Below are 46,823 nucleotides of genomic sequence, written 5' to 3'. Positions count from 1 at the left end.
GACCCCCGGGAAGGTGTGTCATCCCGGTGGGCGCCTGACGACCTTGGGGTCGGGGCGTTCGGTGGAAGCCTTCGGGGGGAGTGCCCCCGTGCGCTTCTTCGCATTAATCCGAATGCCGGGGATACATAAAAGGCCGTCGAACCGATGGCGCTTCGTCATGCGGTTTCATGGCGGGATTATTCATAAAATAATGATAGACTCTCGGAGACACGGATAACTCTCGAGGACGTAGATATCGCGCGACTGGAGGCCGGTCGGTCATCCCCCGCGTCGTACGTTCGGTCTGACCGGGTGTCGGTCGCGCAAGCAGACGCTGGCGGCGCTGTTTGAAAGGCGTATCGACTGCACTACGACTCGGGGTGCTACACGTGCGTGCGCACGATAAGAATGTGAACGTCGGTCGCGCTACTCGTCGAGGTGCTCGATTCCCTTCTTGGAAACGTTTCCTTTGGTAATCTTCCCCTCCATCCAGCCGGGCTTGTCCTCCGGGGCGCTGCTGTTCCACGCCCACGCGTCGAAGATGTGGACCTTGTCAGTCCCCTTCTCCCGGAGTCGAATCTCGACCGCGTCCGACTTCGCGTCGTCTTCGGACCCGGCGGGGTCGAGTCGTCGGGCCGCCTTGAGCGCCGCTTGCCTCGGCATGCTGCCCGAAAACACGCTCGTCTCTGTACCGTCCTCCTCTCGGAGCACGAAGTTCCGCTTACCGTCCTCGCGTACCATGATTTTCCACCTCTATGCCAATGAACCACATGGCACATGATAAATATATCGACGAATTTCGACCGACGACGCCGTGTTACTTATATACTCGACCGGTTCGACGCGCCGACTCACCTCGCCGACGATGCGACGGACTTCGCTGCGAGACGGTCGGGTTCCGGCGAAAATCACCACTCTCCGGGAGGACGGAGACAACACTTATGTATCCCCTGCGGCGAACCAACGGATAGACCCCCAGATGGTCCGGAAAAAGAAGCTCAGTCCGAGTGGCGCCAAAGACGAGAACGGCGAGTACCACAACGTCCATGTCAACCTCCACGAAGACGAACTCGCGGTCGCCGGAATGGAGATCGGCGACGAGGTGTTCGTCCGCGTTCGGGACGGTAAAATCATCATCCAAAAAGCGGACCCAGACCAGGTCGAACACGACTTCTGAGCGCGTGATACGTATCGTCTCGAACCGACCCGTCACCAGCGGAAGGCACGACAGACAGCAATGAACCCCTATCACCTCGCCAAACCACTCCTCTTTTCGTTTCCACCGGAGACCGCCCACCGGACCATCCACGGACTGCTCGCGACCGCTCGCGGCACTCCGGTCGAACCGCTCTTAGAGCGGCGCTACCGAGTCGACGACTCCCGACTCGCGACGAACGCGTTCGGCCTCGACTTCCCGAACCCGGTCGGCGTCGCGGCCGGGTTCGACAAGAACGCCGAGATACCCACCGTTCTTTCGGCGCTCGGCTTCGGCCACGTGGAAGTCGGCGGCGTCACCGCGGAGCCCCAGCCCGGAAACCCGCGCCCCCGGATGTTCCGCCTCCCCGAAGACGAGGCGCTCATCAACCGCATGGGCCTCAACAACGAGGGCGCGGACGCGGTCGGAGAGCGCCTCGCCGCCGGACCCCTCCCGGACATCCCCGTCGGCGTCAACCTCGCGCTCTCGGAGGTAACGCCCACAGAGGAGGCCCCCGACGACTACCGCTACACCTACGAGCGCGTCGCCGACGGCGCGGACTACTTCGTCGTCAACGTCTCGTGTCCCAACAGCGAGGGCTTCCGCGACCTGCAGAACCGCGACTCGCTCGAAGCGATTCTCGGGACGCTCGTCGACGCCGGCGCCGACCCGCTTCTCGTGAAACTCTCGCCCGACCTCCCGGACCCCGCCGTGGAGGACGCGCTCGAAGTCGTCGACGAACTCGGTCTCGACGGCGTCATCGCCAGCAACACGACCACCTCTCGGCCCGACACCCTGCGGAACCCAAACCGGGCAGAACGCGGCGGTCTCTCCGGGAAGCCGATCGAGGCCGAGGCCACGAACATGATTCGCTTCATCGCCGAGCGGACCGACGTGCCCATCGTCGGCGTCGGCGGCGTCTCGGACGCCGAAAGCGCCTACAGAAAGATTCGCGCCGGGGCCGAGATGGTCCAACTCTACACGGGCATGGTCTACGAGGGACCGTCTATCGCCCGCGACATCAACCGCGGCCTCCTCGACCTGCTCAACCGCGACGGCTTCGACGACGTGGCCGACGCCGTCGGGTCGGGACTGTAGCGGCCCGAAATCTCGCCGACCGCGGCCGCAACGACCGAGGACCTGCGCGCTGATAGCGAACCGAAGACTGATTTTCTTCCCATCCGGTTGAAAAGTCGTGCGCCCTCCCTCACCTCGTGACTCCGGCGTGCTGGCGGTCCTCGCCTCGAACGCCGTCGCGCCCGTCGGCGTCCTGTTCCTCGACTGGTCTCCGACCGTGCTCTTCGGCGTGTTCGTCGCCGAAATCGCCGCCGTGCTGTGCTGGACGCTCGTGAAGATACCCTTCGCAGCGAAGCGCCCCAACAACGCCATCGGCGACGGGGACCGACTGTTCGGCCCGTTGCAAGCCAAGCGAGGGGGGGTCTCGCTGCCCCGGTCCCTCCCGCGGATCTACCCGCGGAACGTTCCGACGCTCCTCATCGCGGCGTTCCTGCTCGTCCCGCTCGAACTCGCCGTCGCCTTCGTCGCCTTCGGCCTGACCGACCCGGTCGTCACCGACGTGGTCGCCGGACAAATCCTTCTGGGCGGCGTGAGCGTGTTCGTCGGGCGGGGCGTCGAAACGGTCACCGGCTACTTCGCGGCGGGCGGCTACCGCGACCACTCCGCGCGGTCGGTGTTGCTCCCCCCGTTCAAACTCCTGTTCGCCGTCGGACTGCTGTTGTTCGTCTTCGGACCGTTCGCGATCGAACTCGAAAACGACGTGTTCCTCGTGATCCTCGTCGGCCTGAAGTTCCTCTACGACCTCCGCGCGCTCCAACTCGAACGGAGCGAAACGCGGGGCGTCTTCTACCGACTCTACGGGAGCGAGGAGACCGAAATCGAACCGATCCCGGTGGAGGTGCCTGCAGGAGCGCCGACCTATCGAACCACGCCCGCCCGTTCGGTCGCCCTCACCGACGCGGTCTCCCAAAGCCTCCGGTACACGGTCACCAGCGGCGTGCTGTGGTGCTACGGCGTCGCCGCCGCGCTCGTCTTCTTCGGCGCGTGGACGTTCGCGCTCGCGCCGCTCGCCCTCGCCGCCGCGTTCGGGACTATCCGAGGGACCTCACGCTACCTCGCCTACGGACCCGTCGAGTTCCGGTGCTACGGGGACGTGCTCGTCGCCCACGACGCGCTGTTGGACGAGCCGCAAGCACGCCTCGAACGCGACGCGGTCACCGACGTCAGCGTGTCCACCGACGCCGTCGACCGCCTGTTCGGCACGGAGACGATACGCTTCGAGACGGGTGTGGACACGAGTCCCGACGTGGGACTCACCGTCCCCGACCCCGAGGAGGCTCGCACCGACGACGCGAACGCGAATCATCCGATGACGATTCCCCACGTCGAAGACGCGGCGGCGGTGCTGGACGCCTTCGGCGACGTAGATGAGACTGAGACTGGGCCGGAGACAGAGGTCGAGACGACGGTGCCGAGCGGCGACGACTGACGGGCCGCCCGCTAAGCGACCGAATACCGGGAAAAGAACGCGGACGGAAACGACCGAGTGGCCGTCTCAGTCGGCGTGCTGGACGATGACGATGGCGTCGCCGGCTTCGAGCATGTCGCCTTCGCCGACGTACTCGCGGGACTCCTCGATGGTGAACATCTCGGGGTCGAGTTCGACACCCGCGACGTGCATGACGCCGTCTTCGACCTCGTAGTCGTCGCTTTCGAGGGCGGCCTCGATGTCCGGGACCTGCGCGCCGTACTCGGGGCCGACGAGCGAGTAGTCGAGGTCGACGCCGGTCACGACCGACTCGATTTCGGGCTCCTCGTCGAGCAGTTCGAGCGCCTCGATGTGCATGACGCCGCTCACGTCCTCCTCGAAGCCGTGGATGTCGCCGTACACCTGCACGAGGTCGACGGGGGCGTTCATCGAGAGCTGGTTGTCGCTTTTGTACTTGCGGAGCGCGCCGACGACGGCCATCGCGGTTTCGCCGGCCGCGACGTCGGCGTCGAGTCCGAGCGGTTCGGGCCACGACTGGTCGTGGACGCTCGTTTCGTCGTACATGTCGCGCCAGAGTTCCTCCGTGACGTGTGCGAGGATGGGCGCGAAGCAGGTCAGGAACCGCTTGTGAGCGGTCTGGAGCGTGTACGCCGCCGAGGGGTCGTCGCCCTCGCGGACGCGCTGTTTGGCGATTTCGAGGTAGTCGTCGCAGAACGTGTGCCAGAAGAAACTACGCAGGCGGTCGCGCGCCTTCGAGAACTCGCGGTTCTCCAGTTTCTCCGTGACGAACTCGAGTTCGCGGTCGAGCGAGGCCAGAAGCCAGCGGTCGATGGCCTTCAGGTCGTCGTGGTCGAACTCGGCGGGCGCGTCCTCGGTGAGGCTCTCGACGAGCTTCGAGGCGTTCCAGAGCTTCCGCATGAGTTTCTCGCCCGCGACGAGGCCCTTCTCCTGGTACGGCAGGTCGTCGCCGACGGCGCTCCCGGCGGCCCAGTAGCGGGCGGCGTCGACCGGGAACTTCTCTAAGACCTCGTCGGGCGAGACGACGTTACCGACGGACTTCGACATCTTCTCGCGGTTCTCGTCGAGGACCATCCCGTTTATCATGACGCTGTCGAACGGGACCTCGCCGGTGTGCTCGTAGCACTTGACGACCGTGTGGAACAGCCAAAAGGAGATGATGTCGTGGCCCTGCGGGCGCATGTCGAACGGGTAGAGTTCGGGCCGTTCGAGTTCCATCGCCTCCGTCTCTGGATTCCAGTCCCAGCCGCCGTTGATGAGGGGCGTGAGCGACGAGGTCGCCCACGTGTCGAACACGTCGTCCTCGGCGGCGAACTCGTCGTGGCCGCACTCGGGACAGGCATCGACCGGCGGGTCGTCCGAGAGCGGGTCGACCGGCAGGTCCTCGCGGTCGGCGACGACCACGTGCTCGCAGTCCTCGCAGTACCAGACGGGGAACGGAATCCCCGAGGAGCGCTGCCGCGAGATGGCCCAGTCCCACTGGAGACCCTCAATCCAGTTCTTGTACCGCGTGAACATCTTCTCGGGGTACCAGTCCATCTGCTCGCCGGCTTCGAGGTACTCCTCGCGCTTGTCGAGCAGTTTGATGTACCACTGGTCCTTGACGAGGAACTCGACGCTCGTGCCACACCGCTCGTGGACGTTGACCGTGTGCGTGATGGCGCGCTTGTCGAGGAGCGCCCCGGCGTCGTCGAGGTCGGCGACGATGGCCTCCCGCGCCTCGTCGGCGGAGAGACCGGCGTACTCGTCGGCCTCCTCGGTCATCGTGCCGGACTCGTCGATGGCGACGCGGAGCGGCAGGTCGTGGGCCTGATACCACTCGATGTCGGTCTGGTCGCCGAAGGTACAGCACATGACGAGACCCGTGCCGGTCTCCAGGTCGACGCGCTCGTCTTCGAGGATGGGAACCCGCTGTCCGAACAGCGGAACCTCCGCTTCCTGCCCGACGAGGTGCTCGTTGTCGTCGTCGTCGGGATGGACGAAGACGGCGACGCAGGCGGGGAGCAGTTCGGGTCGCGTCGTGGAGATGACGAACGACTCCTCGGAATCGGCCACGCCGAACTCGATGTCGTGGAAGTGCGAGCCCTGCTCGTCGTCTTCGGTCTCGACCTGCGAGATTGCGGTCTCGCACTCGGGACACCAGATGGCGGGGGCGCGCTGGCGGTACTGCCGACCCTTGTCGTAGAGGTCGACGAAAGAGAGCTGGGAGACGCGCTGGACCTCGGGCGAAATCGTCTGGTACGTCTGGTCCCAGTCGATGGAGATGCCGAGGTTCTGCATCTTCTCCGTGAACTCCCCTTCGTACTCCGCCGTGACCTCGCGGCAGAGCTTCTGGAACTCGCGTCGCTCGTAGTCCTGGTGTTTGATTCCGAGTTCATCCTCGGTCAGGAGCTCCGACGCGATGCCGTTGTCGTCGTAACCGAACGGGAAGTACACCTCGTCGCCACGCATCCGGTTGAACCGGGCGACGAAGTCCTGGAGGGTGAAGCCGTAGACGTGGCCCCAGTGGAGGCTCCCGGACACCGTCGGCGGCGGTGAGTCGATAGAGAAGACGGTGTCGGGGTCTACCGCACGCTCCGGGTACGCGTACAGGTCTTCGTCGACCCACCTCTCTTGCCACTTCGCCTCGACGGTTTCCGGATCGTATTCTCCGCTCGGCATTGCGTTGGCGTACCTACAGCCGGGCGGACTGTTAAACGCCTCGGTTAAGTGCCCGAGGGAACGGAATTCGGGCGCGAGAGCGGTGACTACCTACAGGACCGAAAGCGCCGATTCGAGGTCCGAACGAAGGTCGTCGACGTGCTCGACGCCCACGGACATCCGAAGCAACGAATCGGAGATGCCGAGCGCGTCGCGTTCGGTCTGCGAGAGCGGCGAGTGGGTCATCGTCGCCGGGTGCTCGATGAGACTCTCGACGCCGCCGAGACTCACCGCCAGCGGGAACTCCCGGAGTTCGCCGAGGAATTCGGCGGTCCCGTCGAGGTCGGTGTCGAGTTCGAACGACAGCACCCCGCCGAAGCCCGACTGCTGGCGCGCCGCGAGGTCGTGTTGCGGATGGGACTCCAGCCCCGGGTACAGCACTCGCGTCACGGCCTCGTGGGATTCGAGGAACTCGGCGATTTCCATCGCGTTGGCCTCGTGCTGGCGCATCCGCAGCGGGAGCGTCTTGATTCCCCGGAGCGTCAGGTAGGAGTCGAACGGCGAGAACATCGACCCCATCCCGACGCGCTGGAGGAAGGTAATCTCCTCCAGTACGTCCTCGCGGTCGGTGACGACCGCGCCGCCGATGGAGTCGGAGTGACCGTTGAGGTACTTCGTGGTGCTGTGGACGACCACGTCGGCCCCGAGCGAAAGCGGATTCTGGAACTGCGGGCTGAGGAAGGTGTTGTCCACCCCGAACACCGCGTCGCCCTCGTCGGCGATGGCCGCGATGGCCTCGATGTCGCAGAGGTGCATGAGCGGGTTCGTCGGCGTCTCCATCCAGACGAGCGCCGTCTCCTCGCGCATCGCGGCCGCGACGTTCTCCGGGTCGGTGGCGTCGACGAACGACACGTCCACGTTCAGCCGGTCGGCGAACAGCCGGTTGAGCATCGTCTTCGTCCCGCCGTAGAGGTCCTCGAACGCGACGATGTGGTCGCCCGGCCGGACCACCGCGGTCATCGTCGCGGCGATGGCCGCCGTGCCGGAGACGAACGCCAGCGCGTGGTCGGCACCTTCGAGCGCCGCGAGCCGGTGTTCCAGCGCGTTCCGCGTCGGGTTCGACAGCCGCGAGTAGAGGTACTCGCCCGCGTCGGGGTCGAGCGTCTCCAGGTCCGCGTCGGGGTCGATGGTCGGCACCGCGTAGGTCGACGAGAGATGGACCGGAACGACGACGTCCTCGACGCCAGGGGCCGGGGTCTGCCCGCGCTCGCCGTGGGTCACCGCCAGCGTCTCGCGGCGTACATCATTATCGTTCATACAGGAAAGGCGACGACTCGCGTCCTAAAGGTTTCTATCGCGTTCTGACCAAATGCACGAAAAGAATTACTGGCGTCGTTAAATTACCTCAAGTTATCCGATTTCGGTTCGTAGACCCTCAAAAATATTCCCGGCCACCTGTACCAACGCCAACAGGTCGAAGCTCCCACCGTTTTCCGCGACTCGCTCCGCTCGTCACGCAAAAATCTGGACCAAAAACGACCGCCGAAACTCCTACGCCAGCGCCGACAGGTCGAACTCGAACGCCGCGACCGGCAGTTCGAGGTCGTGGTCGACGATGACTTTCGGGTGGAGTTCGCCGACGACGCCGACTTCCTCGCCGTCGATGACGACCGCGGCGGTGCGGCCGTCGATGAACGACGGATGCTCGGTCGCGGGCGTCTCCAGTTCCGCGTCGTAATCGCGGCAGAGCGCCGCGAGGCGAGCCTTCGCGTCCTCGTAGGTCGCATCGTGGCGGGCGAGGACGGCCGCGACGTGCCGGGCCTCGGCGACGCGGGTGTTCTCGCCGTCGTCGCGGTGGGCCACGTGGCCGATTTCCGCGAGGTCCTGCGGGTACGCCCGGTGGGTGTTGTTCTCCAGCACCATCGTCAGCGAGGGCAGCACCCACGTCCGGAGCATGGTGTAGTCCTCGCTGTACGGCTCGGTGATGGAGGCCGGTTCGCCGCCGCCGAGATACTCGGAGCCGACCTCGACGTCCATGCGCTCGTAGTTCTCCTCCTCCGAAATCATGTGGAAGTTGAGCAGGTCCTCGAAGCCGAGGCCGACGAGCGAGGTGCGGACGGCGTCTTCGAGTCGGGAGCGCTCGTGGCGCTGGCCGACCGTCCCCACGTCGGGGTAGCGCGGTTCGAGTTCGTTGAAGCCGTAGGCGCGACCCACGTCGTCGACGAGGTCGAGCGGGTGGAGCACGTCCACGCGGTACGGCGGGATAGAGACCTCGTAGACGGTCTCCTCACCTAACTCGGCGTCCGCGTCCAGCCCGGAGCGCTCGAACAGGTCGATGACCTCGTCCATCTCCAACTCGACGCCGAGAACCGTCTCGATGCGGTCGTGGGAGACGTGTTTCGTCTCGACTTCGAAGTCGGGCTTGACGACGGTTCCACCCCCGTACTGCACCTCGACGTCCTCGATGGTCGCCCCGCGGGCGGCCAGCGCGTAGCAGATGATGTTGCACATCCGGTCGATGGTCCACTGGTCGGTGCCGGTGAGTTCGACGAGCAGGTCGCGGGAGTCCGTCGAGACCTCGGTCCGGCGGCCGTTGATGACCGGCGGGAACGAGAACAGACCGATTTCGTCGTAGATGGCCGGATAGCGGTCGTACTCGCTCACGAGGTCGGCGTACTTCCGCCCGGTGTCGTGCTGTTCGAGCACCTCGGCGGGCGTGAGTTCGTCGTTCGAGTCGAGCGCGACGAAGGTGTCGCCGTCGGGTTCGATACCCGTGTACGTGATGGAGTTGCCGGAGGCGTTCTCCGAGAGCACGTCGCCTTTCAGCATCGTCAGGTCGTGGATGCCGATGGCTCCCTTGGCGCGCTTGCGGCCCATCGTCGCGTGGAGTTTCTCCTGCAACTGGATGAGCGAGTCGAGCGCCGCGTCGTCCAGGTCGACCCCGCGGACGACCGCGCCCGTGACGTAGGGTCGCTCCTCGGGGACGTCGTCGTCGACGACGAAGGTCCAGTCGGGGTCGTTCGTGTTCGGCACCGAGACGCCGCGGGCGTCGCCGTACTGGTAGCGAAGCGAGCGGGCGACGCCTTCGACCGACAGGCGGTCGAGGCGGTCGGGACCGAACTCCAGTTGGAACGCCCCGTCGTCGGTGACGCCCTCGAACTCCAGTCCGAGCGCGAACAGGTCGTCTTTGAACTCCTCGTCGGACTTGTCTTCGTGGCCGGTCAGGCGGCGCAGTTCGTCGGGTTGAACGTCGACTACGGGCATTACTTGAGCACCTCCGTCTCGCGGAGCAGGTCGAGGTCGCACAGCGTTCCGTGCACGTCGCGGATGTCGTCGAAGCCGTACATGAGCATCAGGAGACGCTCCAGAGCGAGGCCCCACGCCATCACATCGCACTCGACGCCGAGCGGGCGAAGCACTTCCTCGCGGAACATGCCGGAGTTACCGATTTCGATGAGCTCGCCCGTCTCGGGGTGTCGGCCGAACAGCTCGAACGACGGTTCCGTGTAGGGGTTGTAGTGCGGCTTGAACTGGATGTCCGTGATGCCGAAGTGGGAGTAGAACTCCTCGAAGGTGCCCATCAGGTCGCGCACCGAGAGGTCCTCGGCCATCACCCAGCCCTCTATCTGGTAGAACTCCAGCAGGTGCGTCGGGTCGAGCGTGTCGTTGCGGTACACCTTCTCGACCGAGAAGTACCGCTGCGGCGGCTCTAACTCGCCGACCTCGTGGCCCGAGAGGTAGCGCATCGACAGCGACGTGGTGTGGCCGCGGAGCGCGATGGCCCGCGCGAAGTCCTCGGACCACGGCGAGTGGTAGCCGTCGCCGTCCTCGCCGACGCCGTTGAGGTGGGCGTCGCGGACGCGGTCGATGAGGTCCTCGGGGATGTCCTCCATCGGCGGCACGTCGAGGGCGAAGCGGTCCCAGTGGGTGCGCGCCGGGTGGTCCTGCGGCATGAACAGACAGTCGTTAATCCAGAAGTCCGCGTCGGCGTGCGGGCCTTCCATCTCGGCGAAGCCCATGCCGGTGAGCACGTCCTTCACGCGGTCGGCGGTCTGCCGGAGGATGTGCTTCTTACCGCCGCGGGCCTCGGGCGCGTCGGCCTCGACGTTGTACTCCGTGAACTCCACGTCTTCCCACTCGCCGGAGGTGAGCAGTTCGGGCGTGAGGCGGTCGACCGTCTCCGCGGCCTCGACGCCCTCCATCAGCGCCGTGACGCCCTCGTCTGTGAGGGTGACGGCGCGGATGGTGCGCTCGTGGCGGACCACGAGCTGTCGCGATTCGAGCTGGTCGAGCACGTCGGCGTCGACGGACTCGCCCGCGGCGAGGGCCGCGAGCGCGGCGGCCTCCTCGTCGGCGTCGGGGTCGGCGTCCGCGTCGGGCGCGAGTTCGCCCGAATCGATGGTCCCGTAGCCCTTGCGCGCGAAGTTCGACAGCGCGATGTCGACCTGCGGGCCGCCGAGGGAGGACGCGCCGATGACCTGCCCCATCGGGACCGCGTCGCCGTCGCCCACGTCGAGCGCGGCGCGGTAGAGCCGGACCTCGGGAAGGTCCTCCTCGGCGTACTGGACGCCCTCGTCGGTCAGTTCGACGGACTCCGCCGTGGTCTCGGTGACCGAGACGAGTCCCTCGTCGCGGAGGTCGAAGACCGCGCCCGTCACCGTCTCGGGCTTCTGGTCCGTCGCCTCCGCGAGCTGTGCAATCGTTCGTTCGTCGGTGGCGCTCGCGGCGTTCAACACCGCGACCTGTGATTCCGGAAGTCGCATCTGGTTCGTTGTGGCGTTAGCCGTCTGGTGGTCGGTTAGCAGTTTCGAAGCCTCGCCGCGCTGGCGGGGCTGACCGGCGGGGTCGGTTTCGTCCGGCGGGCGCGATGACGCCCGCACGGAGTCCGCCGACCTCAGGCGGTCAGGAAGAAAAATCCGAACCCGTCGGTGGTCGGTTCGCTCGCTCGCGTCCCGCGTTTGGGTTCGGATACCATATGCGACCGATTGTGAGTGCCGAGTAAAAGCGTTGCGCGTCCGTCCCGAGCCAGTCCGAACGCAGATACGTTCTTGGTACCGGCCGACGGAGAGACGGCGAAGACGAATGCGAGACCTGGACACGACCCTCTCGGCGATTCGCCTCGGCCACGAGGCGTCGCTCATCGTCAAACCCCCGAACCGACCGGACGACAGAGACGACGTCGAGGCCGTCCTCGTCCGGGCCTCGCCGCCCTACGAGTTCGACGACGGCGAACGGACCTACCGCGTCGTCGAAGACGAGGGCGACACCGGCTTTCGCGTCCTCGCGTCGCGCGACGTCGCCGACCCCGTTCGCGTCCTCGGCGAACTCCGCGCCGTCGTCGATATGAGCGCCTGAGCCGAGCGTTCGATTTCTCTCACGCCACGTTCCGCTCGCGGAGCGTCTCGCCCGACTCGAACCGGTCGAGCGACAGCGCCGACACGTCCACCCCGCAGGCGTCCTCGCCGAGACACAGGTCGGCGACGGCCTCGCCCGTGGCGGGCGCGTGCTGGAATCCGTGGCCCGAAAAGCCCGCGGCGACGACGAGACCGGGTTCGACCTCGTCCAGAACCGCGTGGTGGTCCGGCGTCACGGCGTACAGTCCGGCCCAGCCGTTTCGAATCCGCGTCTCCGGACCGAAGTAGGCCGCGGCGTCGTCGGCCCGCTCCGTCGCCTCCACGGCCCACTCGATATCCATCGACTCGTCGAACCGGTCCGGGTCCACGTCGGGGTCCGACGCCGAGAAGTGGCCGCCGACGATGGCGGTCCCCTCCCGCTCCGGCCGGAAGTACGCACCCGTGTCGAGGTCGATGGTGAGCGGGGCGTCCGCCGGAAGGTCGCCCTCGGGCTCCACGACGGCTATCTGTCGGCGGCGCGGTGCGAGTGGGAGGTCGACGCCCGCGAGCGCCGCGACCCGACCGGACCACGCGCCCGCGGCGACGACCACGGCGTCGGCGTCGATGGGTCCGTCCGGCGTCTCGGCCCGCCAGCCGCCGACGCGAGCGAGGTCGGTCACGGGCGTCTTCGTCCGAACGTCGACGCCGGCGGCGCGGACCGCGTCCGAGTAGCCCTGAACCGCGGAGTGCGGGTCGGCGACGCCGTCGGCGGCCGAGAAGGTCGCCGCGACGAACGACTCGGCCCGGAGCTCCGGGAGGTACTCGGCGGCCTCCTCGGGCGAGAGGACGCGACTCGGCGCGCCCGCGTCGGTCTGCATGGCGACGTTCTCCCGGAACGCCGCGGCGGTCTCCTCGGTCCGGGCCAGAAAGAGGTAGCCCGACCGACGGTAGTCGATGTCGACGCCGAAGTCGTCCGCGAAGGACTCCCAGACGGGGACGCTGGCGAGCGAGAGTTCGACGTTCACGCGCGTGGAGAACTGCGTTCGGATGCCGCCCGCCGCGCGACCCGTGCTGCCGCCGCCGAGCGTCCCCGCCTCGCAGACGGTGACCTCGGCTCCGCGGTCGGCCAGCGCGTGGGCGCAGGCGAGTCCGACGACCCCGCCGCCGACGATGAGGACGTGCATGGTCCTGTCTGATTCGCCACCGACATGAGTTTGTCTGTCACACACTAGCGAGGCGCAATGTTTTCACCCGACCGCGACGAGTCGTCCGGGTATGGTCCGTATACTCTCCGCCGACGCCGTCGGCGAGTTACTGTCGCTCGCGGAGCTGTTTCCCGTCGTCGAAGAGGCGTTCGTCAAGCAGGGTCGCGGCGAGGTCGAACGGCCCCCGAGACCGCACTTCCCGGTCGGCATCGACATCGACAGGGTTCGGGACGGGACCGGCGGCGAGGGTGTCGCGGGCGCGGGTGTGGAACCGGCAGGGCGGGACGGCCCGCTCGGCACCGCCCTCACCATGCCGGCGTACATCCACGGCCGCGAGGTGTACGCGACGAAGCTCGCGTCGGTCCATCCCGAGAACGTCTCGCACGGCCTTTCGACGGTGAACGCGCAGGTCGTCCTCACCGACGCGACGACCGGCCTCCCGCTCGCGCTCCTCGATGGGACGACGATTACCAGCGCCCGCACGGGCTGTATCGGCGGGCTCGCCGCGGAGTACCTCGCCTCCGAACCGGTCCGACTCGGCGTCCTCGGCGCGGGCACGCAGGCCCGCTGGCAGAGCCGCGCCGTCGCCGTCGGCTCCGCGGTCGAGTCAGTCCGGGTCTACTCCCCGAGCGACTCCCGCGAGGCGTGCGCCGCCGACCTCCGCGAGGACGGCCTCCCCGCCGAAGCGGTCGACTCCCCCGAGGCGGCCGTCTCCGGGGCGAACGTCGTCGTCACCGCGACGACGAGCGAGACGCCCGTCTTCGACGGCTCGCGGCTCGAACCCGGAAGCCTCGTCGTCGCCGTCGGGGCCTACACGCCCGAGATGCGGGAACTCGACGCCGAGACGTTCGAGCGGGCCGCGCGGGTGTTCGCCGACGTGCCCGAGGAAGTCGCCGACATCGGCGACGTGCGCGGGGCCGACATCGACGAGTCCGACCTGATTCCGCTCTCGGCGGTGTTCGAGGGCGACGCCGGTCGCGACGACGACGACGAGATTCTGGTGGTCGAGAGCGTCGGCTCGGCGGTGCTCGACGCCGCGACCGCCGAGTACCTCTACGAGAAGTCGAACGCGCGCGGCGTGGGAGAAGAAGTGGGGTTGTGAGCGGTCGTGTGGGCGATGGGTGGCGTTACCGACTCACTAGTGCTCGGCGGCAACCCCTCGCCGCTCCGTCTCTAAGTCGATGTCCAGCGAGTCGAGGACCTCCTCGGCCTCCTCGCGCTTTTCGTGGTGGTCTTCGAGGAACTCCCGCATCATCGTCGCCGCCTGCTCCTTGCAGCCGCCGCAGAGGCGCTCGCCGCCGACGCACTCGTCGTAGACCTCCTTGGCGAGGTCGTCGTCGTCGCCCGTCAGCAGGTAGGCGTACAGCTCGTACACCGGACACTTGTCGGCCTCGCCGCCGAGTTCGCGCTGTTCGTCGGCGGTGTCGCGGCCGCCGGTCGTCGCCGACTTCACCTTGTCGTAGCCCTCCTCGGGCGCGTCGAGAAGCGAGATGTGGCTCGCCGGAATCGACGACGACATCTTGCCGCCGGTGAGACCGGTCATGAAACGGTGGTAGATAGAGGACGGCGGGATGAATCCGTAGCCGCCGTGGTGGGCCTCGACCTCGCGGGCGAGGTCTTCGGCCTCGTCGACGCCCATGTCGAACGCGTCGATGTGCTGGTCGTACCGGCGCTTTTCGCCCTCGATATCCTCGATGAGCGCCTCGAACGCCTCGTCGGTCGCCTGTCGGGCGAAGAAGCGAATCCGCGGGCGGAGCGGTTCCATCCCGGCGTTTTCGAGCTTCTCGACCGCCGATTCGCGGACCGACTCGGAAACGAGCACGCCGGCCGCGTCGAGGTCGGCGTCGGCGAGCCACTCGGCCGCCTCGCCGCACCGCGGCATGTCGGCGTCCTCGGCGTACGCCTCTCGGGCGTCGTGGGCGGCCGCGACGAGCGGGCGCTCGGCGTCGTCGAGTTCGAAGCTCGCGAACGCCTCGGTCACCTTGAAGAATCGCATCCGGGTGGCGAGGTCGCGGGCGAAGCGGACGTGGGGGTCCTGGTCGGGGCCGACCGGGATGACCGTCGGCTTGGGGTCGTCCAACTGCGGGTAGAGGATGTCGGCCATCTGCGTGACGACCGACTGCATGTGCGAGACGTTGGTCTCGCCGTCGAAGCCGTAGATGGACTGGAACTCCGAGAAGTTGGCCTTCCCGCCGAGTTCGAACGCGAGCCGCTGGAGCCGGTCGTTGTCGGACTGTCGGTAGAGTTCGCCCGCCTCGGGGTCGAACCCGAGCGCGATGAGCGACAGCAGGTAGTCGCGGCTGTGCTCGTTGATTTCGTCCCACGGGATGCCGCGGGCGGAGTGCGCCTCCATGTCGGCGATGAGGCCGTAGGCGTCGCCGCCCTGCTCTTGATGCCAGATTATCTCGTCGAAGACTAGCTTGTGGCCGATGTGGGGGTCGCCCGTCGGCATGAAGCCCGAGAGGACGGCGAAGTCGTCGCCGTCGCGCATGGCGTCGAGGACCGGTCGGTAGTCGCGGTGGCCGAAGATGACCCCGCGGCGCATCAGGTAGTGCGGGTTCGGAACCTCGTCGAGCACCTCGTCGAACTCCTCGATGCCGAACTCCTCGAACAGCTTCCGGTAGTCGGAGACGGTCGACGAGCCCCACGGGTCGAGGGCGACGTCATCTGCTCCCTCTGCTGTGCCTCCATCGGTGCGGATGCGCTCCGCGGGTTCGTCGTCTGTCATGGCGTGAGCCGACTGACCGAAAGCCAGTCTATCTCTCCGTTGTCGTCGGTCAGCGCAAAAACCATTCGCTTGCGGACACCGCCGGCGAGGCGAACGTCGAGCGAGAGGTCCCGCGGGACGAACGTGTGGTCGGGCGCGACCACGCGCACGAGGAACTCGGAGTGCGAGAGGTCAGACACCGACTCGAACTCCGTGTAGACGCGGAAGTCCGAGCCGAACTTGAAGCCGCTCTTGGGGACCGTCTTGGCCCCCCGGAGCGCGGCGTAGACCGCGAGCCGGCGGTCGAATCGGTCGCCCTCGACGTCGCGGCCGCGGGAGACCACGTCGGCCTCGTCGGTGGCGAGCGCGTCGGCGCGGGCGAGGTAGGCGGCTTCGAGGAGCGACAGTTGGAGCGGGCCGCTGTCGGCGTTTCTCCCGTAGAGTCGCTGACCGAAGAAGCCGCGCTGGTAGAGGCGGTCGACGCCGTCCCAGACGAGCGCGCGGTCCGAGAGGAGCTCCGCGTCGAGGTCGGCCGGGAGGTCCTCCGCGGCCGTGCCCTCGGGGGAGTAGCCCTCGGTGTCGAAGTAGGTCAGGTCGCCGTCCTCGTCGACGATGGCGAGCACCACGTCCCCGAGCGACGAGACGGGGATGCTCTCGCGCTCGCCGACGACGCGGACCCGGTGTTCGACCTCGCCGTCCCACGGACCTTTCCCGCGGGGGTAGACGAGGAAGTCCGCGCCCGCGGCGTCGCCGACGCCGGGCCAGCCCTCCCGGGCGGGCGAGAGGTAGAACCCGCGGTCGCGGAGGTCCTTGTAGACGACGAAGTCGAGGGTGGTCCCCGTTCGCGCGAGGAGTTCGCGCAGGCCCATCCCGTCCACGCCGTCGATGTCGTCCCGCGAGAGCAGGTGGGCGGCCTCGACGGGCGCGACCTCGAGGTCGTCGCCGCCGGTGGGTCTCCCGTAGCCGCGCGAGTCGTGGAACCGCTGTCGAGCGTCGCCCGGGAGGTGGACGACGCCGTCTTCGAGGCGTCCTTGCATACCCGAATCGGGGCGCGGCGACGACAAAGGGCCTGCGATGCCGGCGGCGCGGCCCGCGGGAGCGTCGGGGTGACCGCCAGCGTCGACTCGTCGCGGCCGCGGTTCCGGACGCGCACCGCTCGGCCGGCCGTGTCGCCAGCGGCGGGGCCACGGTCGTCGCCCCCCGTCTTGCTGCCCTGCGCGTGGGCGTCGGCTCATGCGACCTCGCAGGTGGAGTCGAGACACCGCCGGCCGCGACTCGTCTCGAATATCGGGAGGCCGCACTCGCAGTCGTCGCCGACGACGCCCGCGGGGAGGGAAAACGCCGTTTCGCACTCGGGGTAGGCGTCACAGCCGGCGAGCAGCCGGCCGCCCCGTCGGATGATGCGGAGCGGCGACCCGCAGTCCGGACAGGACCACTCGCCGTCGAAGCGGTCTCTCACATGGTCGTCAAGCGGGTCGCACCGGCGGTCGATACACACCTCGAACGGCGCGCCGCGCTCGACGCGCATCAGCGGCAGGCCGCAGTCGTCACACGTCTCGTCGAGGACGGTCGCGCCCGCCGGCAGGCGATACTCGGTCCCCGAGTCGAGGGCGACGACGGACCCGTTAGTCCTGACGAGCGGGTCGCCGGTGTCGGGGTGTGAACCGACCGGGACGCCCGCGTCGCTCGCGGGGTACTCGGCGCGGCCGGTCACGTCGTTCGACTCGACCGTGAGGGTCTGGTCGCCGGCGCGGGCCACGAGGCCGAACGACCCCGGCCCCGACTCGACGGTCAGCGAGTCGGCGCGGGTCAGCCACGCGACGGGTTGGTAGCCCCCGGCGTCGTGGACGAGGACGGTGCGGTCGGGTTTGGCCACGACGACGACCCGGCCGCGCTGGGTGCGGTCGCGGGAGCCCTCGAAGCTGACGGTGCAGTCGCCGGCGAAGACGCGTATCGAATCCATGCGGCGGAATGGCCGCCAATTGCGATTTGAACCTTCGTACGGGGGTTCATCAGCCATGCCGCGGCACGAAGCTCTTTGGTCGGTCGCGGCCGAGGGCGAACCATGGACGCGAACGTCGTGCTGTTCGACATGGACGGAGTGTTGGTCGATTCCGAACAGTACTGGCACGCCTTCGAGGACGAGTGGGTGTTCGCCGACGCCATCGAGTCCGGCGACCCCGACCACGAGGAGATAACGGGGATGAACTTCCGCGAGATATACGACTACCTCGACGCGGAGTACGGGACGACCGTCACGAAAGACGAGTTCGTCGCGGCGTACCACGAGAACTCAGAGGGCGTCTACGGCGAGCACGTCGTCCTGATGGACGGCGCGGAGGAACTGTTTTCGGACCTCCGCGCGGCGGGCAAGAAGGTCGCCATCGTCTCGTCGGCCCCGCAGGCCTGGATTTCGACCGTCCGCGAGCGGTTCGACCTCGACCCGCTCGACCTCGTGCTCTCGGCCGACGACATCGACAGACCGGGGAAGCCCGAACCGCACATCTACGAGCACGCCGCCGCCGAGTTCGGCGTCGCCCCCGAGGAGTGCGTCGTCATCGAGGACTCGATAAACGGCATCGAGGCCGCCGTGCGGTCCGGCGCGTACACCATCGCCTACCGCGGCGAACAGAACGCCGACCTCGACCTCTCGCGGGCGGACGAAATCGTGAACGGACCGGCGGAGTTGCGGGCGGCGTTGCTCGGCGAGGAGTAGGCAAAATCGACCAAAACCGACCGAAGGGCGGCTGACCCCGCGTTTTCTTCTATTCGACTCGGACCGTCCGCGACTCCCGAATCGGGAGCAGCGGCAGGTCGGGGAACGTGACCTCCACGACGAACTCCAGTTCGTCGTCCGTCGCGCCGAAGACGCCGACGGGGACCGTCACCTCGTCCGAGAGGTAGCACGTCTTCGCCGACATCTCCACGTCGTTGACGGTGACGCGGATCCCGACCGAGCCGCCGCCGCCGTCGTTCCGCACGCGGATGTCGTGCATGTCGCTCTCGCCGCGAGCGACCGACTCGGGGAAGTCACCCCAGTCGATGTCGGGCGCGGGGAGGTCTCTCGCGCTCTTGATGACGCGCTCGGCGACGCCCTGCGAGAGGCCCGCGCGGGTGAGTTCCTTCACGCCGGCGTCGACCACGTCGGCCGGGGTGGAGAGCCCGCCGGTGGCGAGCTTTCGCGCGCGACCGGGACCGATGCCGTCGACGGCCGTGAGCGCCGCGGCGTCGCTGCTGACGCCGTTGTCGACGCGGGCCTCGACGCGCTTTGCGAGGTTGGCGGCGCGGGCGTCCGCGAAGGTGTCGAGGAACTCGCGGAGCGCGGAGAGGAGTCGGAGCGCGTTCTGCTTGATGACCCACGCGTCGCTCCGGAGCTCGCTCGGCGTCGAGTTCGCCATGCTGGCGTGGAGGATGGCGAGCACCTTCTTCGGGCCGTCTTCGAGCGTGGTCGAGACGCCCGTCAACACCGAGTCGACGGCGTCGACCTCGGACTGACGCGCCGACACCTGCCGGAAGTCGGCCGCGCCCGCGACGGTTTCGAGGATGTCGTCGGCGGTGATGCGGTCGCGCTCGGCGAGGTCGGCGAAACGGGAGGCGGTCCCGAGGCGGAGGTAGTACTTCGAGGTGAGTCGCCCGAGCGGTGTCGCGTCGATAGAGAGGTCGTCGTCCATCTCGACGAAGCCGCGGGAGACGAGGCGGTCGAGCACGTCGCGGACGCGCTCGCGGAGGTCCTCGAAGTCGTAGGCCGCCGGGTTCGACTGCGCCCGGCGGTAGTAGAACGTCGTCTCCAGCCACGACAGCACGTCGTCGAGGTCGCGGATGGTGCCCATGGCGATTTCGGCGTTGAGGTGCGAGTCGAGGTCCTCGGCGAGGCGCGACTCGATTTCCTTGCCCTCGCGGAGCAGGCGGCGGTACTTGTTCTGGTCCGAGCGGTCGCAGACGACCCACCCGTAGCCCACGTCGTCGTAGCCGGGGCGGCCCGCGCGGCCGAGCATCTGGAGGATGTCGAGCGGCGAGATGTCCACCTCGCCTTCGAGTGGGTCGTGGTGTTTCGTGTCGCGGATGACGACGCAGCGGGCGGGGAGGTTCACGCCCCACGCGAGCGTGGAGGTCGAAAACAGGAGCTGAATCTTCCCCTCCTTGAACCATTCTTCGACCGCCTCGCGGTCGTCGCGGGAGAGGCCGGCGTGGTGGAAGCCGACGCCGTCTAAGACGCCCTTGGCGAGCGAGTCGTTGCTCAGTTCCTTCGCCTCGTTGTGGAAGTCGTAGTCGCCGCGCGCGCCGATCGGCACGTCGCGCTTGGCGAGTTCGTCGCGGGCCTTGGCGGCCGCGCGGACGGCGTCCTGCCGCGAGGAGACGAAGACGAGCGACTGGCCGCCGTCGCGGATGTGGGGCTCCGCGAGGTCGAACGCCCGGTACAGGCGGCGGTACTTGTCGGCGAAGGAGTTCTCGCCGTGGGTGTAGGTTTTGACGCCCGCGTGGAGGTCGACGGGGCGGTAGTCGTCGCCGAACTCGAAGGTCGTCTCGTCCGGCGCGTCGAGCCACGCCGCCACGTCGTCGATGTTGGGCATGGTCGCGGACAGCGCGACGATGCGGGGGTCGCAGATGCGTCGCATCCGCGAGACGGTGACTTCGAGGACGCCGCCGCGAGTCTCGGAGTCCAGCAGGTGGACCTCGTCGATGACGACGCAGTCCACGTCCTCGATGAAGGAGTAGCGCGCCGAGTCGTGTTTCCGGGTCGCGGAGTCGGTCTTCTCGGGCGTCATCACGAGGATGTCGGCGCGGGCGGCCCGCCGCGGGTTCAGGTCGCGCTCGCCGGTGACGACGTACACCGAGTAGCCGAGGTCCTCGAAGCGCTCCCACTCGGTCTCCTTCTCGGTGGTGAGCGCGCGGAGCGGCGCGATGAAAAGCGCCGTCCCCTCGTCGCGGAGGGTCCGACAGATGGCGAGTTCGGCGAGCGCCGTCTTCCCGCTGGCGGTGGGCGCGGAGGCGACGACGTTGTGGTCGGTGTCGAGGATGGCGGGCAGCGCCTCGCGCTGCATCCGGTTGAACTCCTCGAACCCGAAGGCGTCTGCGAACTCGGGGACCGCCTCGGCGACTTTCACTGGGCGCACCTCCGGGTGCGCGCTGGCGTCGGGGACGAGACGAAGACGAGCGTCATACACGAAGCCGAGTCGTCCGTGGGGAAAGGCGTTTCTCCATCCGGCGCGGCGGCTCGCGGGCGTCGAACGAGCGGAAAACGGAGGGACTGAGGTTGGTGGCGCGTTCCGGCGGAACGCGGTGTGGTGTGGTAGAGTGGGGGGCGGAGTCGAGGACCGAAGTGCCGAGCGCTTACGCGGCGCCGGCGAGCGCGGCGATGAACGACCAGTTCGTCCCCGCGGTGGCCTCGTGCTTCTTCGATTCGGCCTTCGTCATGTTGCGGCGGTGTTTCCAGTTCATACTCGATAGAAGTCTTTACTCGAATATAAGTTTTTCATTTAGATGATACATCTAGCACGGTCGTACATGCTGTTTGATGGAAAGTTGTGATGTATTCGGCCTGAACGTTTCGTTTCTCGCGATAGTAGTGTTCGTTTGAACGATTCTGAACAAGGCGTGGTAGCACGGGACGTGTATGCGATGGCTAACGTCGCGGGGACGCGGTTTCGGTTGACTCGGCGGGAGATTCCATCGGCGACCCGACAGACGGCGGACCAATCCTCACGTTTTTGCCCGTCGCCTCGCAAGAACTGCCTATGCGCACGCGGCGGAAGCCAGACTGGTTGAAGATGCGACCGCCATCGGGCCGGCGTTTCACCGATATCAAATCGACGCTCCGGGACCGGAACCTCAACACCGTCTGCGAGGAGGCGAACTGCCCGAACCTCGGAGAGTGTTGGAGCGGCCGCGACGGCCCCGGGACGGCCACGTTCATGCTCATGGGCGACCGGTGCTCGCGCGGGTGTAACTTCTGCGACGTGACGACCGGCGGGATGGAGCCGCTCGACCCCGAGGAGCCGGCGAACGTCGCCGACGCGGTGGCCGAAATCGGCCTCGACTACGTCGTGTTGACCTCCGTGGACCGCGACGACCTGCCGGACCAGGGCGCGGCCCACTTCGCCGAGACCATCCGCGAAATCAAGCGCCGCGACCCCGAGGTGCTCGTCGAGGTGCTGATTCCCGACTTCCAGGGCGAACCCGAGCACGTCCGGAAGATAATCGACGCCGGGCCCGACGTCATCGCCCACAACATCGAGACCGTCGAGCGCCTCCAGTGGCCGATTCGGGACCGCCGCGCCGGCTACGAGCAGTCGCTTTCGGTGCTCCAGCAGGTGACGGACGAGTCCGACATCCACACGAAGACCTCGGTCATGCTCGGCCTCGGCGAGCACGCCCACGAGGTCTACCAGACGCTCTCCGACCTCCGCGAGGCCGACGTGGACATCGTCACCTTCGGTCAGTACCTCCAACCCTCTCGGAGCCACCTCGACGTGTTCGAGTACGTCCACCCCGACGCCTTCGAGACGTGGCGGCGCGTCGCGGAAGACGAACTGGGCTTCCTCTACTGCGCGTCCGGCCCGATGGTCCGGTCGTCGTACAAGGCCGGCGAACTGTTCGTGGACGCGCTCCTCCGCGAGGGGTCGAGCGTCGAGGAGGCGCGGCAGGCCGCGCGCGCGGCCGCCGGACAGTAAGTTCCGCCGCCATCCCACCCCGCTCCGCGCGACTCGACCGACCGGGTCCGACCCCGTTCCCGCCCCGAAACGGTCCTGCAATGCTGTCGATATTTCCGATTATTTCTCGGTGATGTGTGGGTTCACACTAATGAACGTCAGGAAGAATCGTTTAGAAGCGAAAATGTCCAATTTTACCTCGCGTGAGTTTACATAGCACGACGCGAGCCGCAATATTCCGAGCCAAAGTAAATTATATACGAAAACAATATAACGCCGGCGGGTGTCGATTTTGCCATGAACAGGAGGGTTCTCCCGTGAGCGTGCTTCAGCGCGACCCGCAGGACCAGGTACGAGTGCTCGACGAGGACGGGACCGTCGTCGGCGAGGTTCCCGACATCGACGACGAGACGCTCGTCGAGATGTACCGGTACATGCGTCTCGCCCGACACTTCGACACGCGGGCGGTGAGTCTCCAGCGGCAGGGGCGGATGGGGACGTATCCGCCGCTGTCGGGACAGGAAGGCGCACAGATCGGCAGCGCAATCGCGCTCGACGAACAGGATTGGATGGTCCCGAGCTATCGCGAACACGGCGCGTCGCTGCTCCGGGGCCTCCCGCTGAAACAGACGCTTCTGTACTGGATGGGCCACGAGAAGGGCAACGAGATGCCCGAGGGCGTGAACATCTTTCCGCCCGCGGTCCCCATCGCCTCGCAGATTCCCCACGCGACCGGCGCGGCGTGGGCGAAGAAGCTCCGCGGCGAGGACGACACGGCCGTCATCTGTTACTTCGGCGACGGCGCGACCTCCGAGGGCGACTTCCACGAGGGGCTGAACTTCGCGGGCGTCTTCGACACCCCGAACGTCTTCTTCTGTAACAACAACCAGTGGGCCATCTCGGTGCCGCGGGAGCGACAGACCGCCTCCGAGACGCTGGCGCAGAAGGCGACCGCCTACGGCATCGACGGCGTGCAGGTCGACGGGATGGACCCGCTCGCGGTCTACTCGGTGACGAAGGCGGCGCTCGACAAGGCGAAGAACCCCGCCGAGGGCGAGGGCCGGCCGACGCTCATCGAGGCGGTCCAGTACCGCTTCGGCGCGCACACGACCGCCGACGACCCGACCGTCTACCGCGACGACGAGGAAGTCGAGAAGTGGAAGGCGAAAGACCCCATCCCGCGGCTGGAGTCGTTCCTCCGCGAGACGGGCCGCATCGACGACGAGGGCGTCGAGGCCATCGAGGCGGACGTGAAACAGCGGGTCGCCGACGCCATCGAGGCGGCCGAGTCCGACCCGCGTCCGGACCCGAGCGAGATGTTCAACCACGCATACGCCGAGCGAACCCCGGAGATTCAAGCGCAGTACGAGGAGTTCGAGGCGCTCCGCGAGAAGTTCGGCGACGAAGGATTCCTCAGAGAATGAGCAGTCAGAACCTCACCATCGTGCAGGCGGTACGGGACGGTCTCTACACCGAGATGAACCTCGACGACGAGGTGCTCGTCATGGGCGAAGACGTCGGCAAGAACGGCGGCGTCTTCCGGGCCACGGAGGGCCTCTGGGACGAGTTCGGCGACGACCGCGTCATCGACACGCCGCTTGCCGAATCGGGCATCGTCGGCACGGCCGTCGGCATGGCCGCGATGGGGCTGAAACCGGTCCCCGAGATTCAGTTCTCCGGTTTCATGTACCCCGGCTTCGACCAAATCGTGAGCCACATGTCGCGGTTCCGCAACCGCACCCGCGGCCGATACACCCTCCCCATGGTGCTCCGCGCGCCCTACGGCGGCGGCATCCGCGCCCCCGAGTCGCACTCGGAGTCCAAGGAGATGTTCTACGCGCACGAGGCCGGCCTGAAGGTCGTCATCCCCTCGACGCCGTACGACACGAAGGGACTGCTCATCTCCGCCATCCGCGACCCCGACCCGGTCATCTTCATGGAACCGAAGCTCATCTACCGGGCGTTCCGCGGCGAGGTCCCCGAAGAGGAGTACACGGTCCCCATCGGCGAGGCCGCCGTCCGCCGCGAGGGCACGGACGTGTCCGTGTTCACTTTCGGCGCGATGACGCGCCCGACGCTCGAAGCCGTCGAGAACCTCGAAGCGGAGGGCATCGACGCCGAGGTCGTGGACATCCGCACCATCTCGCCGCTCGACCGCGAGACCATCGTGGAGTCGTTCAAGAAGACCGGCCGCGCGGTGGTCGTCCACGAGGCCCCGAAGAACGGCGGTCTCGGGGCCGAAATCACGGCGACGATTCAGGAGGAGGCGCTGCTCTACCAGGAAGCGCCGGTCAAGCGCGTCGCGGGCTACGACGTGCCGTACCCGCTGTACGCGTTGGAGGACTACTACCTCCCCTCGGTCGCCCGCGTCGAAGAAGGTATTCGTGAGGCGGTGAACTTCTGAACGATGGCGCTCAAGGAATTCAAACTCCCCGACGTCGGCGAAGGCGTCGCGGAAGGCGAACTCGTAACGTGGCACGTCGCGCCGGGCGACGAGGTGACAGAAGACCAGGTGCTCGCGGAGGTCGAGACGGACAAGGCGCTCGTCGACGTGCCCTCGCCGTTCAACGGGACGGTTGAGGAACTCCTCGCCGAGGAGGGCGAGGTCGTCCCCGTCGGCAACGTCATCATCACCATCCGGGTGGGTGGCGACGACGAGGAGGCCGCCGAGACAGCCGACGCGGACGCCGAGGAGACGGCCGAGAGCGACGACGCGCAGGCGTCGGACGACACCGGCGACGCCGCCGACGACGCCGGTTCCGGCGGACGCGTGTTCGCCCCGCCGAGCGTCCGACGACTCGCCCGCGAACTCGGCGTCAGTCTCGACTCCGTCGACGGCAGCGGCCCGAGCGGCCGCGTGACCGAAGGCGACGTTCGCGCCGCCGCGGAAGACGACGGCGACGACGACGAGCCCAGCGGCCCGCGGACCGTCCAGAGCAACGGGAAGTCCGCGACCGCGAAGCGCGACGAGGGGGCGTCGGGCGCGTCCGCGTCGGCCGAGAGCGCCGACCGAGAACAGACGCTCGCCGCGCCCGCGACCCGCGCGCTGGCCAAGGAGGAAGGCGTCGATATCAACACCGTCCCCGCGACCGAGATGCGTGACGGCGAGGCGTTCGTCTCGCCCGAGGCTGTCCAAGAGTACGCGCAGGCCCAGCGCGAGGCGCAGGCCGCGGACGCCGAAGCGGTGTCCGCCGAGGCCGACGCCGGAACCGCGACCGCCGAGGCGACGAGCGAGTCGGAAGCGGCCGAACGCGCCGAAGCCGAAACCGGCCCCGGTGCCGGCGAGCGCGTCCCCTACAAGGGCGTCCGCAAGGCCATCGGCGACCAGATGCAGCGCTCGAAGTACACCGCGCCGCACGTCACCCACCACGACGAGGTGGACGTGACGGAGCTCGTCGAACTGCGCGAACGGCTCAAGCCGGTCGCCGAGGAGCGCGGCTCGCGGCTGACCTACATGCCGTTCGTGATGAAGGCCGTCATCGCGGCGCTGAAGGACTTCCCGTACCTCAACTCGCAGCTCGACGAGGAGAACGAGGAAATCGTCCTGCGCGACGAGTACAACATCGGCGTCGCGGCCGCGACCGACGCCGGCCTGCTCGTCCCCGTCGTCCACGACGCGGACCGCAAGGGCATGCTCGAACTCGCCGACGAGATGAACGAGAAGGTCGAGAAGGCCCGCAACCGCAAGATTTCGCCCGGCGAGATGCGCGGCGGCACCTTCACCATCACCAACATCGGCGGCATCGGCGGCGAGTACGCAACGCCCATCATCAACTACCCCGAGGTGGCGATTCTCGCGCTCGGAGCCATCAAAGACAAGCCGCGGGTCGTCGACGGTGAGGTCGTGCCGCGAAAAGTCCTCACCCTCTCGCTGTCGTTCGACCACCGCATCGTCGACGGCGCGCAGGGCGCTCGCTTCACGAACCGCGTGAAAGAACTGCTCGAAGACCCCAAGCTGTTGGTGTTAGAATAATGGTCGTCGGAGACATCGCGACCGGAACCGACCTGCTCGTCATCGGCGCGGGACCGGGCGGCTACGTCGCCGCCATCCGCGCCGCACAGAAGGGAATCGACACGACGCTCGTCGAGAAGGACGCCTACGGAGGCACCTGCCTCAACTACGGCTGTATCCCCTCGAAGGCGCTCATCACGGGCGCGAACCTCGCTCACGAGGCGGGCCACGCGGAGGAGATGGGCATCCACGCCGACCCCGTCGTCGACATGTCGCAACTGCGCGACTGGAAGAGCGGCGTCGTGGACCAGCTCACCGGCGGCGTCGAGAAGCTCTGTAAGGCGAACGGCGTCAACCTCGTCGAGGGAACCGCCCGCTTCAAAGACGAGAACGCCGTCCGCATCGCCCACGGCGGCGAGGGACAGGGCTCGGAGACCATCGAGTTCGAGCACTGCATCATCGCCACCGGCTCGCGCGTCATCCAGATTCCCGGTTTCGACTTCGGCGACGAGCCGGTGTGGTCGTCGCGCGACGCCCTCGAGGCCGACACCGTCCCGGAGCGACTGGTCGTCGTCGGCGGCGGCTACATCGGGATGGAGCTGTCCACGACGTTCGCCAAGCTCGGCGCGGACGTGACCGTCGTCGAGATGCTCGACGACATCCTGCCGGGCTACGAGTCCGACGTGGCCCGCGTCGTCCGCAAGCGCGCCGAGGACCTCGGCATCGACATGCACTTCGGCGAGGGAGCAAGCGGCTGGCGCGAGGAGGACGACGGCATCATGGTGACCACCGAGACCGAAGACGGCGAGGAAAACGAGTACCGCGCCGACAAGGTGCTCGTCGCCGTCGGGCGCTCGCCCGTCACCGACACGATGGACATCGAGAGCGCCGGTCTCGAAGCCGACGACCGCGGCTTCCTCTCGGTCGACGACCGCCGCCGAACCGACGTGGAGCACATCTACGCCGTCGGCGACGTGGTCGAGGACACGCCGATGCTCGCGCACGTCGCCTCGAAGGAGGGCATCGTCGCCGCCGAGCACATCGCCGGCGAGCCGGTCGCCTTCGACAGTCAGGCCGTCCCCGCGGCGGTGTTCACCGACCCCGAAATCGGCACGGTCGGCATGACCGAAGCCGACGCCGAGGAGGCCGGCTTTTCACCCGTCGTCGGCCAGATGCCGTTCCGGGCGTCCGGCCGCGCGCTGACGACGAACCACGCCGACGGCTTCGTCCGCATCGTCGCCGACGAGGAGTCCGGCTTCGTCCTCGGGGCGCAAATCGTCGGCCCCGAGGCCTCGGAGCTAATCGCCGAACTGGCGTTCGCCATCGAGATGGGCGCGACGCTCGAAGACGTGGCGTCGACCATCCACACCCACCCGACGCTCGCGGAAGCGGTCATGGAGGCCGCCGAGAACGCGCTCGGGCAGGCGATTCACACGCTGAATCGGTAAGCGCCGCAGAACCGGACCGGTCTTTTTTCACCCGTCGTCGAACCACCACAGCGCCAGCATCGTCCCCACGACTGCCACGGCCGCGGGAATCGACTCGTCGACGCCGAGTGTGCGGACGTCGAAGAGGACGACGCCCTCGAAAAGGGCGGCGAGCGCGAGGGCCACGAAGACGAAGCCCGCCACCCAGATTTCGGGCGTGTTGACGTCGCTGATTGGCATGCGCGGTGCTACGGGCCGAGATATGATAAGTGTTAGCAGGCCACAAATAGACTACTCGTCGGCGTCGAGAATCCCGTGGCTCTCGAAGAGCTTTCCGAGTCGGTCCATGGAGGCGACGACGGCGTCGCAGGCCGGGCGGACCGCGTCCTTGGGGACGAAGCCGACCGAGAGGCCGGCGACTTCGAGCATCGGGAGGTCGTTCGCGCCGTCGCCGACCGCGACCGTTCGGTCCATCGGGACGTCGTGTTCGGCCGCGTGGTTCTCCAGCGCCGTGTCCTTCGTGCCCTCGATGAGCGACCCCTCGACGTCGCCGGTGAGTCGGCCGCCCTTCACGGGCAGGCGGTTCGAGACGATGTCGTCGACCTCGACGCCCTCCTTTTCCAGCGCGCGCTCGACGCCGCGTTCGAACCCGCCGGTGAAGATGGCGACGTGGTGGCCGTAGTCGCGGAGGCGCCGGATGAGGTCGGCCGCGCCGGGGCGGAGTTCGACCTCGCCGTAGGCCTCCTCGGCGAGTTCCTCTTCGAGGCCTTCGAGGAGGCGGGCGCGCGACCGGAGGCTCTCCGCGTAGCTCATCTCGTCGTTCATGGCTCGCTCGGTGATGTCGGCCATCTCGTCGGCCGTGCCGTTCTTCTTGCCGAGGAGAACCGTCATCTCGGAGTCCGAGAGCGTGCCGTCGAAGTCGAAGGCGATGATGCGCATATCTGCCCGTCGTCGCCGCGGGGTTTCAAAGCTTCCGCGTCGGCAGTTATCGGGCGAGGGAGACAGCGACCGAGTCGGCCGCCGGAGGAAAGCAGCGTCGCGCCGCGCACAGCTATTTACCGGTCGTCTCCATGACAAGCACGTATGGACGACCTCCACGACGCCGAACACGAGAGGCTCAGCGACGTCGAAGCCGACCTCGCCGACGACTTCGGCGAGGAAGGCGACACCCCGCTCCGACGGTTCGTCCGGGGCCTGCGCGACCTCGACGAGGCCGACGTGCGCGCGGTCGGGCAGTACGACGGCGAGTCGTTCGAGTTGCTCTACCTCCGGGACGACATCGAAGCGGCGCTCGAACCGGACGCGCGCACCGAGCGCGTGAAGACGCTCGTGCTGAAGGCGCTCGGCGAACCCGTCAACGAACCCGAACTCGACGGCTACGGCGATTTGAACGCCGTCATCAGGTGGTTCGACGAGGTCGTCGTCGCCATCTACCCGCACGACGAGTGGTCGGGGGCCATCGCGACGTTCGACCGGGCGAACTCGCCGCTGGTCGACCTCGCGTCGAAGCACCTGTCGTGAGAACGTTCGCGGGGCGACCGCGGCGACCGCTCAAACTCGGAGCGGCGTCCACGACCGCGGGCCGTCGTCGAGGCCGCGGACCCGGAACACCGGGTCGCCGTCGGTGTCGCGCGTCTCGACGAACCCGTCGAACGGCTGCTTGAGGAGCGCGAGTTCGCGCTCGTCGACGAAGCCGGTGTCGAGCGTGAAGACGCCCGAAAAGCCGGCCGCTGAGATGCGACCCGTGATGACGTGAAGGAACTGGAACAGCCGCTTGAGGTCGACGTACATCACGAGCGTCGAGAGGACGTGCAGGCCGACGCGGGCCGCCCGACTCGCCTCGTAGTGCTGTCGGAGCGACTCCGTCAGGTGGATGCCGATGCCGGTCAGGTCGCCAGGGCTGGAGACGTACCGGAGGTTCTCCGCGTCGGCGCGGTCGCCGAGGAGGTCGGCGACGCTCGTCGTGTCGATGACCTCGAACTGCTCCGGGGGCGAGCCGCTGATGTGCGACAGTTCCTGTGCGATGCTCGGGGCGGGCTTCTTGGTCGTCACGACGACCGTCCCCACGTCGTCGCGCTCGCCGGGCGCGAGCATCGAGAGCATGAGCCGTCGCTTCCGCGTCATCGTCGGGCCGGCGATGAGCACGGACCCGGTGTCCGGAAGCGACACCTCGGGCGGTTGCGTCGCCGGCGAAGCGTTCTCGGGACGGAAGACCATCTACAGAATCTATCGGACTCGCCAAGATAATACTAGTGGGCGAGAACGTCGGGCGACCCGAACCGTGCGAGACAGTCTCAATGTCACGATATCGGCCGTTGTGACAACCCTTAACCCGCACGGGTCTGACCCTACGCGCATGAAGGTACTCGTCACGGACCCGATCGCCGACGCGGGTCTGGACCGGTTACGCGAGGCCGGTTACGAGGTAGAGACCGCGTACGATGTCGAAGGTGACGCGCTGCTCGAAGCCGTCTCCGACGCGAACGGGCTCATCGTCCGCTCCGGAACGCAGGTGACCGCCGAGGTGTTCGAGGCGGCACCCGACCTCGTCATCGTCGGACGCGCCGGCATCGGCGTCGACAACATCGACATCGACGCCGCGACCCAACACGGCGTCATCGTCGCCAACGCGCCCGAGGGGAACGTCCGCGCCGCCGCCGAACACACGGTGGCGATGGGCTTCGCCGCCGCGCGCTCGATTCCGCAGGCCCACGCCCGTCTGAAAGACGGCGAGTGGGCCAAGTCCGACTACCTCGGCAACGAGGTCAACGGCAAGACCCTCGGCGTCGTCGGCCTCGGCCGCGTCGGCCAAGAGGTCGCAAAGAAGTTCTCGTCGCTCGGGATGGACATCGTCGCCTACGACCCCTACATCGGCGAGGAGCGCGCCGACCAGCTCGGTGCCGAACTCGTCGAGTTCGACGCCTGTCTCTCCCGCGCCGACTTCCTCACCGTCCACACGCCGCTGACCCCCGAGACGGAGGGGCTCATCTCCACCGACGAACTCGAAACGATGGGCAGCGGCTACCTCGTCAACTGCGCCCGCGGCGGCGTCGTCGACGAGGCCGCCCTCGCCGAGGCCGTCGACGCCGGCGTCATCGACGGGGCCGCGGTCGACGTGTTCGCCGACGAGCCGGTCTCGCCCGACAACCCGCTTCTCTCCGTCGACGACGTGGTCGTCACGCCGCACCTCGGCGCGTCCACCTCGGCCGCACAGGAGAACGTCGCCGTCTCGACGGCCGACCAAATCGTCGCCGCGTTCCGCGACGAGCCCGTCATCAACGCGCTCAACGCGCCCTCGGTCGACGAGAGCGCCTTCCCGCGCATCCAGCCGTACATCGGCCTCGCCGAGACCGCCGGCAAAATCGCCGCCCAACTGCTCGACGGCCGCCTCAACGAAGTCGAGGTCACCTACACCGGTGACATCGCCGCAGAGGACGTCGAACTCGTCACGGCGTCCGCGCTGAAGGGCGTCTTCGCGCCGCTCGAATGGCAGGTCAACGCCGTCAACGCCCCGCAGGTCGCGAAGGAACGCGGTATCGAGGTCGTCGAGTCGAAGTCCCGCCAGTCGGACGACTTCCAGAGCCTCGTGACCGTCACCGTCCGCAACGGCGACGAGGAGATGACCGTCTCCGGGACGCTGTTCACCGGCGAGGACCCGCGCATCGTCCGCATCAACGGCTACCGTCTCGACGCCATCCCGCACGGCCAGATGCTCGTCGCCCGCAACTACGACAAGCCGGGCGTCATCGGCTTCATCGGAACCGTCCTCGGCGAGAACGACGTGAACATCGCCGGGATGTTCAACGCCCGCCGCGCGAAGGCCGGCGGCGAGGCGCTGACCGTCTACAACCTCGACGACGACGTGCCGGACAGCGTCCGCGAGAAGCTCCTCGCCGACGACCGCATCATCGACGTGGACCTCATCACGCTCTGAAGCGGACGAACCGCACCTCTTTCTGAAAGAAAAGCCGGACTACCGTCGGCCGAGCGCCGACGCGACCCGGTCGACCACGCGGTCGGCGACCGCCCGGACCGCGGCGACCGCGTTCGATTCCGAGCCCGAGCGACGGGACCGGTCGGTCCGCCGACCCGAGCGGCCGTGCGTCCGCTGCCGACCGCGACTCCGGCTCTCGGCTAACAGTCGTTCGTAGCGGTCGATTATCTCCTGTCGGTCCGCGTCGGCGCTGTCGAGACGGGCGTTGAGTCGGGCGTTGGCGCGACGGAGCGCCTCGTTCTCGCGTTGGAGGGCGTCTCGACCGCGAGCGTCGCCCGCGGGTGACTGGCGGTGACCGCGGGGTGGAGCGGACGTGGACGCGGGTGACGACGCGCGTGCGGGTGAAGACGCGGACGAGGCCGAAGACGCGGGTGCGGACGAGGCCGCGGGTGCGGACGAGGCCGCGGCGGTGGACGACCCTCGCTCGGGCTCGTCCGGCGGGTACGTTCTCGACCCGGCCCCGTCCCGACTGACGGTTCCGGTCGGCATACTGCTGAGCGACATCGTGTGCCACGACGTACCACAGAATGAAAAGGATGCGTCAGACGCGCACCCGACGCGCGTCATCGTCCGCGGTCAGACGGCTCCGCCCGCCGATATTCGCGACCGCCGGCGACGGTCGGACCGGACCGGTCGCGCCTACTCGGCGAGGTGTTCGAGGACCGCTTCGGTGTCGTTCGGGACGGGTTCGGGGTCGTCGCCCGCCTCGAACGCCGCGTCGGGGTCCTTCAGCAGGTGGCCCGTCGTGAGACAGACGACCTGTTCGTCCTCGGAGACGACGCCCTCGGCGCGGAGTTTGCGGAGGCCGGCGACGGAGGCGGCGGAGGCGGGTTCGACGCCGACGCCCTCACCCGCGAGATCGCGCTGCGCCTCGGTGATTTCCTCGTCGGAGACGGCGACGGCCGTGCCGTCCGTCTCGCGGATGCCGGGGAGCGCCTTCGGCGCGTTGACCGGGTTGCCGATGCGGATAGCGGTCGCGCGCGTCTCGACCTCGTCCCAGCGGCGGGTCTCGTCCCAGCCGTTCTCGATAGCCTCGACCATCGGGGCCGCGCCCTCGGCCTGCACGCCGGTCAGTTTCGGCACGTCGTCGACGTCGAGCGCGCCCGACTGGACGAGTTCCCGGAACGCCTTGTAGAGCGCGGAGGTGTTGCCCGCGTTGCCGACGGGGAGGACGATGCGGTCCGGGTAGGTGCCGTAGTCCTCGTGGAACTCCTCTAAGATTTCGAGGCCGATGGTCTTCTGGCCCTCCAGGCGGAAGGGGTTCAGGGAGTTGAGGAGGTACGCCTCGCCGCGGGCGGCGAGGTCCTGTACGATGTCCAGACAGGAATCGAAGTTGCCGTCGACTTCGAGGATGCGCGCGTCGTGGAGCGACGCCTGCGCGATTTTCCCGGCGGCGACCTTGCCGGCGGGGAGGAGCACGAGCGTCTCCATCCCGCCGCGCGCGCCGTAGGCGGCGAGCGCGGCCGAGGTGTTCCCGGTCGAGGCGCAGGCGAGGCGGCCGACGCCGAGTTCCTTCGCCACGCGGACGCCGACGGTCATGCCGCGGTCCTTGAACGAGCCGGTGGGGTTCATCCCCTCGTGTTTGACGCGGAGGGTCTCGACGCCGACGTCGGCTTCGAGGCGGGGTACTTCGTGCAGGGGCGTCGCGCCCTCGGGGAGCGAGACGCCCTCCTCGAAGGGGAGCGCGGCGTTGTAGCGCCAGACGCCGCGGCCCTCGAAGTCGTCCCACGTCGGCGGGGACGCGTAGCGGACCTCGAGGAGGCCGTCGCAGTCGTCGCAGGTGTACCGAACGTCCTCGAACGGCGCGAACTGCGCGCCGCACGCGATACATTCGAGCCAGGTGCCGTCGTCGGCGACGGATGGCTCCTCGGGGGCGGGTGCCGTGAGTTCGAGGCTCATTGCTCGGGCGGTGGCACCAGAGGGACAAAAGCGGGCGGGTTTGGGCGGCACCTGCCGGGCGACGACCTCGTCGGGAACGCGGTCGGTCGGGGAGGGTTACGACTCGCCGAAGGCGTCGATGCGGGCGTGCACGTCTTCGGCCCACTCGTCGAGCGCGGCGTGCATCATCTCCTTGGCCTCGGGGAGCGGGGTCGCCGTGTACTGGTAGACGTAGCCGCCGGGGTCGAGCAGGCGGCGCTTGCGCTCGGTGAGTCCCTTGTCGAGGAGCGTCGTCAGCGAGCGGTTGACGTTGCTCCGGTCGCGGTCGAGCACCTCCGCGAGTTCGGCGACGGTGCTGCCGGGGTTGTCGAGTAGTGCGAGGTACGTCCGGCTCTCGTGGCTCTGGATGCCGAAGACGCACGCGAGGACCTGTCCGAAGTTCGGGTCCTCGGTCTCCATCAGTTCGCCCATGTCCGGTGCGTCGGCCATGCACACCTGTTCGCCGTGCGCCGGATTAAACCCTCACCTACAGGCGAGCGAGCGGTCGTCCCGGACGGGACGCCGCGGCTACTCCGATTTCGCGTAGCCCATCTTCAGCACGCAGTCCCGCATGCCGTCTTCGTCGTCGTGTTTGTGGAGCGTCGTCGGCGTGTCGCAGTAAAAGACCGTCCCGTCGTGTCGGAGCGTCACCTCGTGGATACCGCCGAGCATCTCCGCCTGGACGACGACGCGGCGGCCCTCGCGGAGCGCGTCGAGGATTTCGTCTGCGGTCAGTTCGCCGGACTCGACTCGAAGCGGCTCGGGCATACCGGAGGGTCGCGGGCGAACGGTATCAGTATTGTCGATGACGGCGGACGCCGACGACGGCGACCGCGCTCGACGAGTCGAAGCAGCGCGGGACGTGCGTCAGTTCGTCGTGGACTTGGACCGCTGTTCGTCGTCCGTCACCGGCACCTCCACGCCCTCGACGACCTCCGCGACCTCGGTCTCTTTCGGCGTGTCGATGTGCCAGCGGTCGATTTCGTCCTCGAAGTCCCGCAGCGTCTCCGACACCATCGACTTCAGTTCGTCGTCGTTGACGTTCACCTCGAAGACGAACCGCTCGTCGCCGGTGCCGCGACCGACCTGCTGGATGTTCGCGCTCACGAGTTCGTTGTCGAAGTAGTACGGTGCCAACTGGGTCATCACGTTGCGGTAGACCGTGTCCTCGACCTTCCGCAGCGCCTTCCGGCCGGCGGAGTCCGCCGCGCGGGCGACGTAGTTGATGGAGTCCTGCCACGACTCGACGGCCCCCTCGTTGTCGCCCTCCTCGACGCGCTCGTAGGACCGAGAGAGCTTCTCGCCCGCCGTCTTGAGGTCGTCGTTGGGCGTCTTGCCCGCCTTCTCGCCCTCGCCCTCGCCGACGCTGGCCTGCTGGGCCGTCTTCTCGTTGACGTCCTCGCCGAGGCGCTCGTGGGACTTCGGTCGCCACTCGTCCCAGTCGTCGAAGGCGGCGCCGTCGACGTCGGCGTCGCGGAGCGCTCGGGTGATTCGCTCCCCGTGTTCGACGACCTCGTCCCAGGTGCCGCGGCGCTTGAACCCGGAGATGCTCTCTTCCATTGTCGTTGACGGGTGTACGTGCCAGACGGTATAAACTCTACGAGGGGACAGGTTCGCACACCCATGGGAACGCCTAGCGGTCGCGGTAGACGAACCGCTCGGCGGCCGCGTCGAGGCGGGCCGACACCCGACCGAGCCACGCCGCCGGCGACGCGAGTCGGAGCGCCGACTCATCGAGTTCGATTCGGTCGTCGCCGAGCGGGTCGCGGTCCTCGCTCGCGGTGGCGTCCACGACGGTGGTCATCGAACACCGACCGCAGGCCTCGCGGGACGAGTCTGCCATGCGCCGCGGTTCGGAACCTTCACGAATAAATCTTGGTTTTCGGACGGGTCGCGACGGGCTTATACGGTCGAACGTGTTGCTCCGTCTCATGGGATATCGCGTCGTGGACGCAACCGCCGTCGAACCCGCCGACGACCGCCCGTGCGAACTCCGCCGCATCGGCGGCGAGGGCGGCTTGGAGACCGTCGCGCTCAACCGCTTCCGGGCCGCCCCCGGCGAGCAGGTGCCGCTTTCGTACCACTACCACACCGAACAGGAAGAGGCGTTCTACGTCCTCTCGGGCACGCTGTTCGTCGAGACGCCCGACGAGACGTTCGAAGTCGGCGCTGACGGCCTGTTCGTCGCCGACCCCGAGAGCCCCCACCGGGCGTACAACCCCGAGGAAGCCGACGAGCCGGTCGAACTGCTCGCGCTCGGCTCGCCGGCCGTGTCGGGCGACGCGGTGGTCTACGACCCCGACGAGGAATGAAGCGCGCCGAGCCCGAGGACGCCGAGGGAGCCGGAACGTCGGGGGAGTCGACCGAGGCTAACGCGTCGGCTCCGGGTCCGGCCCTCGACCGCCCCGAGTGGGACGACGAGTACCTCGACCGGGTCGCCGAACGGCTCATGTACAACTACGACTTGGAGCGGGAGCACGCCGTCCGCGGCGAGCGGTTCGACCTGTTCGGCTCGATGCGCATGGAGAGCCAAAAGCAGTTCCTCCATCAGTCTATCAACTACGCCAACCACCACGCGATGGAGTACATGTTCGCGCGGCGGGTCGAGTCGGCGACGGTCGCCGAACTCGAACGGCTCGTCGAACTGGGCCACGCGCTCGCCGACGAGTGGATAGAACCCGACGAGGAACACTACGGGACGGACTTCACCTTCGTGGTCGTCGCCGACGCGGTGTCGGACGAGGTCCGGTCGTTCGTTTCCGACTTCGCGGACCGGACGCTCCTGAAGTTCGGCTACTACGGCCACTACGAGGTGAACCTCGCCGTCGTCGCGCCGACCAACGAGGACGCCGTCGCCAGCCGGAACGCCGACTCGGTCGCCGCGTTCACGCTCTGGAGCGACGGCTCGCCGGCCGTCTCCGGCGGACTGTTAGGTCGGCTCCTCGGGAAGTTGCGTCGATAAGAGAAAACGGAGTGGTCGCGCGGCCGGCGCGTCAGTCGTCGCTCGGCTGCGGACGACCGCCGCCACCGCCGCCCGAACTCCGGGCGTCTTTGATGTTGTCGTAGCCGATTTTCGCCAGCGACAGCGCGAGGTAGACGAGCACCAGCGCGAGGACGATTTGGACGGCCGCCGACACCATCGCGAAGGTGCCCGCCGAGGCCATCCACTCGGCGTTCAGGAACTTCGCGTAGAGGTTGTCGTGGAACGCGAGCCAGAGCAGACCCAGCGACGTGATCGTCGTCATGAGGGCCATCGGTAGCCCCGTGCTGAGGAGCTGCTTGGAGTCGTCCCAGTTAGCCAGCCAGACGGTCGCGGTCAGGAGCGCCAGCGCGGCGAGCAACTGGTTCGCGCCGCCGAACAGCTGCCAGAGCGTCAGCCACGAGCCGCTCGTGATGAGGATGTACGCCGGCAGCGACTGCACGAACGCGTTGCCGTAGCGGTTGGTCGCGAACTCCTCGACCGGCGTCTCGGGCGTCCCGACGATTTCCTCCATCATGTAGCGACCGAGACGCACGGCCGTGTCGGTCGACGTGAGCAGGAAGCTCACGAGCACGAGGGCCATGAACGGCCCGCCGAAGGAAGTCGGGATGCCGAAGCTCGACAGGATGACGCCGCCGCCCGCGGCGAACGTCGGCAGCGCGAGGCCGATGCCGCCGCCCACGTCGGGCGCGATGATGGCGACCGTCGCCAGCGCGACGGTGGCGAGGAGTCCCTCGCCGAGCATTCCGCCGTAGCCGATGACGCGCGCGTCGGACTCCTTGTTCAGCTGCTTCGAGGTCGTGCCCGACGAGACGAGCGAGTGGAACCCGCTGATGGTCCCGCAGGCGATAGTGATGAACAGGAGCGGGAACAGCGGCGCGCCGGAGCGGCCGATGAACCCGTAGTACGGTTCGAGGTTCGTCACGAGCGGCTGAGTCGGGTTCGTGAAGAACGTGCCCACGACGATGGCGACGAGCGCGCCGCCGACGCCCGCGTACAGCAGGAACGACGAGAGGTAGTCGCGCGGTTGCAGGAGCACCCAGACCGGGAGGGCGCTGGCGACCGCCCCGTAGACGAGGATGAGCGGCACCCACGCCGCGGTGTTCCCGTTGAACGAACTCGCACCGGGGAGCCACGCGCCGGAGCCGGAGAACAGGACGAACGTCTCGGCGGGCGCGCGGGCCGCGGGTTCGAACAGCGCAATCGGGTACTGAATCCCCGCGTAGACGCCGACGAACATCGCCACGACGAAGGCGAACGTCCCCAGCAGGAACGGGAGGTTCAGTTGGTAGAGGTAGATGCCGAACAGCACCGCGAGGACGATGTACACCAGACTCGCCGTGGCGGCCTCCGGATAGGCGTTGAACACGATGGCCACCACGAGGGCGAACACCGCGACGACGAGGACGATGGTGAGAAACGCGAACCACAACAGCATGTTCTTGCCGCGCTCGCCGACGTACTCGCCGATGATGTAGCCGATGGACTTCCCGTCGTGTCGCAGACTGCTCGACAGCGACACGAAGTCGTGAACGCTCCCGAGAAGCGGGTTGCCGATGGCGATCCACGCGAGCGCGGGGACCCAGCCCCACACCACGCCCGCCGTAATCGGACCGACAATCGGCGCGCCGCCTGCGATGCTCGAATAGTGATGCCCCAGTAACACCGGCTTTTTCGCCGGAACGTATTCTTGACCGTCTTCGTACTTGTGCGCTGGCGTCTCACGACTGTCGTCGAGTTCGACGAACTGCGCGAGATATCGGGAGTAACCGAGATACCCGACGGTAAACAACGCGAGTACCGTGACGACCAACCAAATGACTTGTACCATGGTACGCTGCCCCATTCGGTGACACGAAAATGCTCACCTTAACGTTAACGATAGATAGGAATGTATCGTGTTCGAACGACACGTTCAATCGGCGGAGTAGCCGAAAATTCTCACCGCGCGGTCGGTTTACCGGCTCACTGAACGTCGGGTGCGGTGTCGACGTCGAGTTCGGCGGCGACCTCGCCGAGGAAGTCGCCTTTGACCTCGGCGACCCGCGTCTCGACCGCGGCGACGAGCGGCGGTGAAAAATTCTCGCGGAGGTCGTCGAGGCGCGCTCGCTCTGTCTTGACTCGCTCGCGCAAGAACGTCGCGCCCCGCCCGGACTCCTCGGGGTCGGGTTCGGGCGTGAGGCGGTTGACCGCGAGGCCGCGCACGTCGAGGCCGTAGTCGTCGAGTTGGTCGATGGCGCGCTCGGTCTCCCGGAGCGAGAGTTCGTCGGGGTTCACGACGAGGAAGAACGCGGCGTCGTCCCGAAGCGTCTCCTTGGCGAACGAGAAGTCGTCGCGGCGCTGTTCGAGGCGGGCGATGATGGGGTCGCCGTCCATCATCCGCCGGGGTTCGTTGTTGCCGATGGCCGCGCGCTCGAACAGTTTGACCGACTCCTTTCGCTTGTGGAGGAGCCGCTGAATCCAGCCGTCGAGGTACTCCGGCAGCGAGAGCAGTCGGAGCGTCCCGCCGGTCGGCGAGGTGTCGAAGACGACCCGGTCGTAGTCGTCCGCGGAGCGCATCACGTCGATGAAGCGGTCGAACAGCGCCGACTCGTACGCGCCGGGCGTCTGGTGGGCCATCTCTATCTGCCGGTCGATTTCGTTGACCATCGCGGGGCTGACCTGGTCGCCCATCGCCCGCTTGGTCTCCATGAGGTGCTCGCGGACCTCGGTCTCGGGGTCGATTTCCATCGCGTCGAGGTTGGGCTCACCGGCGACGGCCGCGGGCTCGTCGGTGAACGACTGGTCGAACACGTCGCTCGTGCTGTGGGCCGGGTCGGTCGAGACGAGGAGCGTCCGGACGCCGTCGCGGGCGCACTTGACCGCGTAGGCGCTCGACATCGTCGTCTTGCCCACGCCGCCTTTGCCGCCGAAGAAGACGAATTTGCGCATGTTAGAAGTGGTACTGGTGACCCTTGCGTTCGAGGAGCGACCCGCGGTCCCACATCCGCCGCTCCCACGCCTCGAACTCGTCTTCGAGGTACGGAAGCAGCTCGGCGGTGTAGTACGAGATCGGCGAGGGGATGCCGAACGCGTCGGGGAAGCACGCGAGCATGAACGCGTCCTCGTCGTCCTCGGCCTGCTTTTCTATCTTCTCGTAGGCGGGGTGCGAAATCATCCCGTGGTAGAGGCCGCGGAGCCACTCTTCGACGAGTTCGCGAAAGGATTCGATGCGCGCGGCGAGCGTCATCAGTTTACACACTCACCCGCTTTCGGACAAAAGGGTATCGTTCACGAACGTCCGCATGGGTTACCTGCGCTTTCATATGTGCGGCCCCGGTAGGCCCGCCCATGAACGCGGGGGAGACGATTCCGGTGACGGTGCTCGGCGGGAGCCTCGGGGCGGGCAAGACGACGCTTCTCAACCACCTGTTGACACACGCCGGCGACCGGGACATCGCCGTGCTCGTCAACGACATGGGTTCCGTGAACGTCGACGCCGAACTCGTCGCCGAGGAGTCCGACCTCGCGGTCGGCGACGGCGTGACCGAACTCTCGAACGGCTGTATCTGCTGCGAGCTACAGGACGACCTCGAAACCGCGGTCGTCCGCCTCGCGCGCGAGCGGTCGTTCGACCACCTCGTCGTCGAGGCCTCGGGCGTCTCGGAGCCCGGCCCGGTCGCCCGGCTGTTCGTCGCCTCGCGGGCGGCCGCCCGCTACGACGTGGCCGGCCTCGCGACGGTCGTCGACGCCAGACTCTTCGCGGACACCTTCGGCGACGGCGACCCCGACCGGACCGTGGCCGAGGAGGGAGACGGCTCGGTGCGCCCCCTCTCGGACCTCCTCGTCGAGCAGGTCGAGAGCGCCGACCTCGTCGTCCTCAACAAGCGCGACCTCGTCTCCGACGCGGAACTCGCCGCGGTCCGCGACGCGGTCGAGGCGCTCCGTCCCGGCGCGACCGTGGTGGAGACGACCCGCGGCGACGTGGACGCGGACCTGCTCCTCTCTGACCTCCACGACCCCGACGCGCCCGTCGGCTGGCGGGCGGCGTTGGAAAATGATACGGGAGGAGACGAGAGCGACCGAGACGGCCACGGCGGCCACGGCGACCACGACCACAGCGACCACAGCGACCACGACCACGGCGGCTACGGCGACCACGACCACGACGACACCACACACGCGGAAGCGACCTACGGCGTCACCTCGTTCGTCTACCGCCGCCGGGCGCCGCTCGACCCCGAGGGTGCGGCCGCTGTCCTCGGTGACCTCCCCGACTCGGTCGTCCGGGCGAAAGGCTCGCTGTGGGTCGCCGGGGCCGAGGACGTACACTTCACCTACAGTCAGGCCGGCCCGTCGGCGTACGTCGCCGCCGCCGGCCCGTGGGTCGCCTCGCGCCCCGAGTTCGAACAGGACACCTACCGCCGCAATCACCCCGAACTCGACTGGCACGACGACCACGGCGACAGGCGGACCGAACTGGTGTTCATCGGCCGCGGGATGGACGAAGACGCGCTCGCGGCCGCGCTCGACGCCCACCTGCTCGACCCCGGCGCGTCCGCGGACGCCGGCGACTTCCCGACCGACCCCGGCGAGGAAGTCGCGCTCGCGGAGCCGACCCGGGAGCGCGAGTCGGTGCCGACCACGGGCGCGGCCTCGGAGGGCGGGCGATGAGCGGCGAAGCCGAAGGGGCCGGGAGCGACGACGAGGGGCGCGGAGCCGACGAGATAGAGTGGGGCGAGGGCGACCCGCGGGTGCTGTTCGTCATGAACCTCGTCCTCTCGACGGCGTTCGCGGCGGTCGTCGTCTACGGCCTGTCGTACCTCGACCTCGCGGCCTTCTCGGTCGTCAACGTCGCGTCCGCGGCGCTCGTGCTCACGGCCGTCACGTACCTCGTGACGAACTGAAACCGCGGGATGCGCCGCCGAACCATTCTACGCGTGAACTACCCGCAGGGCACCGCTGGCGGCCGATAGCCGCATTTATGTCCTTCGGGAAACCGCCTTCTCAGTAAGATGCCCATCGAAGACCGAGACGACGCGTACCTCATCACGCACGCGCTGGCGAAGGACACGCTCTCGCGCCTCCGGGACGTGGAGACGACGCAGGTCGCCTTCCGGAAAGGCCTCGTCAAACTCGGCCGCATCTGTGGCTACGAGATAATCGACGGCGCGATGGAGACCGAGTACGTCACCATCCAGACCCCGCTGGCCGAGACGACCGGCGAGCACGTGAAAGGGCTCGACAACGTCGTCATCATCAACGTGCTCCGCGCCGCGACGCCGTTCGTGGAGGGACTGCTCAAGGCGTTCCCGCGGGCGAAGCAGGGAGTCATCTCCGCCGGCCGCGACGAGGAGGCGGGGATGGACGACGACGGCGGCTTCCCCATCACCATCGACTACGTGAAGCTCCCCGAAATCACGGAGAAAGACACGGTCATCGTGGCCGACCCGATGCTCGCGACCGGTTCGACGATGTGCTCGGTCCTCGACCACATCCTCGAGAACGCGGGCGTCGACCCCGAGAAGCTGTTCGTCCTCTCTGCCGTCTCCGCGCCCGACGGTCTGCTCCGCGTCGACAGCGAGTTCCCCGAGGTCGACCTGCTGACGGTCTCCATCGACGACTACCTCGACGACGACGGCTACATCGTCCCCGGGCTGGGCGACGCCGGCGACCGGGCGTTCCGCACGACGTAGCTCGGTCTCCTCGCACCGCGGCTCGCGGGCGGGACGTCCCGGCCGCCGACCCGAATTCGGGTAACGACTAAGTTACCGCCCGCGCACCTCCGACGCATGGACGAACCTCGCGCCACCGGAGGAACCCGACGATGAGCGACCCGTGCGACGGCTGCGGGCGGGCGGTCGAAGACGCCCTCGCCCGCGCGGTCCAGTTGCAGGTCGACGGCTCGACCGTGGACGACCAGCGACTCTGTCCGACCTGTTTCGCCGACTGGATAACCCGGTACGAAGAACAGATGTCGCCCAAGCAGTCGTCGGACGACTCGACGGACTCCGAGATAATCGTCGACTGACGACCGCGGGCGCGAGCGCACTCCCCTGAACGCCGTCCGAACCCCCTCTTTTCGGGTCGAAAGTCGCCCGCCGGCGGCCGACTGTAGTTCGAGTCGAACGTCCCGAACCGTACCCCCGTAGACTACTGTGAGAGACGTTTGCACGGGGTGCATCGGGGTCGGCACCCAACTCGCCGAACCCCTTCGTTTCGGGTCGAAGTCCGCCGCGAACTCCGGAGTCGGACGGAACAGAGAAACGAGAAACCGACAGCGGTGGGCACGCGGGTCGAAGTGAAATCAGAACCGCGGAGGATTGTATTTCTCTCCAGAAGGGCGGGTTCAGGTATGTGTATCGTTGGCGAATTAATATTCTAACATTGATAAGAATTTACTACAATTAGTGTGTAAATAGAGATATGTTGGCCGTTGACATGAACAGCCATAAATACGTATCGTGACGAATAGTGATGTATGACTCGGAAGCTTGACCGCCGACAGTTTATCGCTGCGACAGGTGCCGTCGGTCTGGCCGGCCTCGCCGGCTGTTCCGGTGGCGGCGGCGAAGAGACGACGACGACGACCGAATCCGGTGGCGAAGATACCACCACCGCCGAGGAGACGACGACCGAATCCGGCGGTAACGGCGGCACCGAGAGCCGACTCTCGTGGCACGCCGGCGGGACGGGCGGCACGTACTACCCCCTCTCGAACGAGTTCAAGTCCGTCATCGAGGGACAGACCGACTTCACGATTCAGGTGCAGTCCACCGGCGCGTCCGTCGAGAACGTCGGCAGCCTCGCCCGCGGCGACGCGGACTTCGCGCTGATTCAGAACGACGTCGCCTACTTCGCCCGCAACGGCGAGGGCATCGAGGCGTTCCAGGGTAGCCCCGTCGAGAACCTCCGCGGCGTCGCCACGCTCTACCCCGAGACGATTCACGTCGTCACGCTCGCCGACACGGGCATCGAGACGCCGTCCGACCTCTCCGGTGCGACCATCAACACCGGCGACCTCGGCTCCGGGACGCAGGTCAACGCGACCCAGATTCTCGAAGCCCTCGGCATCTCGGACTACAGCGAGCAGAACACCGGCTTCTCGCAGGCCTCCGACCAGCTGAAGAACGGCGACATCGACGCCGCGTTCGTCGTCGGCGGCTGGCCGGTCGGCGCTATCGAGGAACTCGCCGCGACCGAGGACGTGCGCATCGTCCCCATCGAGGGCGAGAACCGCACGGCCGTCAAGGACGCCGCGCCGTTCTACGCCGACGACGAGGTTCCGTCGGGCACCTACGGACTGGAGAACCCCGCTCCGACCGTCTCCGTTCAGGCGATGATTGCGACCAACGCCGAACAGCCCGAATCGACCGTCGAATCGGTCACCAGCGCCATCTTCGAGAACGTCGACGAACTCACCATCAAGACGGACTTCATCTCCAAGGAGAGCGCGCAGGACGGCATGTCCATCGAGCTCCACCCCGGCGCGCAGGCCTACTTCGGCTGAGCCCGGGCGCTTCGCTTCGCTTTCGAACAGCGGTTTCCTACCCATCTTTCGATGCTTGATTCGACTCCCACACGTCTCCTCGTCGTAGTCGCGGTGCTGGCGGTCGCCGTCGGCGGGAGCGCCGCCGTTCCGGCCGGACAGGTGCTCGTCGTCGAAGACGCCGAGACCGGCGAGCGACTACAGACGATGCCGGTCGAAGAGAACACGACCGTCGCGCTCGAATACACCCACAGCGTCGAGAAGACGCGCGTCCTCGACGCCTACGCGGTTCAGGACGGCGAACTCGTCATGACCAAGATGGAGTTCAAATCCTACGGCGCGGGGCTGCCCGCTCGGGCGAACGTGACGACCGAAAACGGCTCGTTCGTCTTCGACCCCGAGGGGAGCTACGAGGACCTGTACGTCAAGCCCGGCCGCATCGCCGGCCACAAGCTACACGTCGGTGACCGGACCTACGACCTCGTGGCGCTCTCCGACGCGCGCTCGGTCCGCCTGTACGTCACGCACCGCTCCGTCCTCGACGCCGCCCTCCACTGACCAACGATGAACCGAACACACGACGAGGGTCGACCCGACGACCCCGACGACGAAGACGCCTCCCGGTCCGTCCCGGAGACCGACGCGCTGGCGGCCGACCCGCCGATTCGAACCGACGGCGGCGAGTCGCCCGCTGACGACGACCGCGAGGCAGCGAGTACCGACGAAGAACTATCCGAAGAAGAGGCACAGGAGATGCTGGAGGGCATCGACCGGAAGCGGACGCTCTCGGGGTGGGCGGCGATTCTCACGTCGCTCGTCGCCATCTCCTTTTCCGTCTTCCAGTCGTGGCTGGCCGCCCGCGGCTTCGAGTTCGCCGCGACGATACCGCTCGTCGGCGAGGTGTCGCTCGGTTCGCTCCAACTCCTGCAGGTGAACTCGATTCACGTCGCCTTCGCGCTCGTGCTGGCGTTCGTCCTCTTCCCGGCGACGACCGGCCACGGTCGGTTCGCCGCGGCACTCAGTCGCGTCGTTCCGACCCTCGCGTCGAACCTCGGTGAGGACCACCCGGTCACCCGCGGTGCCGCGGGAATCCGCCGGTTCGTCCGATGGCTCGCGATCGACCCGGAGCGCGAGCGCGTGACGCCGCTCGACCTGCTGTTTATCGTGTTCGCCGTCGCCACGGCGGCCTACATGGTGTTCGAGTGGTCCGAGATTCAGCGGCTCCGCGTGTTCGGCCTCGAAGCCGGCCGGACGGTCGCCGAGTACCTCGGCGCGCCGTTCGTCTCGCTGTCCGAGACGCTCGGCCCGCTCGGCTTCCTCGCCGACGCGGTCGTCGCGGCCATCGGCGTCCTCCCCTTCGCGGACGTGTCCTACCCGTTCTTCCTCGGCGCGGTCGGCGTCCTCCTCGTCCTGGAGGCGACCCGCCGCTCGCTCGGGTTCTACCTGATGGTCATCGTCGCCTCGTTCATCGTCTACGCGAGGTTCGGCTACCTCATCTCGCCGTCGATGCCGCTGGTCGGCGTCCTCTCCATCCCCGAGGGGTCGTGGGCGAACATCATCCAGAACCTCTGGTACAACACCGAAAACGGCGTCTTCGGCATCCCGGTCACCGTCTCCGTGCAGTTCATCTACATCTTCATCCTGTTCGGGGCGTTCCTGGAGATGTCGGGGGCCGGCCAGTGGTTCATCGACCTCGCGTACGCCGCGACCGGGACCCGCAAGGGCGGCCCGGCGAAGGCGTCCATCCTCGCGTCCGGCTTCATGGGGACCATTTCGGGCTCTTCCATCGCCAACACGGTGACGACCGGCGCGTTCACCATCCCGCTGATGAAGCGCTCCGGCTACCGCTCCGAGTTCGCCGGGGCCGTCGAGGCCTCCGCGTCCTCCGGCGGGCAGATTCTCCCGCCGGTGATGGGCGCGGCGGCGTTCCTCATGATCGAGTTCATCGGCGTCCCCTTCTCCGACATCATCATCGCGGCGGCCATCCCCGCCGTGGTGTTCTTCTTCGGCGTGTGGGTGATGGTCCACCTCGAAGCGACGCGGGCCGGCATCGGCGGCCTCGACCGCTCCGAGGTCGTCGACCTCGGAAAGCACCTCGTCCGCGGGTGGTTCTACCTCATCCCGCTCGTGTTGCTCATGTACTACCTGCTGGTCGAGCGCCTGACGGTCGCGCGCTCGGCGTGGTTCACGCTCATCGCCATCATGGCGCTCCTGTCCGTCGTCGCGGCGTACAGCGAGCGGACCCGCGTGCCTCTCTTGGGCGCTATCGCGGCGGCGTTCGTCGCGCAACTCGGGTCGTACGTCACCACCGGCGTCGGCGTCATCGACGCGGTCACGGGTGGAAGCGGCGAGCCGCTCGGCGCGACCGCCGCGCTCTTCGCCGCCGCGGGCGACCTCGGCATCATCGCCATCTTCGTCAGCCTCGTCGTGATGCTCGTCCGACCGGCGCTCGACTCGCCGCTGTTGGAGTTCGACGACGCGGTCGACGAGGCGGCCGACAACGTCGCCAACGCCGTCTCGCGGCCGTCGCTGTCCGACCTGAACGTCTTCCGCTACGTGACGTTCATCGGGAAGTCGATGGACTCCGGCGCGCGCACCTCGACCGAGGTCGTCGTCGCCGTCGCCGCCGCGGGCATCATCCCCGGCGTCGTCAGCGCGACCGGCCTCGGCCCGAACCTGACCGCGCTCATCAAGGCGGTCGCCGGCGGCTCTATCGTCCTCCTGTTGCTTTTCACCGCCATCGCCTCCATCATCCTCGGCATGGGCATGCCGACGACGGTGACGTACATCATCCTCGTCTCGCTGCTCGGGCCGGCTATCGCGCAGTCCTCCGACATCCCGCTGCTCGCGGC

Annotated in this window: 44 protein-coding genes (1 of these 44 cut by a window edge); 22 read left to right on the top strand and 22 right to left on the bottom strand. The window is 67.6% G+C overall.

Annotated features, from left to right (window positions below; all coding sequences use genetic code 11):
* Positions 1-405: 405 nt before the first annotated feature.
* A complete protein-coding gene (locus DEQ92_RS09070) occupies positions 406-720 on the bottom strand; it encodes a non-histone chromosomal MC1 family protein (protein WP_004044781.1) in 315 nt (104 codons plus the stop codon).
* 238 nt (positions 721-958) lie between these two features.
* Between DEQ92_RS09070 and DEQ92_RS09065 the strand changes: the two genes are divergently transcribed.
* From DEQ92_RS09065 to DEQ92_RS09055, 3 genes are all read left to right on the top strand, one after another.
* Positions 959-1,156: a hypothetical protein gene (locus DEQ92_RS09065; RefSeq protein ID WP_004044784.1), complete on the top strand. Its 198-nt coding sequence runs from the start codon at positions 959-961 to the stop codon at positions 1,154-1,156.
* Between the two features lie 60 nt (positions 1,157-1,216).
* Complete coding sequence (locus DEQ92_RS09060) at positions 1,217-2,272, top strand: quinone-dependent dihydroorotate dehydrogenase (protein ID WP_115820663.1); 1,056 nt, start codon at positions 1,217-1,219, stop codon at positions 2,270-2,272.
* Positions 2,273-2,369: 97 nt separating this feature from the next.
* Positions 2,370-3,680 (top strand): DUF6498-containing protein, encoded by a 1,311-nt coding sequence (locus DEQ92_RS09055; RefSeq protein WP_255564052.1) that lies wholly within the window; start codon positions 2,370-2,372, stop codon positions 3,678-3,680.
* Between the two features lie 66 nt (positions 3,681-3,746).
* On the opposite strand, the gene DEQ92_RS09050 is transcribed toward DEQ92_RS09055, so the two are convergent.
* The 4 genes from DEQ92_RS09050 to DEQ92_RS09035 all read right to left on the bottom strand — a co-directional run bounded on the left by DEQ92_RS09050 (position 3,747) and on the right by DEQ92_RS09035 (position 11,101).
* Positions 3,747-6,359, bottom strand: a complete 2,613-nt coding sequence (locus DEQ92_RS09050; protein WP_115804335.1) for a valine--tRNA ligase — start codon at positions 6,357-6,359, stop codon at positions 3,747-3,749.
* A 90-nt stretch (positions 6,360-6,449) separates the two neighbouring features.
* A complete protein-coding gene (locus DEQ92_RS09045; RefSeq protein ID WP_115820662.1) occupies positions 6,450-7,655 on the bottom strand; it encodes a PLP-dependent aspartate aminotransferase family protein in 1,206 nt (401 codons plus the stop codon).
* Positions 7,656-7,889: 234 nt separating this feature from the next.
* Positions 7,890-9,602: a phenylalanine--tRNA ligase subunit beta gene (gene pheT / locus DEQ92_RS09040; protein WP_004974215.1), complete on the bottom strand. Its 1,713-nt coding sequence runs from the start codon at positions 9,600-9,602 to the stop codon at positions 7,890-7,892.
* Positions 9,602-11,101 (bottom strand): phenylalanine--tRNA ligase subunit alpha, encoded by a 1,500-nt coding sequence (locus tag DEQ92_RS09035; RefSeq protein WP_004974214.1) that lies wholly within the window; start codon positions 11,099-11,101, stop codon positions 9,602-9,604. Before DEQ92_RS09035 ends, pheT begins: the two co-directional genes overlap by 1 nt.
* Positions 11,102-11,420: 319 nt before the next feature.
* Here DEQ92_RS09035 and DEQ92_RS09030 point away from each other — a divergent pair, with 319 nt between their 5' ends.
* The gene (locus tag DEQ92_RS09030; RefSeq protein WP_004974211.1) at positions 11,421-11,693 is read left to right on the top strand and encodes a hypothetical protein; all 273 of its coding nucleotides are present in this window, start codon (positions 11,421-11,423) and stop codon (positions 11,691-11,693) included.
* A 19-nt stretch (positions 11,694-11,712) separates the two neighbouring features.
* Here the strand turns inward: DEQ92_RS09030 and DEQ92_RS09025 are convergent, their stop codons facing one another.
* The gene (locus tag DEQ92_RS09025) at positions 11,713-12,855 is read right to left on the bottom strand and encodes an FAD-binding oxidoreductase (RefSeq protein WP_050459844.1); all 1,143 of its coding nucleotides are present in this window, start codon (positions 12,853-12,855) and stop codon (positions 11,713-11,715) included.
* Positions 12,856-12,946: 91 nt separating this feature from the next.
* Between DEQ92_RS09025 and DEQ92_RS09020 the strand changes: the two genes are divergently transcribed.
* Positions 12,947-13,978, top strand: coding sequence for an ornithine cyclodeaminase family protein (locus tag DEQ92_RS09020; RefSeq protein WP_115804336.1), 1,032 nt, complete (start codon positions 12,947-12,949; stop codon positions 13,976-13,978).
* A gap of 36 nt (positions 13,979-14,014) precedes the next feature.
* Here the strand turns inward: DEQ92_RS09020 and DEQ92_RS09015 are convergent, their stop codons facing one another.
* The 3 genes from DEQ92_RS09015 to DEQ92_RS09005 form a co-directional block, all read right to left on the bottom strand.
* Positions 14,015-15,604, bottom strand: coding sequence for a tryptophan--tRNA ligase (locus DEQ92_RS09015; RefSeq protein ID WP_004974203.1), 1,590 nt, complete (start codon positions 15,602-15,604; stop codon positions 14,015-14,017).
* Complete coding sequence (gene endA / locus DEQ92_RS09010) at positions 15,601-16,620, bottom strand: tRNA-intron lyase (protein WP_004974201.1); 1,020 nt, start codon at positions 16,618-16,620, stop codon at positions 15,601-15,603. The genes DEQ92_RS09015 and endA overlap by 4 nt, the downstream gene beginning before the upstream one ends.
* Before the next feature lie 194 nt (positions 16,621-16,814).
* A complete protein-coding gene (locus tag DEQ92_RS09005; protein ID WP_050459847.1) occupies positions 16,815-17,546 on the bottom strand; it encodes an Sjogren's syndrome/scleroderma autoantigen 1 family protein in 732 nt (243 codons plus the stop codon).
* 102 nt (positions 17,547-17,648) lie between these two features.
* Here DEQ92_RS09005 and DEQ92_RS09000 point away from each other — a divergent pair, with 102 nt between their 5' ends.
* The gene (locus DEQ92_RS09000) at positions 17,649-18,299 is read left to right on the top strand and encodes an HAD family phosphatase (RefSeq protein ID WP_004974198.1); all 651 of its coding nucleotides are present in this window, start codon (positions 17,649-17,651) and stop codon (positions 18,297-18,299) included.
* A 49-nt stretch (positions 18,300-18,348) separates the two neighbouring features.
* Here the strand turns inward: DEQ92_RS09000 and DEQ92_RS08995 are convergent, their stop codons facing one another.
* Positions 18,349-20,688: a DEAD/DEAH box helicase gene (locus DEQ92_RS08995; protein WP_004974197.1), complete on the bottom strand. Its 2,340-nt coding sequence runs from the start codon at positions 20,686-20,688 to the stop codon at positions 18,349-18,351.
* Positions 20,689-21,318: 630 nt separating this feature from the next.
* Between DEQ92_RS08995 and lipA the strand changes: the two genes are divergently transcribed.
* From lipA to lpdA, 5 genes are all read left to right on the top strand, one after another.
* Positions 21,319-22,254, top strand: coding sequence for a lipoyl synthase (lipA, locus tag DEQ92_RS08990; RefSeq protein ID WP_049905034.1), 936 nt, complete (start codon positions 21,319-21,321; stop codon positions 22,252-22,254).
* A 296-nt stretch (positions 22,255-22,550) separates the two neighbouring features.
* Positions 22,551-23,657, top strand: a complete 1,107-nt coding sequence (pdhA, locus tag DEQ92_RS08985) for a pyruvate dehydrogenase (acetyl-transferring) E1 component subunit alpha (protein ID WP_004974193.1) — start codon at positions 22,551-22,553, stop codon at positions 23,655-23,657.
* Positions 23,654-24,637 carry an alpha-ketoacid dehydrogenase subunit beta gene (locus tag DEQ92_RS08980; RefSeq protein WP_004974191.1) on the top strand — a complete coding sequence of 328 codons (984 nt, stop codon included), beginning with the start codon at positions 23,654-23,656 and terminating at the stop codon, positions 24,635-24,637. Before pdhA ends, DEQ92_RS08980 begins: the two co-directional genes overlap by 4 nt.
* 3 nt (positions 24,638-24,640) lie before the next feature.
* Complete coding sequence (locus DEQ92_RS08975; protein WP_115820661.1) at positions 24,641-26,206, top strand: 2-oxo acid dehydrogenase subunit E2; 1,566 nt, start codon at positions 24,641-24,643, stop codon at positions 26,204-26,206.
* Positions 26,206-27,633 carry a dihydrolipoyl dehydrogenase gene (lpdA, locus tag DEQ92_RS08970; protein ID WP_008090874.1) on the top strand — a complete coding sequence of 476 codons (1,428 nt, stop codon included), beginning with the start codon at positions 26,206-26,208 and terminating at the stop codon, positions 27,631-27,633. Before DEQ92_RS08975 ends, lpdA begins: the two co-directional genes overlap by 1 nt.
* Before the next feature lie 27 nt (positions 27,634-27,660).
* Here the strand turns inward: lpdA and DEQ92_RS08965 are convergent, their stop codons facing one another.
* Positions 27,661-27,852, bottom strand: coding sequence for a hypothetical protein (locus tag DEQ92_RS08965; RefSeq protein ID WP_004974182.1), 192 nt, complete (start codon positions 27,850-27,852; stop codon positions 27,661-27,663).
* Between the two features lie 51 nt (positions 27,853-27,903).
* Entirely contained in the window at positions 27,904-28,551 is a 648-nt protein-coding gene (gene serB / locus DEQ92_RS08960; protein ID WP_004968687.1) for a phosphoserine phosphatase SerB, read from the bottom strand.
* A 144-nt stretch (positions 28,552-28,695) separates the two neighbouring features.
* On the opposite strand from serB, the gene DEQ92_RS08955 reads away from it, so the two are divergent.
* Positions 28,696-29,133 carry a hypothetical protein gene (locus DEQ92_RS08955; protein WP_004974180.1) on the top strand — a complete coding sequence of 146 codons (438 nt, stop codon included), beginning with the start codon at positions 28,696-28,698 and terminating at the stop codon, positions 29,131-29,133.
* Positions 29,134-29,163: 30 nt separating this feature from the next.
* On the opposite strand, the gene DEQ92_RS08950 is transcribed toward DEQ92_RS08955, so the two are convergent.
* Entirely contained in the window at positions 29,164-29,829 is a 666-nt protein-coding gene (locus DEQ92_RS08950) for a hypothetical protein (protein ID WP_115820660.1), read from the bottom strand.
* Positions 29,830-29,968: 139 nt separating this feature from the next.
* On the opposite strand from DEQ92_RS08950, the gene serA reads away from it, so the two are divergent.
* Positions 29,969-31,546: a phosphoglycerate dehydrogenase gene (serA, locus tag DEQ92_RS08945; RefSeq protein WP_004974170.1), complete on the top strand. Its 1,578-nt coding sequence runs from the start codon at positions 29,969-29,971 to the stop codon at positions 31,544-31,546.
* Positions 31,547-31,585: 39 nt separating this feature from the next.
* Here serA and DEQ92_RS08940 read toward each other — a convergent pair whose 3' ends face one another.
* From DEQ92_RS08940 to DEQ92_RS08915, 6 genes are all read right to left on the bottom strand, one after another.
* The gene (locus tag DEQ92_RS08940; protein ID WP_115804341.1) at positions 31,586-32,110 is read right to left on the bottom strand and encodes a hypothetical protein; all 525 of its coding nucleotides are present in this window, start codon (positions 32,108-32,110) and stop codon (positions 31,586-31,588) included.
* Between the two features lie 135 nt (positions 32,111-32,245).
* Entirely contained in the window at positions 32,246-33,505 is a 1,260-nt protein-coding gene (thrC, locus tag DEQ92_RS08935) for a threonine synthase (protein ID WP_004974165.1), read from the bottom strand.
* 96 nt (positions 33,506-33,601) lie between these two features.
* On the bottom strand, positions 33,602-33,973 hold the full coding sequence (locus tag DEQ92_RS08930) for a helix-turn-helix domain-containing protein (protein ID WP_004044838.1): 372 nt from the start codon (positions 33,971-33,973) through the stop codon (positions 33,602-33,604).
* A gap of 78 nt (positions 33,974-34,051) precedes the next feature.
* The gene (locus DEQ92_RS08925; RefSeq protein ID WP_004974161.1) at positions 34,052-34,291 is read right to left on the bottom strand and encodes a hypothetical protein; all 240 of its coding nucleotides are present in this window, start codon (positions 34,289-34,291) and stop codon (positions 34,052-34,054) included.
* Positions 34,292-34,390: 99 nt separating this feature from the next.
* A complete protein-coding gene (locus DEQ92_RS08920; protein ID WP_004974159.1) occupies positions 34,391-35,083 on the bottom strand; it encodes a DUF5828 family protein in 693 nt (230 codons plus the stop codon).
* Between the two features lie 73 nt (positions 35,084-35,156).
* The gene (locus tag DEQ92_RS08915; protein ID WP_004974158.1) at positions 35,157-35,366 is read right to left on the bottom strand and encodes a hypothetical protein; all 210 of its coding nucleotides are present in this window, start codon (positions 35,364-35,366) and stop codon (positions 35,157-35,159) included.
* 88 nt (positions 35,367-35,454) lie between these two features.
* Between DEQ92_RS08915 and DEQ92_RS08910 the strand changes: the two genes are divergently transcribed.
* Both DEQ92_RS08910 and DEQ92_RS08905 read left to right on the top strand, forming a co-directional pair.
* Positions 35,455-35,835, top strand: a complete 381-nt coding sequence (locus DEQ92_RS08910; protein WP_004974156.1) for a cupin domain-containing protein — start codon at positions 35,455-35,457, stop codon at positions 35,833-35,835.
* The gene (locus DEQ92_RS08905; RefSeq protein WP_115820659.1) at positions 35,832-36,485 is read left to right on the top strand and encodes a hypothetical protein; all 654 of its coding nucleotides are present in this window, start codon (positions 35,832-35,834) and stop codon (positions 36,483-36,485) included. The genes DEQ92_RS08910 and DEQ92_RS08905 overlap by 4 nt, the downstream gene beginning before the upstream one ends.
* A 31-nt stretch (positions 36,486-36,516) precedes the next feature.
* On the opposite strand, the gene DEQ92_RS08900 is transcribed toward DEQ92_RS08905, so the two are convergent.
* The 3 genes from DEQ92_RS08900 to DEQ92_RS08890 form a co-directional block, all read right to left on the bottom strand.
* A complete protein-coding gene (locus DEQ92_RS08900) occupies positions 36,517-38,334 on the bottom strand; it encodes a carbon starvation protein A (protein WP_004974150.1) in 1,818 nt (605 codons plus the stop codon).
* Between the two features lie 134 nt (positions 38,335-38,468).
* Positions 38,469-39,434, bottom strand: a complete 966-nt coding sequence (locus DEQ92_RS08895) for a TRC40/GET3/ArsA family transport-energizing ATPase (protein WP_004974149.1) — start codon at positions 39,432-39,434, stop codon at positions 38,469-38,471.
* A gap of 1 nt (position 39,435) precedes the next feature.
* The gene (locus DEQ92_RS08890) at positions 39,436-39,732 is read right to left on the bottom strand and encodes a hypothetical protein (protein ID WP_004968702.1); all 297 of its coding nucleotides are present in this window, start codon (positions 39,730-39,732) and stop codon (positions 39,436-39,438) included.
* A 101-nt stretch (positions 39,733-39,833) separates the two neighbouring features.
* Here DEQ92_RS08890 and DEQ92_RS08885 point away from each other — a divergent pair, with 101 nt between their 5' ends.
* The 7 genes from DEQ92_RS08885 to DEQ92_RS08855 all read left to right on the top strand — a co-directional run.
* Positions 39,834-41,156: a GTP-binding protein gene (locus DEQ92_RS08885; RefSeq protein ID WP_004974148.1), complete on the top strand. Its 1,323-nt coding sequence runs from the start codon at positions 39,834-39,836 to the stop codon at positions 41,154-41,156.
* On the top strand, positions 41,153-41,389 hold the full coding sequence (locus DEQ92_RS08880; RefSeq protein ID WP_004974147.1) for a hypothetical protein: 237 nt from the start codon (positions 41,153-41,155) through the stop codon (positions 41,387-41,389). The genes DEQ92_RS08885 and DEQ92_RS08880 overlap by 4 nt, the downstream gene beginning before the upstream one ends.
* Positions 41,390-41,497: 108 nt before the next feature.
* Positions 41,498-42,178 carry a uracil phosphoribosyltransferase gene (upp, locus tag DEQ92_RS08875; protein ID WP_004974145.1) on the top strand — a complete coding sequence of 227 codons (681 nt, stop codon included), beginning with the start codon at positions 41,498-41,500 and terminating at the stop codon, positions 42,176-42,178.
* A gap of 131 nt (positions 42,179-42,309) precedes the next feature.
* Positions 42,310-42,513 (top strand): hypothetical protein, encoded by a 204-nt coding sequence (locus DEQ92_RS08870; protein ID WP_004974143.1) that lies wholly within the window; start codon positions 42,310-42,312, stop codon positions 42,511-42,513.
* A gap of 450 nt (positions 42,514-42,963) precedes the next feature.
* Positions 42,964-43,992 (top strand): TAXI family TRAP transporter solute-binding subunit, encoded by a 1,029-nt coding sequence (locus DEQ92_RS08865; RefSeq protein ID WP_004974141.1) that lies wholly within the window; start codon positions 42,964-42,966, stop codon positions 43,990-43,992.
* A 51-nt stretch (positions 43,993-44,043) separates the two neighbouring features.
* Positions 44,044-44,529: a DUF1850 domain-containing protein gene (locus DEQ92_RS08860; RefSeq protein ID WP_049905033.1), complete on the top strand. Its 486-nt coding sequence runs from the start codon at positions 44,044-44,046 to the stop codon at positions 44,527-44,529.
* Between the two features lie 6 nt (positions 44,530-44,535).
* Positions 44,536-46,823, top strand: the 5' portion of a protein-coding gene (locus DEQ92_RS08855; protein ID WP_115820658.1) for a TRAP transporter fused permease subunit. The gene runs 592 nt beyond the window's last position; the window shows 2,288 of its 2,880 coding nt (coding positions 1-2,288); the start codon lies at positions 44,536-44,538; the stop codon falls past the right edge of the window.

The sequence above is a fragment of the Haloferax sp. Atlit-6N genome, assembly GCF_003383195.1.
GTDB classification, from domain to species: Archaea; Halobacteriota; Halobacteria; order Halobacteriales; family Haloferacaceae; genus Haloferax; species Haloferax gibbonsii.
Note: the sequence above shows the minus strand (reverse complement) of the source record. Positions and strands in the feature narration are given on the sequence as shown.

Excerpts from the sequence above, each read along its gene's own strand:
- DEQ92_RS09070 (WP_004044781.1), bottom strand. The coding sequence starts at position 720 with ATGGTACGCGAGGACGGTAAGCGGAACTTCGTGCTCCGAGAGGAGGAC.
- DEQ92_RS09065 (WP_004044784.1), top strand. The coding sequence starts at position 959 with ATGGTCCGGAAAAAGAAGCTCAGTCCGAGTGGCGCCAAAGACGAGAAC.
- DEQ92_RS09060 (WP_115820663.1), top strand. The coding sequence starts at position 1,217 with ATGAACCCCTATCACCTCGCCAAACCACTCCTCTTTTCGTTTCCACCG.
- DEQ92_RS09050 (WP_115804335.1), bottom strand. The coding sequence starts at position 6,359 with ATGCCGAGCGGAGAATACGATCCGGAAACCGTCGAGGCGAAGTGGCAA.
- DEQ92_RS09045 (WP_115820662.1), bottom strand. The coding sequence starts at position 7,655 with ATGAACGATAATGATGTACGCCGCGAGACGCTGGCGGTGACCCACGGC.
- pheT (WP_004974215.1), bottom strand. The coding sequence starts at position 9,602 with ATGCCCGTAGTCGACGTTCAACCCGACGAACTGCGCCGCCTGACCGGC.
- DEQ92_RS09035 (WP_004974214.1), bottom strand. The coding sequence starts at position 11,101 with ATGCGACTTCCGGAATCACAGGTCGCGGTGTTGAACGCCGCGAGCGCC.
- DEQ92_RS09030 (WP_004974211.1), top strand. The coding sequence starts at position 11,421 with ATGCGAGACCTGGACACGACCCTCTCGGCGATTCGCCTCGGCCACGAG.
- DEQ92_RS09025 (WP_050459844.1), bottom strand. The coding sequence starts at position 12,855 with ATGCACGTCCTCATCGTCGGCGGCGGGGTCGTCGGACTCGCCTGCGCC.
- DEQ92_RS09020 (WP_115804336.1), top strand. The coding sequence starts at position 12,947 with ATGGTCCGTATACTCTCCGCCGACGCCGTCGGCGAGTTACTGTCGCTC.
- DEQ92_RS09015 (WP_004974203.1), bottom strand. The coding sequence starts at position 15,604 with ATGACAGACGACGAACCCGCGGAGCGCATCCGCACCGATGGAGGCACA.
- endA (WP_004974201.1), bottom strand. The coding sequence starts at position 16,620 with ATGCAAGGACGCCTCGAAGACGGCGTCGTCCACCTCCCGGGCGACGCT.
- DEQ92_RS09005 (WP_050459847.1), bottom strand. The coding sequence starts at position 17,546 with ATGGATTCGATACGCGTCTTCGCCGGCGACTGCACCGTCAGCTTCGAG.
- DEQ92_RS09000 (WP_004974198.1), top strand. The coding sequence starts at position 17,649 with ATGGACGCGAACGTCGTGCTGTTCGACATGGACGGAGTGTTGGTCGAT.
- lipA (WP_049905034.1), top strand. The coding sequence starts at position 21,319 with ATGCGCACGCGGCGGAAGCCAGACTGGTTGAAGATGCGACCGCCATCG.
- DEQ92_RS08980 (WP_004974191.1), top strand. The coding sequence starts at position 23,654 with ATGAGCAGTCAGAACCTCACCATCGTGCAGGCGGTACGGGACGGTCTC.
- DEQ92_RS08975 (WP_115820661.1), top strand. The coding sequence starts at position 24,641 with ATGGCGCTCAAGGAATTCAAACTCCCCGACGTCGGCGAAGGCGTCGCG.
- lpdA (WP_008090874.1), top strand. The coding sequence starts at position 26,206 with ATGGTCGTCGGAGACATCGCGACCGGAACCGACCTGCTCGTCATCGGC.
- DEQ92_RS08965 (WP_004974182.1), bottom strand. The coding sequence starts at position 27,852 with ATGCCAATCAGCGACGTCAACACGCCCGAAATCTGGGTGGCGGGCTTC.
- serB (WP_004968687.1), bottom strand. The coding sequence starts at position 28,551 with ATGCGCATCATCGCCTTCGACTTCGACGGCACGCTCTCGGACTCCGAG.
- DEQ92_RS08955 (WP_004974180.1), top strand. The coding sequence starts at position 28,696 with ATGGACGACCTCCACGACGCCGAACACGAGAGGCTCAGCGACGTCGAA.
- DEQ92_RS08950 (WP_115820660.1), bottom strand. The coding sequence starts at position 29,829 with ATGGTCTTCCGTCCCGAGAACGCTTCGCCGGCGACGCAACCGCCCGAG.
- serA (WP_004974170.1), top strand. The coding sequence starts at position 29,969 with ATGAAGGTACTCGTCACGGACCCGATCGCCGACGCGGGTCTGGACCGG.
- DEQ92_RS08940 (WP_115804341.1), bottom strand. The coding sequence starts at position 32,110 with ATGTCGCTCAGCAGTATGCCGACCGGAACCGTCAGTCGGGACGGGGCC.
- thrC (WP_004974165.1), bottom strand. The coding sequence starts at position 33,505 with ATGAGCCTCGAACTCACGGCACCCGCCCCCGAGGAGCCATCCGTCGCC.
- DEQ92_RS08930 (WP_004044838.1), bottom strand. The coding sequence starts at position 33,973 with ATGGCCGACGCACCGGACATGGGCGAACTGATGGAGACCGAGGACCCG.
- DEQ92_RS08925 (WP_004974161.1), bottom strand. The coding sequence starts at position 34,291 with ATGCCCGAGCCGCTTCGAGTCGAGTCCGGCGAACTGACCGCAGACGAA.
- DEQ92_RS08920 (WP_004974159.1), bottom strand. The coding sequence starts at position 35,083 with ATGGAAGAGAGCATCTCCGGGTTCAAGCGCCGCGGCACCTGGGACGAG.
- DEQ92_RS08915 (WP_004974158.1), bottom strand. The coding sequence starts at position 35,366 with ATGGCAGACTCGTCCCGCGAGGCCTGCGGTCGGTGTTCGATGACCACC.
- DEQ92_RS08910 (WP_004974156.1), top strand. The coding sequence starts at position 35,455 with ATGGGATATCGCGTCGTGGACGCAACCGCCGTCGAACCCGCCGACGAC.
- DEQ92_RS08905 (WP_115820659.1), top strand. The coding sequence starts at position 35,832 with ATGAAGCGCGCCGAGCCCGAGGACGCCGAGGGAGCCGGAACGTCGGGG.
- DEQ92_RS08900 (WP_004974150.1), bottom strand. The coding sequence starts at position 38,334 with ATGGTACAAGTCATTTGGTTGGTCGTCACGGTACTCGCGTTGTTTACC.
- DEQ92_RS08895 (WP_004974149.1), bottom strand. The coding sequence starts at position 39,434 with ATGCGCAAATTCGTCTTCTTCGGCGGCAAAGGCGGCGTGGGCAAGACG.
- DEQ92_RS08890 (WP_004968702.1), bottom strand. The coding sequence starts at position 39,732 with ATGACGCTCGCCGCGCGCATCGAATCCTTTCGCGAACTCGTCGAAGAG.
- DEQ92_RS08885 (WP_004974148.1), top strand. The coding sequence starts at position 39,834 with ATGAACGCGGGGGAGACGATTCCGGTGACGGTGCTCGGCGGGAGCCTC.
- DEQ92_RS08880 (WP_004974147.1), top strand. The coding sequence starts at position 41,153 with ATGAGCGGCGAAGCCGAAGGGGCCGGGAGCGACGACGAGGGGCGCGGA.
- upp (WP_004974145.1), top strand. The coding sequence starts at position 41,498 with ATGCCCATCGAAGACCGAGACGACGCGTACCTCATCACGCACGCGCTG.
- DEQ92_RS08870 (WP_004974143.1), top strand. The coding sequence starts at position 42,310 with ATGAGCGACCCGTGCGACGGCTGCGGGCGGGCGGTCGAAGACGCCCTC.
- DEQ92_RS08865 (WP_004974141.1), top strand. The coding sequence starts at position 42,964 with ATGACTCGGAAGCTTGACCGCCGACAGTTTATCGCTGCGACAGGTGCC.
- DEQ92_RS08860 (WP_049905033.1), top strand. The coding sequence starts at position 44,044 with ATGCTTGATTCGACTCCCACACGTCTCCTCGTCGTAGTCGCGGTGCTG.